Origin of the sequence: Bradyrhizobium sp. HKCCYLS3013, assembly GCF_051167615.1 — a bacterium.
Classification (GTDB): domain Bacteria; phylum Pseudomonadota; class Alphaproteobacteria; order Rhizobiales; family Xanthobacteraceae; genus Bradyrhizobium.
Genome location: NZ_JBNPTK010000014.1, coordinates 57,672 through 114,486 on the forward strand (window position 1 = coordinate 57,672; position 56,815 = coordinate 114,486).

At 66.8% G+C, this 56,815-nt stretch carries 48 protein-coding genes and 1 pseudogene (2 of these 49 only partly in view); 20 read left to right on the forward strand and 29 right to left on the reverse strand.

The genetic code is table 11. From position 1 onward, the window contains the following. The 4 genes from ptsP to ACQR1F_RS23465 all read left to right on the forward strand — a co-directional run. Nucleotides 1-1,941, forward strand: partial view of a phosphoenolpyruvate--protein phosphotransferase gene (gene ptsP, locus ACQR1F_RS23450; protein WP_315715187.1) — the 3' portion only. Its footprint begins 327 nt before the window's first position; the window shows 1,941 of its 2,268 coding nt (coding positions 328-2,268); the start codon falls outside the window, past its left edge; its stop codon occupies nt 1,939-1,941. 60 nt (nt 1,942-2,001) lie between these two features. Beyond that, a complete protein-coding gene (prfA, locus tag ACQR1F_RS23455) occupies nt 2,002-3,087 on the forward strand; it encodes a peptide chain release factor 1 (protein ID WP_316179225.1) in 1,086 nt (361 codons plus the stop codon). A gap of 193 nt (nt 3,088-3,280) precedes the next feature. Further along, entirely contained in the window at nt 3,281-4,168 is an 888-nt protein-coding gene (prmC, locus tag ACQR1F_RS23460; RefSeq protein ID WP_434881362.1) for a peptide chain release factor N(5)-glutamine methyltransferase, read from the forward strand. A gap of 550 nt (nt 4,169-4,718) precedes the next feature. Beyond that, on the forward strand, nt 4,719-5,546 hold the full coding sequence (locus ACQR1F_RS23465; RefSeq protein WP_315801739.1) for a DUF4167 domain-containing protein: 828 nt from the start codon (nt 4,719-4,721) through the stop codon (nt 5,544-5,546). An 86-nt stretch (nt 5,547-5,632) separates the two neighbouring features. Here ACQR1F_RS23465 and ACQR1F_RS23470 read toward each other — a convergent pair whose 3' ends face one another. Then, nucleotides 5,633-6,409, reverse strand: coding sequence for a class I SAM-dependent methyltransferase (locus tag ACQR1F_RS23470; RefSeq protein ID WP_315801740.1), 777 nt, complete (start codon nt 6,407-6,409; stop codon nt 5,633-5,635). 192 nt (nt 6,410-6,601) lie between these two features. On the opposite strand from ACQR1F_RS23470, the gene gloB reads away from it, so the two are divergent. After that, nucleotides 6,602-7,369: a hydroxyacylglutathione hydrolase gene (gloB, locus tag ACQR1F_RS23475; RefSeq protein WP_315801741.1), complete on the forward strand. Its 768-nt coding sequence runs from the start codon at nt 6,602-6,604 to the stop codon at nt 7,367-7,369. A gap of 11 nt (nt 7,370-7,380) precedes the next feature. Beyond that, nucleotides 7,381-7,815 carry a cupin domain-containing protein gene (locus tag ACQR1F_RS23480; RefSeq protein WP_316215284.1) on the forward strand — a complete coding sequence of 145 codons (435 nt, stop codon included), beginning with the start codon at nt 7,381-7,383 and terminating at the stop codon, nt 7,813-7,815. A gap of 1 nt (nt 7,816) precedes the next feature. On the opposite strand, the gene ACQR1F_RS23485 is transcribed toward ACQR1F_RS23480, so the two are convergent. From ACQR1F_RS23485 to ACQR1F_RS23500, 4 genes are all read right to left on the reverse strand, one after another. After that, nucleotides 7,817-9,826, reverse strand: coding sequence for a putative bifunctional diguanylate cyclase/phosphodiesterase (locus tag ACQR1F_RS23485; RefSeq protein ID WP_315801743.1), 2,010 nt, complete (start codon nt 9,824-9,826; stop codon nt 7,817-7,819). Between the two features lie 224 nt (nt 9,827-10,050). Further along, complete coding sequence (gene yddG / locus ACQR1F_RS23490; RefSeq protein WP_316179217.1) at nt 10,051-10,923, reverse strand: aromatic amino acid exporter YddG; 873 nt, start codon at nt 10,921-10,923, stop codon at nt 10,051-10,053. A 153-nt stretch (nt 10,924-11,076) separates the two neighbouring features. Next, a complete protein-coding gene (locus ACQR1F_RS23495; RefSeq protein ID WP_316179215.1) occupies nt 11,077-11,802 on the reverse strand; it encodes a beta-ketoacyl-ACP reductase in 726 nt (241 codons plus the stop codon). Between the two features lie 271 nt (nt 11,803-12,073). Continuing rightward, complete coding sequence (locus ACQR1F_RS23500) at nt 12,074-13,252, reverse strand: acetyl-CoA C-acetyltransferase (protein ID WP_315801746.1); 1,179 nt, start codon at nt 13,250-13,252, stop codon at nt 12,074-12,076. A gap of 383 nt (nt 13,253-13,635) precedes the next feature. Between ACQR1F_RS23500 and phaR the strand changes: the two genes are divergently transcribed. Beyond that, on the forward strand, nt 13,636-14,235 hold the full coding sequence (phaR, locus tag ACQR1F_RS23505) for a polyhydroxyalkanoate synthesis repressor PhaR (protein WP_257167926.1): 600 nt from the start codon (nt 13,636-13,638) through the stop codon (nt 14,233-14,235). Nucleotides 14,236-14,274: 39 nt separating this feature from the next. Here phaR and ACQR1F_RS23510 read toward each other — a convergent pair whose 3' ends face one another. Beyond that, nucleotides 14,275-15,942 carry a bifunctional diguanylate cyclase/phosphodiesterase gene (locus ACQR1F_RS23510; protein ID WP_316179424.1) on the reverse strand — a complete coding sequence of 556 codons (1,668 nt, stop codon included), beginning with the start codon at nt 15,940-15,942 and terminating at the stop codon, nt 14,275-14,277. Between the two features lie 367 nt (nt 15,943-16,309). Here ACQR1F_RS23510 and ACQR1F_RS23515 point away from each other — a divergent pair, with 367 nt between their 5' ends. Further along, nucleotides 16,310-16,531: a hypothetical protein gene (locus ACQR1F_RS23515; protein WP_315801747.1), complete on the forward strand. Its 222-nt coding sequence runs from the start codon at nt 16,310-16,312 to the stop codon at nt 16,529-16,531. A 17-nt stretch (nt 16,532-16,548) separates the two neighbouring features. Here ACQR1F_RS23515 and ACQR1F_RS23520 read toward each other — a convergent pair whose 3' ends face one another. The 3 genes from ACQR1F_RS23520 to mtgA form a co-directional block, all read right to left on the reverse strand. Further along, nucleotides 16,549-17,274: a hypothetical protein gene (locus ACQR1F_RS23520; protein WP_434913954.1), complete on the reverse strand. Its 726-nt coding sequence runs from the start codon at nt 17,272-17,274 to the stop codon at nt 16,549-16,551. Between the two features lie 188 nt (nt 17,275-17,462). Further along, the gene (rpmF, locus tag ACQR1F_RS23525; protein ID WP_006610266.1) at nt 17,463-17,645 is read right to left on the reverse strand and encodes a 50S ribosomal protein L32; all 183 of its coding nucleotides are present in this window, start codon (nt 17,643-17,645) and stop codon (nt 17,463-17,465) included. 168 nt (nt 17,646-17,813) lie between these two features. Next, on the reverse strand, nt 17,814-18,485 hold the full coding sequence (gene mtgA / locus ACQR1F_RS23530) for a monofunctional biosynthetic peptidoglycan transglycosylase (protein ID WP_434913955.1): 672 nt from the start codon (nt 18,483-18,485) through the stop codon (nt 17,814-17,816). A gap of 185 nt (nt 18,486-18,670) precedes the next feature. On the opposite strand from mtgA, the gene ACQR1F_RS23535 reads away from it, so the two are divergent. Beyond that, nucleotides 18,671-19,591 carry a polyprenyl synthetase family protein gene (locus ACQR1F_RS23535; RefSeq protein WP_434913956.1) on the forward strand — a complete coding sequence of 307 codons (921 nt, stop codon included), beginning with the start codon at nt 18,671-18,673 and terminating at the stop codon, nt 19,589-19,591. A 9-nt stretch (nt 19,592-19,600) separates the two neighbouring features. Then, nucleotides 19,601-20,293, forward strand: a complete 693-nt coding sequence (locus ACQR1F_RS23540) for a DUF1345 domain-containing protein (protein ID WP_316238024.1) — start codon at nt 19,601-19,603, stop codon at nt 20,291-20,293. Here ACQR1F_RS23540 and ACQR1F_RS23545 read toward each other — a convergent pair whose 3' ends face one another. After that, nucleotides 20,294-22,195 carry a caspase family protein gene (locus ACQR1F_RS23545; RefSeq protein ID WP_434913957.1) on the reverse strand — a complete coding sequence of 634 codons (1,902 nt, stop codon included), beginning with the start codon at nt 22,193-22,195 and terminating at the stop codon, nt 20,294-20,296. Nucleotides 22,196-22,415: 220 nt separating this feature from the next. Between ACQR1F_RS23545 and ACQR1F_RS23550 the strand changes: the two genes are divergently transcribed. Beyond that, the gene (locus tag ACQR1F_RS23550; protein ID WP_434847375.1) at nt 22,416-22,790 is read left to right on the forward strand and encodes a nuclear transport factor 2 family protein; all 375 of its coding nucleotides are present in this window, start codon (nt 22,416-22,418) and stop codon (nt 22,788-22,790) included. Between the two features lie 30 nt (nt 22,791-22,820). Next, complete coding sequence (locus ACQR1F_RS23555) at nt 22,821-24,428, forward strand: Na+/H+ antiporter (protein WP_315801753.1); 1,608 nt, start codon at nt 22,821-22,823, stop codon at nt 24,426-24,428. 945 nt (nt 24,429-25,373) lie between these two features. Here the strand turns inward: ACQR1F_RS23555 and ACQR1F_RS23560 are convergent. The 5 genes from ACQR1F_RS23560 to ACQR1F_RS23580 all read right to left on the reverse strand — a co-directional run bounded on the left by ACQR1F_RS23560 (nt 25,374) and on the right by ACQR1F_RS23580 (nt 29,336). Further along, nucleotides 25,374-25,886 (reverse strand): GNAT family N-acetyltransferase, encoded by a 513-nt coding sequence (locus tag ACQR1F_RS23560; RefSeq protein ID WP_315803806.1) that lies wholly within the window; start codon nt 25,884-25,886, stop codon nt 25,374-25,376. A 173-nt stretch (nt 25,887-26,059) separates the two neighbouring features. Continuing rightward, nucleotides 26,060-26,317, reverse strand: coding sequence for a hypothetical protein (locus ACQR1F_RS23565; RefSeq protein ID WP_434913958.1), 258 nt, complete (start codon nt 26,315-26,317; stop codon nt 26,060-26,062). A 43-nt stretch (nt 26,318-26,360) separates the two neighbouring features. Beyond that, nucleotides 26,361-27,650, reverse strand: coding sequence for a flavodoxin-dependent (E)-4-hydroxy-3-methylbut-2-enyl-diphosphate synthase (ispG, locus tag ACQR1F_RS23570; protein ID WP_315803808.1), 1,290 nt, complete (start codon nt 27,648-27,650; stop codon nt 26,361-26,363). A gap of 13 nt (nt 27,651-27,663) precedes the next feature. Further along, nucleotides 27,664-28,617, reverse strand: a complete 954-nt coding sequence (locus tag ACQR1F_RS23575; RefSeq protein ID WP_434913995.1) for a DMT family transporter — start codon at nt 28,615-28,617, stop codon at nt 27,664-27,666. 227 nt (nt 28,618-28,844) lie between these two features. Then, the gene (locus ACQR1F_RS23580) at nt 28,845-29,336 is read right to left on the reverse strand and encodes a Fur family transcriptional regulator (protein WP_315751916.1); all 492 of its coding nucleotides are present in this window, start codon (nt 29,334-29,336) and stop codon (nt 28,845-28,847) included. Between the two features lie 173 nt (nt 29,337-29,509). On the opposite strand from ACQR1F_RS23580, the gene ACQR1F_RS23585 reads away from it, so the two are divergent. From ACQR1F_RS23585 to ACQR1F_RS23595, 3 genes are read left to right on the forward strand one after another with little or no spacing between them, the layout of a single operon-like run. Continuing rightward, complete coding sequence (locus ACQR1F_RS23585) at nt 29,510-29,989, forward strand: MarR family winged helix-turn-helix transcriptional regulator (protein ID WP_434874596.1); 480 nt, start codon at nt 29,510-29,512, stop codon at nt 29,987-29,989. Then, a complete protein-coding gene (locus ACQR1F_RS23590) occupies nt 29,982-31,139 on the forward strand; it encodes an HlyD family secretion protein (RefSeq protein WP_434913959.1) in 1,158 nt (385 codons plus the stop codon). The genes ACQR1F_RS23585 and ACQR1F_RS23590 overlap by 8 nt, the downstream gene beginning before the upstream one ends. 4 nt (nt 31,140-31,143) lie before the next feature. Then, on the forward strand, nt 31,144-32,700 hold the full coding sequence (locus ACQR1F_RS23595; protein WP_434913960.1) for a DHA2 family efflux MFS transporter permease subunit: 1,557 nt from the start codon (nt 31,144-31,146) through the stop codon (nt 32,698-32,700). 263 nt (nt 32,701-32,963) lie between these two features. Here the strand turns inward: ACQR1F_RS23595 and ACQR1F_RS23600 are convergent, their stop codons facing one another. The 6 genes from ACQR1F_RS23600 to pcaF form a co-directional block, all read right to left on the reverse strand. Continuing rightward, nucleotides 32,964-34,658: a flotillin family protein gene (locus tag ACQR1F_RS23600; RefSeq protein ID WP_434913961.1), complete on the reverse strand. Its 1,695-nt coding sequence runs from the start codon at nt 34,656-34,658 to the stop codon at nt 32,964-32,966. 35 nt (nt 34,659-34,693) lie between these two features. Further along, on the reverse strand, nt 34,694-35,344 hold the full coding sequence (locus ACQR1F_RS23605; protein ID WP_434913962.1) for an OB-fold-containig protein: 651 nt from the start codon (nt 35,342-35,344) through the stop codon (nt 34,694-34,696). 22 nt (nt 35,345-35,366) lie between these two features. Then, on the reverse strand, nt 35,367-36,533 hold the full coding sequence (locus ACQR1F_RS23610) for a PspA/IM30 family protein (RefSeq protein WP_434889676.1): 1,167 nt from the start codon (nt 36,531-36,533) through the stop codon (nt 35,367-35,369). Between the two features lie 250 nt (nt 36,534-36,783). Next, the gene (locus ACQR1F_RS23615) at nt 36,784-37,848 is read right to left on the reverse strand and encodes a phosphotransferase (RefSeq protein WP_434839907.1); all 1,065 of its coding nucleotides are present in this window, start codon (nt 37,846-37,848) and stop codon (nt 36,784-36,786) included. Between the two features lie 60 nt (nt 37,849-37,908). Beyond that, nucleotides 37,909-38,802, reverse strand: coding sequence for a dioxygenase (locus ACQR1F_RS23620; protein WP_434913963.1), 894 nt, complete (start codon nt 38,800-38,802; stop codon nt 37,909-37,911). Nucleotides 38,803-38,934: 132 nt separating this feature from the next. Further along, nucleotides 38,935-40,143, reverse strand: coding sequence for a 3-oxoadipyl-CoA thiolase (gene pcaF, locus ACQR1F_RS23625; protein ID WP_315803817.1), 1,209 nt, complete (start codon nt 40,141-40,143; stop codon nt 38,935-38,937). Between the two features lie 363 nt (nt 40,144-40,506). On the opposite strand from pcaF, the gene mutS reads away from it, so the two are divergent. Beyond that, on the forward strand, nt 40,507-43,251 hold the full coding sequence (gene mutS, locus ACQR1F_RS23630; RefSeq protein WP_434913964.1) for a DNA mismatch repair protein MutS: 2,745 nt from the start codon (nt 40,507-40,509) through the stop codon (nt 43,249-43,251). A gap of 321 nt (nt 43,252-43,572) precedes the next feature. Here mutS and ACQR1F_RS23635 read toward each other — a convergent pair whose 3' ends face one another. The 3 genes and pseudogenes from ACQR1F_RS23635 to ACQR1F_RS23645 all read right to left on the reverse strand — a co-directional run. Then, nucleotides 43,573-44,376, reverse strand: a complete 804-nt coding sequence (locus ACQR1F_RS23635; protein WP_315803819.1) for a hypothetical protein — start codon at nt 44,374-44,376, stop codon at nt 43,573-43,575. Between the two features lie 214 nt (nt 44,377-44,590). Further along, nucleotides 44,591-45,106, reverse strand: a complete 516-nt coding sequence (locus ACQR1F_RS23640; RefSeq protein ID WP_315803820.1) for an OsmC family protein — start codon at nt 45,104-45,106, stop codon at nt 44,591-44,593. A 57-nt stretch (nt 45,107-45,163) separates the two neighbouring features. Further along, nucleotides 45,164-45,497 (reverse strand): annotated as a pseudogene (locus ACQR1F_RS23645) (ABC transporter ATP-binding protein); the annotation flags it as partial. 265 nt (nt 45,498-45,762) lie between these two features. Here ACQR1F_RS23645 and ACQR1F_RS23650 point away from each other — a divergent pair. From ACQR1F_RS23650 to ACQR1F_RS23660, 3 genes are all read left to right on the forward strand, one after another. After that, entirely contained in the window at nt 45,763-48,558 is a 2,796-nt protein-coding gene (locus ACQR1F_RS23650) for a [protein-PII] uridylyltransferase (protein ID WP_315803821.1), read from the forward strand. A gap of 93 nt (nt 48,559-48,651) precedes the next feature. Further along, on the forward strand, nt 48,652-49,017 hold the full coding sequence (locus tag ACQR1F_RS23655) for a DUF1304 domain-containing protein (RefSeq protein WP_434913965.1): 366 nt from the start codon (nt 48,652-48,654) through the stop codon (nt 49,015-49,017). Nucleotides 49,018-49,325: 308 nt separating this feature from the next. Continuing rightward, complete coding sequence (locus ACQR1F_RS23660; protein WP_315803823.1) at nt 49,326-50,552, forward strand: ABC transporter substrate-binding protein; 1,227 nt, start codon at nt 49,326-49,328, stop codon at nt 50,550-50,552. Nucleotides 50,553-50,825: 273 nt separating this feature from the next. Here ACQR1F_RS23660 and ACQR1F_RS23665 read toward each other — a convergent pair whose 3' ends face one another. The 4 genes from ACQR1F_RS23665 to ACQR1F_RS23680 all read right to left on the reverse strand — a co-directional run bounded on the left by ACQR1F_RS23665 (nt 50,826) and on the right by ACQR1F_RS23680 (nt 52,849). Further along, complete coding sequence (locus ACQR1F_RS23665) at nt 50,826-51,431, reverse strand: ATP-dependent Clp protease proteolytic subunit (protein WP_434891580.1); 606 nt, start codon at nt 51,429-51,431, stop codon at nt 50,826-50,828. Nucleotides 51,432-51,472: 41 nt separating this feature from the next. Next, the gene (locus tag ACQR1F_RS23670; protein ID WP_434913966.1) at nt 51,473-51,832 is read right to left on the reverse strand and encodes an SRPBCC family protein; all 360 of its coding nucleotides are present in this window, start codon (nt 51,830-51,832) and stop codon (nt 51,473-51,475) included. After that, the gene (locus tag ACQR1F_RS23675) at nt 51,829-52,143 is read right to left on the reverse strand and encodes an ArsR/SmtB family transcription factor (protein ID WP_434913967.1); all 315 of its coding nucleotides are present in this window, start codon (nt 52,141-52,143) and stop codon (nt 51,829-51,831) included. The genes ACQR1F_RS23670 and ACQR1F_RS23675 overlap by 4 nt, the downstream gene beginning before the upstream one ends. A 280-nt stretch (nt 52,144-52,423) precedes the next feature. Next, nucleotides 52,424-52,849 (reverse strand): DUF1330 domain-containing protein, encoded by a 426-nt coding sequence (locus tag ACQR1F_RS23680; RefSeq protein ID WP_315803828.1) that lies wholly within the window; start codon nt 52,847-52,849, stop codon nt 52,424-52,426. 154 nt (nt 52,850-53,003) lie between these two features. On the opposite strand from ACQR1F_RS23680, the gene ACQR1F_RS23685 reads away from it, so the two are divergent. Beyond that, the gene (locus ACQR1F_RS23685) at nt 53,004-55,208 is read left to right on the forward strand and encodes a transglycosylase domain-containing protein (RefSeq protein WP_434913968.1); all 2,205 of its coding nucleotides are present in this window, start codon (nt 53,004-53,006) and stop codon (nt 55,206-55,208) included. A gap of 132 nt (nt 55,209-55,340) precedes the next feature. Here ACQR1F_RS23685 and ACQR1F_RS23690 read toward each other — a convergent pair whose 3' ends face one another. Continuing rightward, nucleotides 55,341-56,815, reverse strand: the 3' portion of a protein-coding gene (locus ACQR1F_RS23690) for an EAL domain-containing protein (RefSeq protein WP_434913969.1). Its footprint extends 1,189 nt past the window's final position; only the last 1,475 of its 2,664 coding nucleotides appear in the window; its start codon lies beyond the right edge, outside the window; it ends in the stop codon at nt 55,341-55,343.

Genomic DNA, 56,815 nt, shown 5'->3' on the forward strand with positions numbered 1-56,815 from the left:
GAGGAGATCTACCACTCCTTCCTCGGCGTGCCGATCCTGCGCGCCGGCAACACGCTCGGCGTGCTGGTGGTGCAGAACCGCGCCAAGCGCACCTATGTCGAGGAAGAGGTCGAGGCGCTGCAGACCACCGCGATGGTGCTCGCCGAGATGATCGCCTCCGGCGAGCTCGCAGCGCTCGCCCAGCCCGGCGCCGAGCCGGCGGCGCGGCACTCGATCCACAAGACCGGTACGGTGCTCTCCGATGGCATCGCGCTCGGCCATGTCGTGCTGCACGAGCCGCGCGTCGTCATCAACAACTACATCGCCGAGGATCTGCCCAAGGAGATCAAGCGGCTCGACGCCGCGCTGCTCAAGCTGCGCGCCGACCTCGACCGCATGCTGGAGCGCGGTGACGTCGCCGATGGCGGCGAGCACCGCGAGGTGCTCGAAGCCTATCGCATGTTCGCCAACGATCAGGGCTGGTCGCACAAGCTGCACGAGGCGGTGGCGACCGGCCTCACGGCCGAAGCCGCCGTCGAGCGCGTGCAGTCCGACACCCGCGCCCGCATGCTGCGCTCGACCGATCCGTATCTGCGCGAGCGCCTGCACGATCTCGAGGATCTCGGCTACCGGCTGCTGCGCCAGCTCGTCGGCCAGGATCACGCGCCGCGGCGCGAGCACCTGCCCGACAACGCCATCCTGATCGCGCGCGCGATGGGTCCGGCGGCGCTGCTCGACTACGACCGCAAACGGCTGCGCGGCCTCGTGCTCGAGGAAGGCACCGCCAACTCGCATGTCGCGATCGTGGCGCGTGCGCTCGGCATTCCCGCCGTCGGCGAGGTGCCGAACGCGCCGGGCATCGCCGATCCCGGCGACGCCATCATCGTCGATGGCACGTCGGGCTCGATCTACGTTCGGCCGTCCTCCGAGATCGAATCCGCCTATGCCGAACGGGTGCGCTTCCGCGCCCGCCGCCAGGCGCAATATGGCGAGCTGCGCAACAAGCCCTGCGTGACCAAGGACGGCCAGCCGGTCGAGCTGATGATCAATGCCGGCCTGGTCATCGACCTGCCGCATATCGAGGACACCGGCAGCGCCGGCATCGGCCTGTTCCGCACCGAGTTGCAGTTCATGGTGTCCGCCAGCCTGCCGCGCTCCAGCGACCAGCTGGCGCTGTATCGCACGGTGCTCGACGCCGCCGGCCACAAGCCGGTCACGTTCCGCACGTTGGACATCGGCGGCGACAAGGCGCTGCCCTACATGGAGACCGTGATCGAGGAGAACCCGGCGCTCGGCTGGCGCGCGATCCGCCTCGGCCTCGACCGTCCGGGCCTGCTGCGCGGCCAGATCCGGGCGCTGCTGCGCGCCGGCGGCGGCCGCTCGCTGCGCATCATGTTCCCGATGATCTCGGAAGTCGCCGAGTTCGACACGGCCAAGGCGATCGTCGAGCGCGAGCTGACCTATCTGCGCCAGCACGGCCACACGCTGCCGGAGCGCGTCGACGTCGGCACCATGCTCGAGGTCCCGGCGCTGCTGTATCAGCTCGACGAGCTGCTTTCGAAGGTCGATTTCATCTCGGTCGGCTCGAACGACCTGTTCCAGTTCCTGTTCGCGGTCGATCGCGGCAACGCCAAGGTCTCCGAGCGCTTCGACACGCTGTCGACGCCGATCCTGCGGGCGTTGCAGCAGATCGTGCACAAGGCCAAGGCGGCGAAACGGTCGGTGTCACTGTGCGGCGAGATGGCCTCCAAGCCGATCGGCGCATTGGCGCTGATCGCGCTCGGCTACCGCTCGCTGTCGTTGTCGGCCACCGCGCACGGCCCTGTGAAGGCGATGATCCTCGAACTGGACGCCGGCAAGGCGGCGACGAAGATGGCCGAATGGCTGGCCGCGCCGGCCGGCAGCTTCTCGATGCGGCAGAAGCTGACCGAGTTCGCCGAGAGCGAAGGCCTCGCGCTGTAGCCGGCCTGTCGCGCCGGCCGCCTTCCGTCCGTATCGTTTGCTCCTAGATCAGATTGCAACATGTCGTCGCTTCCCGAAGCCAAACTCGATGTCCTGCTCGCGCATCACGCCTCGCTCGAGGCGGAGCTGCTCGGCCAGGTCAATTCCGACCGCTACGTGCAGATCACCCGCGAGCTCGCCGAGCTCAATCCGCTGATCGACGCGGTGAAGGCTTATCGTGCAGGAGTCAAAGAACTCGCCGACACCGAGGCGCTGATCGCCGATCCCGCCACCGATGCCGAGATGCGGGCGATGGCCGAGGCCGAGCGCGACGAGCTGATCGCGCGCCGCGGCGAGCTCGAGCAGAAGATCCGTGTCGCGCTGCTGCCCAAGGACGCGATGGACGACCGCAACGTCGTGCTCGAAATCCGCGCCGGCACCGGCGGCGACGAGGCCTCGTTGTTCGCCGGCGATCTGTTCCGCATGTACGAACGGTTCGCCGCCCTGCAGGGCTGGAAGGTCGAGGTGATCTCGGCGTCCGAAGGCACCGTCGGCGGCTACAAGGAGATCATCGCCGAGGTGCAGGGCCGCGGCGCCTTCGCCAAGCTGAAGTTCGAATCCGGCGTGCACCGGGTGCAGCGCGTGCCGGATACCGAGACGCAGGGCCGCATCCACACCTCGGCGGCGACGGTCGCCGTGCTGCCCGAGGTCGAGGATGTCGACGTCGACATCAAGCAGGACGATTTGCGCATCGAGACCATGCGCGCGCAGGGCGCCGGCGGCCAGCACGTCAACAAGACCGAATCGGCGATCCGCATCACCCACCTTCCGACCGGCATCGTGGTGATGATGCAGGACAGCCGCTCGCAGCATAAGAACCGCGCCTCGGCGATGAACATCCTGCGCTCGCGCATCTACGACGCCGAGCGGCAGAAGGTCGACGCCGCGCGCTCCGCCGACCGCAAGGAGAAGGTCGGCTCCGGCGACCGCTCGGAGCGCATCCGCACCTACAATTTCCCGCAGGGGCGCGTCACCGACCACCGCATCAACCTGACGCTCTACAAGCTGCCGCAGGTGATCGCGGGCGAAGCGCTGGGCGAACTGATCGACGCGCTGACGACGGAGCATCAGGCGGCACAGCTTGCCGCGCAGGGCGCTGCGGCGTGAGCGGCGCCTGCGCGCTGCCAACCGAAGCGCGACCGTGTTGCGGCACATCAGCTGTCGTCCCGGCGAACGCCGGGACCCATCACCACAGGCATCCGTGGCTGGCAAAGGCTGCAACTCCGACCTTCCGCCTCGCAACGGCACGGCGTATGGATCCCCGCGTTCGCGGGGATGACCCGTGGAGAGAGCGCTGGCGATGACCGAGATCATCGCCGGCGCAAACATCGACTCGGCGCGGCGCGCGGTTGCGGCCCGCTTTGCGGCCGCCGGTCTCGATTCGCCGGAGCTCGATGCGCGGCTGCTTCTGGGCCATGCGCTTCAGCTCGACCTCACCGGTCTCGTAATGCATGGCCAACGGCAGCTATCCCACGCGGATGCGCAGCGTCTGGAAGCGCTGGTGCAACGCCGGCTGGTCGGCGAGCCGGTGGCGCGCCTCCTCGGAGCCAAGGAGTTCTGGGGCCTGCCGCTGCAGCTCTCGGCGGATACGCTGGTGCCGCGGCCGGACACCGAGACCGTGGTCGAACTGGCACTCGAGCATCTCGCCGCCGGCGGCGCCCTGACACGCCCCTTGCGCATCGCCGATCTCGGTACCGGCTCCGGCGCGATCCTGCTGGCATTGCTGTCCGAGCTGCCACGGGCCCATGGCGTCGGCACCGACATCAGCGTCGGCGCGCTGGCCACCGCGCGGGACAATGCGCGCGCGCTCGGATTGGCCGACCGCGCCGGCTTCGTCGCCTGCTCCTATGCAGCAGCGCTGTCCGCTGGCTTCGACCTGATCGTGTCGAACCCGCCCTACATTCCGTCGTCCGAGATCAGCGAGCTCGACGTCGAGGTGCGCAGTCATGATCCGCTGCGCGCACTGGACGGAGGCAAGGACGGGCTCGACGCCTACCGCGCGCTGATCCCGCAGGCAGCGGCCCTGCTTCGGCCAGGCGGCGCTGTCATCGTGGAGGTCGGGCTTGGCCAGAGTGACGGCGTCGCTGCATTGATGGTGAGGGCTGGCCTGGCGGCCGATTCCTCGACGATCCGGGCCGATCTGGCCGGTATTCCCCGAACCGTCATGGGCCTAAAAAAGCTCCGGTAAAGGTCCGGGGATACGGAAAAAGCTCTTGGAATATCCCCCGGGAGCGACTACGTTCCATTCACAGCACCGGTGCAGGCCACGACGAGCGGTATTCACGGAACACCGCCGCGGTCAGATGCCAGAGAGCCACGCCGGGCGATAGGTTCCAGAACGCAGATCTGCTGAGCGCGAGAGCCGGATGGCTGCGCAGCCCGCGACTGCAAAGCGAACGAAAGCCTGACTTTGCACTTGAGGTCTTACGCTAAGCAAACTGGGTCGGTCGTGGCGCATCTCGCCGTGGCTGGCTGAATGACGTGGTTCGCCGGTCCTGTGGGCTGGCGGGTGGGGAACGCGTTTTGAACGCGCTTTTTTCGAGAGAATCGGCTGTCGATCACATCGGCATGGGTCGAACCGGCATGTCGGAACCGGCATGGGTCGGACGGGACCATTTGGACCGCGCGCGAGGCGTCCGAGCCCGACGAAGGTAATTCAATACGCTCTCGGTAATCCGATAACAATCAGTGCTCAGACAATCGGTGCTCCTAACGCAGGGTTGGAATAAAGGCAGGACATGAGAAACGGTCAGAACAACAAGCGGATGCGCAACCGGAACAGCGGTAACAACAATAATAACCGGCGCGGCCAGAATCCGCTGACCAGGGTGTTCGAGTCCAACGGGCCGGACATCAAGATCCGCGGCACAGCCTCTCATGTCGCCGAGAAATATGTCCAGCTTGCCCGCGACGCCCGCTCCTCGGGTGACCCCGTTGCCGCCGAAAATTACTACCAGCACGCCGAGCACTATTTCCGCCTGATTGCCGCCGCGCAGGAGCAGTTCCGCCAGAACCAGCCGCAGCAGCCGCGCAACACCGAGGACCTGACCGTCGACGACCTCGATGATGACGGCGAGAGCTTCTCGCATTTCGGCCAGGAGCCCGGCTTCGTTCCGGCCCAGCCGCAGCCTCAACCCCAGCCCTTCATGCGCGACCGCGAAGGCGGCCAGCGCGAGCGCGGCGACAACCAGCCCTATCAGCGCGAGCAGCAGCCGCGTGAGCATCGCGAAGCGCGTGAGCATCGCGAGCCGCGCGAACACCGCGAGCCGCGGGAGCACCGTGAACCGCGGGAGCATCGCGAGCGGGAGCCGCGCGAGCACCGCGAGCGTCCGCAGCCCGTCCAGTACCAGCCGCAGCCGCAACCCCAGCCCGTCATCGCCGACAGCGGCGTCGATCGGCTGCCGTCCTTCATCACCGGTCCGCAGCCGCAGATCGCCAATCCCCCGGCCGCCTTCGAGGGCGCTGCCGAGCGCTATCCGCGCCGCCGCCGGCGTCCGCATGGTCCGCGCACTGAAGCGGCCGCTGCTGCACCGGCGCCGAGCGAGGATCTCAATCCGGGCGAATAGCGATTACGCTCCATCATGACGAAACGGGTGGGCTCAGAGCCCACCCGTTTTTTTGTGCGGGAGGCGCGCAGGAGAACGGCCCGGGATCATCCCTCGCGCGACGGCGGACCGGCCTCGCGGCGACCGGAGCCACTGGATCCGGGGGCCGACGGCGACGGCGCCAGCACCGGTTCGAGCCGCGGGATCAGCCGGATGCGCTCGCGGCGCGCCGGGATCACCCGGTAGACCTGCTTGGTCGCCTCGACGATGTGGACACCGGCGAACGGCAGCGACAGCGCCGCGCCGACGCGCTCCCAGGCCATCGCCGATTTCAGGAACCAGCCGCCAACCGGGGGCATGAACAGCGCCTCGCCCCAGCCGGTCGGCGTGAACCAGGTCTGCCGCAGCAGCTGCGTGATCTGCGAGCGCGAATAAGGCCGGCCATGGCCGAACGGCGTGTTGTCGGTCCGCGTCCAGACGCCGCGCCGGTTCGGGATCACGATGATCATGCGTCCCGCCGGCGCCAGCACCCGCCACATCTCGCGCAGCAGCCCGGCCGGGTCGTCCGACATCTCCAGCGCATGCACGATCAGGATGCGGTCGACCGCCGCATCAGGCAGCGGCAGCGAGAATTCGTCCACCAGCGAGGCCAGCGTCGGCCGTGCCGTCGGCCATTTCAGCACCCCCTGGGCCGCCGGCATGAAGGCGATGCAGCGTTCGGAATCCTCGCGGAACAAGCCGAGATAGGGCGTGGGATAGCCGATGCCCAGCACCCGCTGCCCGGCCGCGCTCGGCCAGCGCGCGCGGATACCGCGGTTGATCAGGAGCCGCGCGACGATCCCGAGGCGACCCGAATAGAAATTTCGCAGATCGATCACGTCCATGACGTCAATGTATCATGCGGGCGCGCGCCGCCGCGCGCCCAATATTGCGTTGCGCCTCCAGCGTTAACGCCATATCTCTGCGCGGCACATCGGAGGCCGCCCGCAACGCCGCGCCCGGGCTCCGCCTCCACGACCTCTTGGCATCGCGAGCGCGACCATCGTGCCTCGCCCGGTCCCGCCGACGGAGACATCATGGCCGCCGACATCCGCGCCTTCACCTGCCTGTCCGACAATTTCGGCTATCTGATCCATGACCCTGCGACCGGTGCGACTGCCTCGATCGACGCCCCCGAGGCCGGACCGATCGTCCGGCAGTTGGACGCCGAAGGCTGGACGCTCACCGACATCCTGATCACGCATCATCATCACGACCACGTCGGCGGCGTCGCCGAGCTCAAGCAGAAATATGGCTGCCGGGTCGTCGCGCCGCACGACAAGACGACGGCGATCGCCAACGTCGATCTGCGAGTCGCCCATGGCGATGTCGTGAAGATCGGCGAATTGCTCGCGCGCGTGCTGGAAACGCCAGGCCATACGCTCGACCACGTCTCCTACGTGTTCGATGCCGACAAGGCGTTGTTTGCGGCCGACACGCTGTTCTCGGTCGGCTGCGGCCGCGTGTTCGAGGGCACCTATTCGATGATGTGGGACTCGCTGCTCAAGCTGCGCGCCCTGCCGGACGATTTCAGGCTGTATTGCGGCCACGAATACACCGCATCGAACGTCAAATTCGCCCTCACCGTCGACGGCGACAACGAGGCACTGAAAGCCCGCGCCGACGAGGTGGGACGGCTCCGTGCCGCCAACCGGCCGACCATCCCGTCGCTGCTCGGCGACGAAAAGAACACCAACGTGTTCCTGCGCGCCGACGATCCGGCCGTCGCGCTGCGGCTGCGCATGAAGGGCGCGAGCGCCGAGCAGGTGTTCGGCGAGTTGCGCGAGCGCAAGAACAAGTCGTAGGGCTGAGGACGATGGCTACGCTCTCGGCTGCCGACATCATCGCGCGTCTCGGTCTGCAGCCGCATCCGGAGGGCGGACATTTTCGCGAGACGTTTCGCGATCCGGCCGTCGACGCCTCCGGCCGCGCCGCATCGACGCTGATCTATTTCCTGCTTGCGCGCGGCGAGCGTTCGCATTGGCACCGGGTCGATGCAGTCGAGACCTGGCACTTCTATGCCGGGGCACCGCTGACCTTGCGGATCGCCGCCGAAGGCCAGGCGCTGCAAACGACGACGCTGGGCATCGACCTCGCAGCCGGCCAGCAACCGCAGGCGGTGGTGCCCGCCCATGCCTGGCAGGCCGCCGAGAGCAGCGGCGATTGGACGCTCGTCGGCTGCACGGTGGCGCCGGGCTTCATGTTCGAAGGATTCGAACTCGCGCCGCCCGGCTGGGAGCCGGAGGTCTGAGTCAGGCGCTCGCGCCGACGACCTTCGCGGCCGGCTCGGCGAAGCGCTCGCGCTCCTGGGCGAGGAAGCCGGAAACCGCATCGGCCGGCATCGGCTTGGCGAAGTAGTAGCCCTGGATGTAGTCCGCGCCCAGACGCCGCAGGCTGTCGAGCTGCTCCTTGGTCTCGACACCTTCGACTACGCACGAAATTTCCATGTCGGCGCAGAGGCCGGTCAGCGACTTGATGATCTTGTGGCTGATCGGATTGGCATTGACGTCGCTCACGAAACTGCGGTCGACCTTGAGCTTGTCGAGCGGCAGCCGGTGAACGTGGCTGAGCGACGAGTAGCCGGTGCCGAAATCGTCCAGCGAGATGCCGCAACCGATCGCCTTCAATGCCGCGATCGACTGCTCGGCGCGAGCGAAATCGAAGGTGACGGCGGTTTCGGTGATCTCGAACTCGATGCGGCGCGGCGGCACACCGCTGGCATGGATGACGGCCAGCAGCGGAAGAACGCCGTCCGGAGAACAGATGTCGTGTGCGGAGAGATTGAACGACACGCGAATGTCGTCCGGCCAGGTCCGCGCCGCGGCGAGCGCCTTGACCAGGAGACAACGCGTCAGGCTGCGGATGACGCCGATCCGCTCGGCGGCCGGGATGAAGCTCGCGGGCGACACCGTGCCCAGCTTGGGACTGTGCCAGCGCGCCAGGACCTCGAAGCCGGTGGTGCGTGCGTTCGTGGCGTCCATGATTGGCTGAAACGCCAGATCCATCTCGGCGTCGAAATCGGCCGTGCGCAACAGATGCTCGATCACGCTGCGGCTGCGGATCTCCGCCTCGAGCTCGGTCGAGAAGATGATGGCCTGGCCGCGGGCGCGACGCTTGGCGTGGTAGAGCGCATAATCGGCGCATTCGTACAGCGCATCCGCAACCATGGCCGAGCGCGGATACAGCGCAAAGCCGGTCGAGCACGACAGGCCCGTATGAGTCGTGTCGAACTGATAAGGCAGCTTGATGAGGTCGGTGATCTGCCGTCCGAGGTTGAGCAGATCGTCGTCCGTTGGATTGCCGGCGACCACCAGTCCGAACTCGTCGCCGCCGAGCCGGGCGAGATGGACCTGGCCGCCATGGCCGGCACAGGCGTCGCGGATGCGGCGCGCGGCCTCCATCAGCACGCGGTCGCCGACCGTATGCCCATAGGTGTCGTTGATCGGCTTGAAGCCGTCGAGATCGATGATGCCGACGGCAAGCCGCGTGCCGTCCCGCTCGGCCTCGGCGAAGGCTTGCGTGAGCTCCGAGAAGAAGCGACGGCGATTGGGCAGATCGGTCAGCGAATCCAGATTGGCGAGCCGGAAGTTTTCATCCGACAGCGCTTGCGTCGCGGCCTGCTCCGCGAGCAGCGATTTGCGGCTGGCAACCAGCGCAGCGAAATCGCGGTAGTAGATGAACAGCACCGTGACCATGGCGCCGGACACGAGCAGCTGATTGACAGCGATCGCCCGCAGCGCGTGAACGCCCGTGGACATGAAGAAGACGACATAGGGGACGATGACCACGAGGGTCACGATCAGCGCCGCGGAGCGCAGATGCATGAGGCAGAAGATGATGCCGATGACCGTGACCGCCATGTAGAACGCGACCTGCCCCTTGGCGAACGGATCGCCATAGGGAAACAACGCGAACGACCAGACGACGAACAGCGCTCCGATCGGACCGGCAATCCGGTTGGTGACACGGAGGTTGCGCAGCACCTCGGCGTCGCTGCTGGCGGACTCGCCCTGCCGCAGCCACCACAGCATGCGAACGCCGGTAATCGTCGACAGCAGCGCCGGCACTGAAATCGTCAGCCACGCCGGCGCCACCGGCAGGAACGTGTAGGCGAGCGCCAGACTATTGGTGATGAGAATGAAATAGAGCAGCGGCACCTGCTTGGAGAACGCCTGGAACTGCGCACGCGTCAGCTCGGGATTGTCGGCGGGAACGCGAAACAACTCCGCCGCGCGGGCCATGTAACGTCTCACGTCCGGCATTGCCGCCCCGTTGTCAGCACCATTTCGCAGGGACTATCGCTCAGGACGGGTAAAGGGCGGGTTAGGTGCAGAACGCGTCAAACTGTAATCGACGGTTGTGAGCTACCGGCCGGCGCGCTGGTTTTGCGCACGGTTAAGTGCGCATCAAGGATAACCGTCGGATTGGGCCGCCGAAGTTCGCATGCGAGGCCTGACTCCGCTCACCTCGCCCTTCACCCGAGCGCTCAGCGCTTGCGCAGAAGGAACATGTCCTTGGCCGCGACCAGACCGCCACCGGCGATCAGCAGCGCCGCCACGGCGATCGTCGCGCTCGGCCGCGCGTAGCCGGCAACGATCAGGAACGCCGTCGACAACAGCGGCGTCGCATAGGACGCCGCACCCAGCACCCGAATGTCGCCGCGCTTCATGCCGATGTCCCAGGCATAGAACGCAGCACCGACCGGACCGATGCCGAGACCGGCAACAGCGAGCCACTGCATCGGACCGTCAGGCCAGACCGTTCGCTCGACCGCAACATGGACCAGGGCCGCGAGAGCGGACGTCGCCAGGCAGAAGCCGGCGACGGCATCGGTCGGCACCGCCTTCAGACGGCGCGAGAGCACCGAATAGATCGCCCACACGAACGCCGCGACGAAGGCGGCCGCGAGCCCCGGCAACTGGCTCGCAGCGAAGCTCGCACCATTGCCGAGCAACAGCAGCGCGGTGCCGACGAGACCGATCCCGGCACCGATCACGTGATGAACCGCGAGCCGCTCGCCCGGCAGAAAGGCCGAGAACAGCACGATCAGCAGCGGCCAGAGATAGTTCAGCAGCCCGGCCTCGGCCGGTGGCGCGAAGCGCAGCGCCAGAAAATAAAGCGCGTGGTAGCCAAACAGCCCGCCCACGCCCACGACCCACGCCGCCACCGGCTGCCGCAGCACCTCCAGCCCGGCCGCTCGACGGATCAAACTGGCCAGGCCGACCGCACCGCCGATCGCGAAGGTCATTGCCGCCAGTTGGAAGGCGGGAATCGTGCCGGTCGCGACCGTCAACAAGGCGAGCAGCGACCACATCAGGATCGCGGTCAGACCGATCAGGGTCGCAGTGCGCTGGGACATCAGGCGGCAGGCTCCGTCACGGCCGGCTCATGCCGGCCACCCACGCCTGCGTCCGTGCGGGGAGCGTCCAAGACGTGAATGCCCGCGGCGAGCGCGGGCATCACGTTTTCCTTAGCCGCAGACGGCGGCCGGAGGCAACGCCGCCGGCGCAGATCACACCATGTACTGGCCGCCATTGACCGACAGCGTCGAGCCGGTGATGGCCCCTGCCTCGTCGGCCGCGAGGAACACCACAGCGCGCGCGATCTCCTCGGGCTCGCCGAGGCGCCCCACCGGAATCAGCGGCAGGATGGCTTTCTCGAGCACGTCCTTCGGCACCGCCTGCACCATCTCGGTGTTGATGTAGCCCGGGCAGATCACGTTGACGGTGATGCCGGCCTTGGCCGTCTCCAGCGCGAGCGCCTTGGTGAAGCCGATGTCGCCGGCCTTCGCCGCGGAGTAGTTGACCTGGCCGAACTGGCCCTTCTGGCCGTTGATCGAGGAGATGTTGATGATGCGGCCGAACTTGCGCGCGCGCATGCCCTCGATGACCGGGCGGGTCATGTTGAACAGCGAGCCGAGATTGGTGTTGATCACCGCGCTCCATTGCTCGAGCGTCATCTTGTGGAAGGCGGTGTCACGGGTGATGCCGGCATTGTTGATCAGGACATCGACGGGACCGAGATCGGCTTCGACCTTCTTGATGCCCTCACCGCAAGCCTCGAACGAGCTGACGTCCCATTTGTAGACGGGGATCTCGGTCTCGCTCTTGAACTTCTCCGCAGCGGCATCGTTGCCGCCGTAATTCGCCGCGACCTTATATCCCGCCGCCTTCAGCGCCTTGCTGATCGCCGCTCCGATACCGCGCGTTCCCCCCGTCACCAACGCCACACGTGCCATGTCGAATCCTTCCCTCGATGACTGATCGCACAGGACAACCTCTGGCTGCCACCGTGCCTACCGTTGTTATTGGATCATGAACCTCCGCGCGACCATCACCTTGCCGCACGACCATCCATGCTCGCTCAACTCCATTTTTTTAGTGGTCGATTATGCGACGTGTTTGACGGACATCAAGAACAAAACGCCCGGCGAGATCGCCGGGCGTTGATCTTTAGTTGAGCTGGACGCGATTGCGAAGGCTGAACGGTTCGCAGTCACTGCCGGCTTTTTAGTCGCGTGCGACGCACAGCGCGATGCCCATGCCGCCGCCGATGCACAGCGTCGCGAGGCCCTTCTTAGCGTCGCGCTTCTGCATCTCATGCAGCAGGGTCACGAGCACGCGCGCGCCGGATGCGCCGATCGGATGGCCGATCGCGATCGCGCCGCCGTTGACGTTGACCTTGGCCGGATCCCAGCCGAGGTCCTTGTTCACGGCACAAGCCTGCGCGGCGAACGCCTCGTTGGCTTCGATCAGGTCGAGGTCGGCGATGTTCCAACCGGCCTTCTTCAGCGCCGTGCGCGACGCCGGGATCGGGCCGGTGCCCATGACCTTCGGATCGACGCCGGCCTGGCCCCAGGACACGATCCGCGCGAGCGGGGTCTTGCCTTCCTTGGCCGCCTGCTTGGCGGTCATCAGCACCACGGCCGCTGCGCCGTCATTGATGCCCGACGCGTTGCCGGCTGTGACCGTGCCGTCCTTCTCGAAGGCCGCGCGCAACTTGGCCATGGCCTCGATCGTCGCGCCATGACGCGGATATTCGTCGGTGTCGACCACAGTGTCGCCCTTGCGGCTCTTCACCGTCACGGGCGCGATCTCGTCCTTGAACCTGCCGGCCTTCTGAGCCGCCTCGGCCTTGTTCTGCGATGCAACGGCGAACTCGTCCTGCTGCGCACGCGTGATCTGATATTGCTTCGCAACGTTCTCGGCGGTGTTGCCCATGTGATAGCCATTGAAGGCGTCCCACAGGCCGTCCTTGATCATCGTGTCGACCAGATCGAGCGAGCCCATCTTCACGCCGGCGCGCAGATATTGCGCATGCGCCGCCATGCTCATCGACTCCTGGCCGCCGGCGACCACGATGTCGGAGTCGCCATTGACGAGCGCCTGATAGCCGAGCGCAACGGAGCGCAGGCCGGAGCCGCACAGCTGGTTGATGCCCCAGGCCGGGCTCTCGACTGGAATGCCGGCGGCGATCGAGGCCTGGCGCGCCGGGTTCTGGCCCTGCGCCGCAGTCAGGATCTGGCCCATGATGACCTCCGAGACGCGGCCGGGCTCGACACCGGCGCGCTCCAGCGCGGCCTTGATGGCCACCGCACCCAGCTCATGGGCCGGGACACTGGCGAAGGCACCGTTGAAACTTCCAACCGCGGTGCGGGCGGCGCTGACGATGACGACATCGTCTGACATGAGCATCTCCTGGGGTTCTTGATCTTGGACGTGGAAACGAGGGCTTGAGAGATCGGGCGTATTTGAAATCAAACCGAATTTCTTCGTTCACGGTCGCGCCGGCCGTCCGCAAGCCTCGGATTGGCAGATGCGCAACCTTCGCACTTCATCCTGTTAACGTCGTTGCGACATGTCAATTGGCGGCATCAGCGATTCCTGTTGCAGCGCATTCAAATTGGCACGCTTGGCGGTTTCGTGAGCAGGAATTCTGCTGCGGGATTAACCGTTCCGCACAAAACCGTAGCCGAACTCGCCCGAAAGTGATTACGTTATTGCATTGCGTAGCTCTTCGCCCTGCGGCGACGCCGCCGGGTTCCCTGTTCTCGGTTTGCATGTGTGAGCTCATGGCGAAATCTGACCAACCCACCACGATCAAGAAATACGCGAACCGGCGGCTCTACAATACCGGGACGAGTACCTACGTGACCCTCGAAGATCTGGCCTCGATGGTTAAGAACGGGGAGGATTTCCTGGTCTACGACGCCAAGACCGGCGACGACATCACCCGGTCCGTGCTCGCCCAGATCATCTTCGAGCAGGAGAACAAGGCGGGACAGAACCTGCTGCCGACCACATTCCTGCGCCAGTTGATCCGCTTCTACGGCGACAGCATGCAGATGGTGGTACCCAAATACCTGGAGCAGTCGATCGACACGCTGACCAAGGAGCAGGAGAAGTTCCGCAAGCAGATCGCCGACACCTTCAGCGGGACGCCTTTCGCGCCGCTCGAGGAGCAGGTGCGCCGCAACATGGAGCTGTTCCAGCAGACCTTCTCGATGTTCAAGCCGTTCGCGCCTGGTGCGGTCCGCGCCGAGGAGAAGGCCGCCGAGCCCGCTGCTGCCGCCGCCGACGACAACATCGACGAACTGCGCCGCCAGATGAAGGAAATGCAGGACCGGCTCGACCGCATGTCGGAGCCAAAGAAAGACGAGCAGCAAGGCTGACGCTTGCCGCTTGATCCGCGATTGGAGGCCGGCGGCTGATCAGCTCGCCGCCGGCAATTCTGCCCTGCCGTGCTCGATCCACGGCCGATCGACCGAGGCGAGGCCGATCACGCGGCCCTGGATGTAATCGCAGCCCCAGTCGCGCAGCAGCGCGACCGACGCCTCGTCCTGCACCCATTCCGCGACCGTCTTGATCTGCAGCCGTCGCGCCAGCTCGACCAGCGTCTGGACGAAGGCGCGGTCGTCAGCCGAGCGCACGAGATTCTGCACGAAGGCGCCGTCGATCTTGACGATGTCGACGCCGAGCTTGCGCAGATTGCGGAACGAGGTGTGCCCGGCGCCGAAATCATCGATGGCGATTCGGCTGCCGAGATCCTTCAGCCGCGTCACGAAGCCGCGAAGATCGTCGACGTCCTGGATCTCGACCGTCTCGGTGATCTCGACGATCAGCCGTTCGGCGACCCCAGGATGGGCGCGCATCATGGACTCGATCGAGGCCCACCAGTCCGGATCCATGGTGGTCTCAGGCGAGATGTTGAGGCTCAGGGTGACGTCGGGCGTGCTCGCGAGCTCAGCCACCACCAGCTCCAGAATGCGGTGATCGACCAGACGGATCAATCCGAGCCGTTCGGCGACCGGGACGACGTCCGGCGCCAGCAAGGCCCGGCCGTCATCCTGGCGCATCCGCACCAGGCATTCATAGAAGGCGGGCGCAAGCGTGTTGGCATTCACCACCGGCTCGAACGCCGTGACGATGCGCCGCTCATTGAGCGCCGTCACGATCTCGTCGGTGACGCGGATGTTGACCTTGCGCTGCGCGTCGCGCTCCACGTTCGGCCGCCAGGTCGAGAACGATCCGATGCGGCGGCGCTTGGCGGCGTCGAGCGTCTCATGGGCGCGGTTGACCGCTTCCTCGACCGAGCGGGCGTGACGGGGAACGCTCACTGCGCCGATCGTCGCGGTGACGGCGACCGGACCTGACTTGGTCGGCACCACCTCGTCGCGCACGGTCGCGAGAAAGCGCTCGGCGGCGGTGGTCATGTCGTCCATCGTACAGTTCTTCAGGATCAACCCGAACTTGTTGCCCGAGAACCGCCCGAGCGTGTCGCCACCACGGAGCCGGCCCCGGATGCGCTGCGCGATCTCCAGCACGACGCCGTCGGCGACGTCGAAGCCGAAGGCGTCGTTGATGCGCGCGAGATGATCGATGCCGACCAGCATGAAGGCGCAGGAGAAGCGGAACCGCTGCGCCTCCTCGATCACCTCGGCAAGCGTCGCCAGCAGATGCGTCCGGTTCAGCTCGCCGGTCAGCGGATCGTGCCGTGACAGCTTGAGCAGTTGCTCCTCGCGGGCGTGGCGCTCGTTGTTGATCCGGACGATGCCCTGGGCGCGGGCCGGCCGCCCGTCGGAGCCTGCGAACCAGCAGCCGGTTTCCTCGACCCAGATCAGTGGCGCCCCGGCGTGGGTGCGCACGCCATATTCGATCCGGTACGGCGTGCCGCTGGCGCCGTATAGCGGTGCCGTCTGGAGCATGATCTCAGTGCGGATGCCGCGGTCCGGCTCGATCAGCTTGCTGAACTCGGCCCCATTGCAGAGCTGCGGCAACGGAACATCGGCAAACACCGCCCCGACGTGATCGCTCCAGACGATCACGTCGCTTGCCAGGTCCCAGACGAAGGCGGCTTGGCCCAGGGACGCCAGGATCATCGCGGTCTGTGGCAATTCGGATGTCAAGGTCGCCTCGTTTCGGCACAGGCCGGCAGGACCGGCGCTGATTTGGGAACGGCCGACGCGTACCCGCGCGAGAGGCGGCGGCCGACTTCGCGAATCAGACTACGCATCTCTGGTTAACGGAGAGCATGCCGAGGCGACGAGCGCGTGTCCGAGACACGTCAACCATGTTTGGAACATGCAGCGCCCAGCGACGCTTGGGACGGCATTGCTTTTGCGAGATCGAGGGGCGAAAGGTACCGGCGTCCCAGAACGTGACAATCGCGCCGGCGATGGTTGGACAATGTTAACGATTGATCAGGACGGCGGTCGCCTGAACGGGTTGGAGGAGACCTCCCGCTCGGTGACGCTGCTGCCGAGCGATGCGAGCCATGACCGTCGCGCGCGGATCATTCGCGCAGCCCGCCCCGATGCCGGCTTCGTGACCCATCTGATCGCGACCGCCGAGCAGCTGCCGCAGACCCGCACGCTCAGGCGCGCGGCCGCTGCCGACGTCCACAGTGCCTATGCGGCGAGGCTTCAGCCGGTCACGCGTGCCGGCGGCCGGACCCGAGAAATGATCTAAGCGCGCGCTCCTGCGTCTCAGGGCTTCGGCGTGTCGGGTTTGGCCGGCTCTGGAGCGTCAGGTGCAGCGGTCTCGGTCTCCTTTGCCTCCGCGACCCAGCCAGTCGTCGGCGCGGGAGCCGGCCGGGGGACCGAGCGATCGAGCAGCACGGACTCGGCGACCGAAGCAGCCGCCGGCACGGCATCGCTCCGCTCTTCAACGGCGGGCGCGGCAGCATCCGCCTTCTGAACCTCCGCCTGCTCAACCTCCACCTTGGTCGGTTCCTTGACCGTTTCTCTGGCCGGCTCTTCGATCGGCTCAGGCTCCGGATCAGGCACGGTCGCTTCGACGGGAGCCGGCATGGGTGCGGGGGCTGCGACGACGGCGCGGGCGGCGCGCTTGGTGCGCAGCGAGACTCCGCCGAAGAAGTCGACCATCGCCAGCAGGGTCAGCAGCAGGAAGGTCGAGTTCCCGAACTTCTGCCACATCGCGAATTCGGCGGCGGCGCCGCCGAAGACCAGCAACGACAGCAGGTGGTCGGTGAGATATTTGCCGTTCGGCTTCGCCGCCTTGATGATCTCAAGCAGCAGCAGCAGCACGCCCAGGGCCAGCAGCATGTCGCCGAGCGAGATCGTCCAGAGCTCGCCGGACGGAAGCTGAAGGCGCAGCAGCGTCTCGCTGAAGGCGACCCCCGGCATCAGGAAGACGATCATGTTGTAGATCGCCAGCGGGATCAGCAGCAGCGGGAAACCGACCATGGACATCGGTTGAAGCCTTGGATGGCGCGGGCGGCGGCCCGGCGCAAAATCAATCGGTGCGAAGATGATGACAGCGAGACGGGATCACGCGGCACAGATACGCAACGGTCCCGGCGAATCACGTCGCACGGGACCGCTTTCAACCCCATCGATGGCCGAATTCGGGCAGCTTGGAAAGCGGCCCGCCCGGACAATCAGGCGTCTTTCTTCTTCAGGACCTGGCGGCCCTTGTACATGCCGGTCTTCAGGTCCAAGTGGTGCGGACGACGCAGCTCGCCGGAATCCTTGTCCTCGACATAGGTCGGCTTCTTGATCGCGTCAGCTGAGCGGCGCATGCCGCGGCGCGACGGCGAAGTTTTTCTTCTGGGGACGGCCATATCGGTATCCTCTAGGGTATTTTTGCAAGGCATCGTCCGCAAAGGACGGCTGCAGCCATGAAGCTGGCGAGCCCGGATGCCGATCAAGGCCGCGCTTATAGAGGAAGGGGTGCGGCATGGCTAGGGCTCTCCGAGGCATTTTTGGCCAAAATTGCGCCCGCTCGGACCTTACCGCCGCTCCCCCCAGCAGGTCTGCAGGCCGGAGGACTGCGCCCGCATCATATAGGTTGCGGACAGCCGTCTCACGCCGGGGCCGGGCGTGCGGGCACTGCGCCGGACCGGGTTCGGCAGGATCGAGGCCATCAGCGCCGCCTCGCGCGGGCCGAGCCCCGCGGCCGAGCGGTTGAAGGCGTAATTCGCGCCGGCTTCGGCGCCGAACTGGCCGGACGGGCCGAGCTCGGCGATGTTGAGGTAGATTTCGAGGATGCGCCGCTTGCCGAGGACGAGGTCGATCCACAGCGCCAGCGGCAGTTCCAGCGCCTTGCGGACGTAGCTGCGGCCCTGCCAGAGGAACAGGTTCTTGGCGACCTGCTGGGTGATGGTCGAGCCGCCGCGGCTGACCTCGCCGTCCTCGGCGTCGTCCATGACCTCGCGCAGCGCGCCCCAGTCGATGCCGTGGTGGCTGCAGAATTTGGCATCCTCCGCGGCGACCACCGAGCGCGGCAGATACGGCGACATCGCCGAGAGGTCGATCCAGTGCCGCGTCACGGGCTGCCCCGTCACCGTCCGCCACAGCATCAGGGTCGAGACCGGGTGGCCCACGGCATAGAACGGCGTCAGCGCGTAGGGCACGAGCAGCACCAGCACGACGACCACGAGGAGGGTTCTGACGGTACGCAAGGGCAGGCGTCGCTCGGTTGGGACCGCCGCGGATGCGGCCAGTTGGCCGGGATTATCCGACATCTCCATGAGGTTTCCTGCTTTTTTCCGCCGTTGCGGCCGAAAGCCGCCGCCGCCCCGGCAATTGACGAAGTCGCCGCCATCAACGATTGTCCGGCGAATTTCGCCCCTGGAGCTCTTGTTAAATGACTGCGACGGCCACCGACTTCACCCAACGCCTGGACAAGACCGCGGAAGAGACCGAGGCCCTGCTCGGCGAGCTCCTCGGCGATGCGCCGCTGGCGGACGAGATCATCAGGCCGAAGCGGCTGATCGAGTCGATGCGCTATTCGAGCCTCAACGGCGGCAAGCGGCTGCGCCCGTTCCTGGTGGTCGAGAGCGCGGCTGTATTCGGCGTCCCGCGCAAGGGCGCGCTGCTGGCCGGCGCTGCGCTCGAATGCATCCACTGCTACTCGCTCATTCACGACGACCTGCCGGCGATGGACAATTCCGACCTGCGGCGCGGGCGTCCGACCCTGCACAAGGTCTATGACGACGCCACCGCGATCCTGGCCGGCGACGCGCTGCTGACCATCGCCTTCGACATCATCACCCGCGACGAGATCCATCCCGATGCCGGCGTCCGCCTCGCTTTGACCCGGGCGCTGGCCCGCTGCGCCGGTGTCGGCGGCATGGCCGGCGGCCAGATCCTCGACCTCGCCGGCGAGGGCCGGTTCGGCGACAGCGGCCCGGTCGACGTCGCCCGCGTTCAGCAGATGAAGACCGGCGCCCTGCTCCGCTTCGGCTGCATCGCCGGCGCCCTGCTCGGCCAGGCCTCGGCGGCCGAGTACCAGGCGCTCGACGATTACGGCCGCGCGCTTGGCGAAGCCTTCCAGATCGCCGACGACCTGCTCGACGTCGAGGGCGATGCCGCGACGCTCGGCAAGCCGGCCGGCGCCGACGCCGAGCTCGGCAAGACCACCTTCGTCACCCAGCTCGGCATCGAGGGCGCCAGGCAGCGCGTCCGCGACCTGCTCGCCCGCGGCGACGCCGCGCTGTCGATCTTCGGCGCCAAGGGCGATGTGCTGCGCGCCGCCGCCCACTTCGTCGCCGAGCGCAAGAGCTGAGGCGGGGCGTTGGCCGGGGTCCATCCTGACGATCCGGACCTCGCCCGCTTTGCAAGGCTGCCGGCTGCGCTGCGCGTCATCTATGCGCGGCCGCGCACCTTCATCGCGCTGGGCATCGCGATCGTCGCGTTCTTCCTGCTGCCGCCGGCACTCCGCCTGATCACGCGGCTGCTGATCGGCTGGGACATCTTCACCACGATCTACCTCGTGCTGGTCGCGGTGATGATGCTGCGCAGCGAGCATCAGCACATCCGCCGCAAGGCGATCATGCAGGACGACGGCCGCTTCGTGATCCTGCTGGTCACGGCGCTCGGCGCCTTCGCCAGCATCGCCGCGATCGTGCTCGAACTCGGCGCCTCAAAGCGCGATGCTCCGGCGCTGACGCTGGCGCTGCTCACCGTCTCGCTGTCCTGGGCCGCGGTGCATGCGACCTTCGCCCTGCACTACGCCCATGATTATTACCGCGGCGCCAAGCCTGGGGGCCTGCAATTCCCCAGCGGCGACAAAGACGAGCACGCCGACTACTGGGACTTCGTCTACTTCTCCTTCATCATCGGCATGACCGCCCAGGTCTCCGACGTCGGCATCACCGACAAGATCATCCGCCGCACCGCGACCGTCCACGGCATCATCTCGTTCGTCTACAACACCGCGCTGGTCGCCCTGATGGTCAACATCGCCGCCAGCGCGATCTCCTCCTGATCAGTTGCATACCTCGACGCTGGCATTGTTGGCCGGCCCGCCGCCGCCGCGATATTCGAGCCGGCAGCCGGGCCGGACGGTGCGGCACAGATAGGCGTCGCAATAGATCTGCCCGCCCGACTTCGCGGGCCGGGCCGCCTGCGTCTGCGGCTTGGTGTAGCCCGGGGCCGCCCCGATGCCGAGACCGCCTGCACCTCCGATCCCCACCCCGACGCCCGTACCGGGAGCCGGCATCGGCAGGCCGGCGTCCGGTGCCGCACGGCCGCGGCGGCGCGACGGCACATCCTCGTCGCCGCTGCTGTCGCGCTTGGCGACCGGCTTCCGGTCGCGCCGCTTCTCGCATTCATTGTCGTCGTTGACGAACGAGCCTTCGGCACAGACGATGCGGGTGCAGTGGTCGCCGTCAGGCTTGGTGCCATGCTGGCAGACCAGTGGGCACACCCGCGCCTGCTTGAGCTTGATCGCCTGGAGCGCATCGGCCGAGGCCGCCTGGGTGTCGAGCTTGGTGCCGGCATAGCGGTTGAACTGCGACAGCGAGCGGCGCGAGGCCGAGCCCCAGTCGCCATCGGCATCCTCGGTGAGGCAGCCGACCCGGCGCAGCTCGAGCTGCACCGACTTGGCGAGATCGGCGGGCTGCGCGGCCGGGGTGAGCGAGGCGACCTGGCCCTGCTGCGGTGCTGTGGCCGCGGGCGGGCCGGGCGAGGTCGCTGCGCGCGGATTGTCGACCGCGGCGAGCTGCTGCTCACCGCGCTTCTTCTCGGCTTCGGCCGCCTGCTGCTGCGCGACCTGAGTGGCCTTTTCTGCAGCCAGACGTGCCTGCTCGGCCGCCTTGGCCTCGGCCTCCGCCTTGGCGAGCGTCTCCTTGCGGGCTCCCTCGGCAACGAGCCGCGCCCGCTCGGCCTCGGTCGCGCGGGCTTTCTCGGCGGCGACCACGCGGTTCTCCTCGGCGGTAAGCTTTTCGAGCTGCAGCTTGGCGAGGCTCGCATAGAAGCCGTCGGGGTACTGCGCCAGGAAAGCGTTCAGCGCGCCCTTATTGCCCACCTGCATCGCGAGCTCGTAGTCACGCCGGATGTCGGCCTGAGGGTTCGGCGGCGGCGTCACCGGCATCTGCGTCACGACGCGCGGCACGCCGGGGACCAGCGGCACGTCCTCGCCGCCGAGCGAGCCGTACACGAACGGTTCCTGGCGGTTTGCGGTCGCTTTCAAAACCTCGTCGCGGACGAAGCCGAACGCCTTGCGGACGTCGAGGCCGGGCGTCGCGATGTGCCGCGACAGCGCCAGCGTGAATGGCGAGTTCTTGCCGTCGCCGTCCTGCGCCGTCGAACCAGCCTTGGCGGAATAGGCGATCAGCGTGTTCGGGCTGGTCGGCTCGACCTTGGCGAGGCCGCGGCCGAGGCTGCGGGTCGCCACCGTCCGCTGCATGTTGCGGGTGAACGGGTTGTCACGGCAGGCATCGAGAATGACGAGGCGCAGCTTCTTCGCCGGCTCGACGGCAACCAGAATGCGGTCGAGCGACAGCGTCTCGTCGTAGACATCGGTGTCGCGCTCGAGCCGGGCGTCGATCGGGATCAGATAGTTCGACCCTTCGACCTCCATGCCGTGGCCGGCGTAGTAGACCACCGCGATATCGGCATCGCGGGCGGCATCGGCGAAATCGCGCAGTGCCCGGCGCGTCTCCCGCGCGGTGAGATCGCGCCGGTAATCGACGACATCGAAGCCCGCGCTCTTGAAGGTCGCCGTCATGACCGCGCCGTCATTGACCGGGTTCGTCAGTTGCGGCACGTTCTGATAGGCGGAGTTGCCGATGACGAGCGCCACCCGCTTCTCCGCCATTGCCGGGTGGCCGGCCAGCAGCAGCGCTGCCGCCACGAGAAAACCGCCCAATCGAACTGACCACGACATCGTATCTACCCCATAGCCCTGGGAAACATGCTCGGTCTGCTAGCAGATTGCGGCCGTTCGGCTTGTGACCGGGATCACGCAAGGTTCGGTCCGGGGACATCCCGCCTGGGCCACGATATTTCTGTCGACGGAGCATCATCCGCAGTTCATGGCTTGCCAAGCCCCGTTTTGCATCGAAAATGCGATCCTTGTTTGTCCGCGGTTCCCCAGGGAGTTGGCCATGAGCGCAGACCGTTCCACCGTCGAGGCCGTCGTGCAGGGCTATTTCGACGCGCTCTACGAGGGCGATGCCGACAAGCTTGGCGCCGTGTTCCACCCCACCGCGGACCTGCGCTGGGTCGAGAACGGCGAGCTCAAGATCCTCACCGTGCCGGACTGGCTGGCCTGGGTGCGCAAGCGCCCCTCCGCCAAGGGCGAAGGCAAGCCGCGCGAGGACTTCATCGTCACCATCGACCATTCCGACGACAAGACCGCCTTCATCAAGGTGCGCTGCCAGCTGCCGCCGCGCTATTTCACCGATTACCTGGTGGCGATGAAGCTGAAGGACGGCTGGCAGATCGTGTCGAAGTCCTACCGCTACGACCTCCGGGATTGAGGCCGGCGCAAGGACGCCAGGCCCCCCGCCATGGAAGCTCACTTTCAGATATTCCTGATCCTGCTGGCCGTGCTGGCGGGAACCGCCCTTCTTGCACGGCGGGCCAACCTGGCGCCGGCGATCCTGCTGATGCTCGCCGGCATCGCGCTGGCCTTCGTGCCGGGCATGCCCGCCTTCGCGCTGCCGCCGGAGCTGGTGCTGCTGGTGGTGCTGCCGCCGCTGATCTATTCGTCGAGCGTCGCGATGAGCTGGCGCGAGTTCAAGCGCAACCTGCGGCCGATCGTGCTGCTCGCCGTCGGCTGCGTGATCTTCACCGCCTCCATGGTTGCGATCGCGACCCACTATCTTCTCGGTCTGCCCTGGAGCCTCGGCTTCCTGCTCGGCGCCATCGTGGCGCCGCCCGACGTCGTGGCGCCGCTCGCCATCGCCCGCCGGCTGCACCTGCCGCGCCGGGTGATGGTCATCCTCGAAGGCGAGGGCCTCGCCAATGATGCGACGGCGCTGATTCTCTATCGCTTCGCCGTGGCCGCCATCACCACCGGCGCGTTCTCGCTTCCGGTCGCGGCCGGCGAGTTCGCCGCGATCGTGGTCGGCGAGATCGCGTTCGGCATCGGCGTCGGCTGGCTGATGCTGCGCGCCCGCCACTACGCCAGGGATCCGCAGGTCGAGATCACGCTGTCGCTGCTGACACCCTATCTCGCCTACTGGATCCCCGAGCATGTCGGCGGCTCCGGCGTGATCGCGACGGTCGCCTGCGGGCTCTATATGAGCTGGAACGGGCCGCTCTGGATCTCCTCCGCGACCCGCCTGCAGGGCGTGTTCTTCTGGGACCTCGTCGTCTACCTGATCGAGGGCATGCTGTTCCTCTTGACCGGCTTCCAGATGCGGCTGATCTACGAGAAGTCGAAGGCGTTCCCGCTCGACGAAATCATGATCGCCACCGCGCTCGTGGTCGCGATCGTCGTGATCGCGCGCTTCGCCTGGACCTTTCCGGCGACCATCCTGCCACGCGTGCTGAGCCCCTCGCTGCGCGCCAGGGATCCGCTGCCGCCGTGGCAGCAGACCTTCATCATCGGCTTCACCGGGGTCCGCGGCACGGTCTCGCTCGCCACCGCGCTGGCGCTGCCGCTCACGCTCTCGACCGGTGAAGCCTTTCCCTATCGCGACGAGATCCTGTTCATCGCCTTCGGCGTGATCTTCTTCACCTTGATCGGCCTCGGCCTGACCCTGCCGATCGTCGTGCGCCTGCTCGGCGTCTCCAACACCGGACGCGCCGAGCATGTGCGAGAGCACGAGCAGGAGATTGCGGCACGGCGCGAGGGGCTCGACCGGGCGCTGAAGTCGCTGGAGATGATGACCAGCGACCGCGAGGTGTCCGACGAGGTCATGCGGCTGCTGCGCGCTCGACACGAGGTCCGCGTCAACCAGCTGCCGGCCGCCTTCGACGCCGACGAATACGACGCCTCCGCGCTCGGCATCGAGCTGACCCGCGAGCTGATCGGCGTGGAACGCAAGACCATTCACGTCATGCTCCGCGACGGCCAGATCACCGACGAAACCCGCCGCCGCATCGAGCGCGATTTGGATCTGGAAGAGGCGAGCCTCGCCAACCGGGAATATGGGCACGTTCCGTTGTAGGGCGTGAGTTGTCGCGCATAGCTCTCTCCGTTCGTCATTGCGAGCGCAGCGAAGCAATCCAGGGTGGCGGGCGGGACTCTGGATTGCTTCGCTGCGCTCGCAATGACGTGGACGGAGCGGGGGTACAAATACGGCGACTGAGCTTGTAGACACAGCATCTCATCCTCGCGCCCGCTCTCGCGTCCGAGTGTTGATCCTCATGCCGCCCTCTCCAATCAGAGGGCGCAGGGAAGGCCGGGCCCCGACTGAGGCCCGTGGCCCGCCTGCGAAAAAAATGCAGGCGGCAGGAACCACAGGTTCAGCCGGACAAGACCCGGCCCTCCCTGCGCAATGGTTTTAACGGCTGCTTCGCACTCTCCCCGGGGACCGGGCTTTCTTGCCCCCGTCACCAGCGGATCATCACCGCCAGCTTGGCATCAGCATCGGGATGTCAGGACCATGCGACTTGACCGTCCGCGCCATGACGTTCGTCCGCAAGCACCGAGCTCACTGCGCCACGTCGCGTCCACCGCATCCCGCCTCCACGTTCGTGACGACCGCGAAGCGCCCCTCGTGAGCGAGGCGGGACGGGCGGAAACATCGATCTGATTTGCCCGACGGCACAAGGCCTGACAGCTGCGACATGGTAACGCGACGGGCAAAATTTTAGATTCGTAAGTGCTGGCGGCTTGCCGCGCGAAGAACGGCCGATATGACCGATAGCCGACCACATCCTCCGCTGTCGTCCCGGCCTTGAGCCGGGACCCATAATCACAGGGCAGGGTGATAGCGAAGAAAGCAGCGGCAGCCTGCTCGACAACTGAGGTCGGTGGTATAGGTCTCGGCTCAAGGCTGGGACGACACTGTTGGCGCGGTAAGATCTCGCCAACAAGCTTGCTCTTGTCTCACGTGGTCCGATCCGCCGCCCATCGCCGGTTCTCACCGCGCTCAACGTGGCAGCCTCTCTCACCGCTCGATCATCCAGCGCGTTACCGCCTGGTGGTAGTTCATCGGGCCAGGCACGGTCTTGTAGGTCTTCAAGTAGCGGAAACCCGCCTTCTGCAGCGCGCGGTTGGGGGCGGTGTTGTAGGCGTGCGGCTCGCAGAACAGCTGCTTGAGCTGCAGCTTCTCGAAATACAGGTCGACGCTGCGGCTGACGCATGCGGCGCCGAGGCCGCGGCCGCGCAGCTCCGGCTCGGTGACGTGCAGATGCATGTGGGCCCGATTGCCGTAGACGATGCGGTCGCAGCTGGAGAAGCCGATCGGCCGGCCGTCGAGCCGCCAGATCACCAGCAGCGCCGCGCGCTCGGCGAGCGGCGTCGCGTAGAGCGTCTTGAACAGGCTGCTCCAGACCGCCCTGGTCGGCATCCGGGTCGGATCGATGCCCATCAGGTCGAGCTGCTCGATGCTCGACGCATAGAAGTAGTCGATGACCAGCGAGGTCTCGGCGAGCTCCATTTCACGGATATCGAGAGTCATCGAGACGTCCCTTTTTCAGCAGGCCTCAAGGTGCTGATCATGCGGGCAGCAGTGGGGCGTGGCCGGCGGATCGTGCCGGTCACGGCAGCGGCGCGTAGCGGCTGATCCACGGATGAAAATTCCAGACTGAGGCGCGCGGCACAAGCAGCTGACGGTTGCAGGGCTGGCCGCTCTCAAGGTTGCACTTTGAAGAGGAGGTCGCTTTGCCGGCTCTTCCTCGTGCTTTCGGCGCCCTGCGCCACGGCGAACGCGTATGCCGCGACCTGAATGATGCGCACGCTTGCTTCCCCATCGTCATGGCCGGGCTTGTCCCGGCCATCCACGTCGTTCGGCATCCTGGGAAAGACGTGGATGCCCGGGACAAGCCCGGGCATGACGGAGAAACTAATAAGCAGATGCTCGGGCCGCGATATGAAGCACAGCGCAATCATCCCAGAGACGCAGGAGGCGCCGCCGATTCAGATCCGGGCGCCCCTACTCCGCCGCGGTCACGCTTTCCGCAGCCTTGGCGCCGCTGCCGTAGCGCTGGTCGATGTAGTCGATCACCAGCGCCTTGAAGTCGGCTGCGATGGTCGGGCCGCGCAGGGTGCGGAACTTCTTGCCGTCGACGAAGACGGGCGCGGCCGGGGCCTCGCCGGTACCGGGCAGGGAGATGCCGATATTGGCGTGCTTGGATTCGCCGGGGCCGTTGACGATGCAGCCCATGACGGCGACGTTGAGCGCTTCCACGCCCGGATATTGCGTCTTCCAGGCCGGCATCTCCTCGCGGATGAAGTCCTGGATCGAGCGCGCCAGCTCCTGGAACGTGGTCGAGGTGGTGCGGCCGCAGCCCGGGCAGGCCGCGACCAGCGGCACGAAGGTGCGGAAGCCCATGGTCTGCAGCAGCTCCTGCGCGACCTGGACCTCGAGCGTGCGGTCGCCGCCGGGCTCCGGCGTCAGCGAGATGCGGATGGTGTCGCCGATGCCCTGCTGCAGCAGGATGCCGAGCGCGGCCGAGGAGGCGACGATGCCCTTCGAGCCCATGCCGGCTTCGGTGAGGCCGAGGTGGATGGCGTAGTCGGAGCGCGCGGCGAGGTCCTGATACACCGCGATCAGGTCCTGCACGGCCGAGACCTTGGCCGAGAGGATGATGCGGTCCTTCGGCATGCCGAGCTCCTGCGCGCGCTCCGCCGAGTGCAGCGCCGACTGCACCATCGCCTCGCGCATCACCGCGCGCGCATCGCGCGGGTTCGCGGAGGCCGCGTTCTCGTCCATCAGCTTGGACAAGAGCTCCTGGTCCAGCGAACCCCAATTCGCGCCGATACGCACCGGCTTGCCGTATTTGTTGGCGAGCTCGATGATGGTCGAGAACTGGGTGTCGCGCTTGTCCTTGAAGCCGACATTGCCGGGATTGATGCGGTATTTCGCCAGCGCCTCGGCACAGGCGGGATAGTCGGTCAGCAGCTTGTGGCCGATGTAGTGGAAGTCGCCGATCAGGGGCGTGGTGATGCCGCGCTTGTCGAGCTGCTCGCGGATGTGCGGGACCGCCGCGGCGGCCTCGTCGCGATCCACGGTGATGCGGACCATCTCCGACCCGGCGCGCGCCAGCGCTGCGACCTGGGCCACCGTCTGCTCGACATCGGCGGTGTCGGTGTTGGTCATGGACTGGACCACGATCGGCGCCCCGCCGCCCACGGCGACGTTGCCGACCATGACTTTGGTGGTCTGATGCCGGGGAGCGGGTCCGGCGACATCGGTCTGGGTCAGTGTCTCGGGCTTGTTCATGGGCGCTCGGATATCAGGTTTTGGTGACATTCAGCAATGGATCAGTCGCGGCCAGGACCACGCGGTTCGGGCGGTTTACGAGAAAAAGCCCAATGATCACAAGCACGGCGGCGAGGCCGAAGGCCAGCGTCAGGGCGTCATGCAGGATGAAATAGCTCGCCACGACCCCGAATAAAGGGGTGATGAAGGTAAATGCCGACAATTTGCTGGCCGAATAGGCCTTCACCAGCGCGAACCACAGGGTAAAGGTGGTCCCGACCACCCAGATCGACTGGTAGGCCATCAGGCCGATCACGAACGGGCTGGGAACCTGATGGAGCCGTTCCCCGGCCAGCAGGGCTGCCGCCCCCAGGATCGGAATCGACATGGCAACCTGGTAGGACAGGGCCTTCTCCGGGGGGGCGAAGCGGAGCCGGGTGCCTTTTGCGACGACCGTGGTCGCGCCCCACAGCAACCCGCCCCCGACCACCATGAGGTCGCCGAGCAGCACGGTTCGATCGACATTGGCCTGGGGAACGCCGATCGCCAGCGCCACGCCCGCGAAACTGAGCGCCAAGCCCGACCATTGCATGGCGCCGAGCCGCTCGCCCAGGAAGCGGTAGGAGCCAAGCGCGACGAAGAACGGCGCGGTGTACAGGAACACGACCGCGCGCGAGGCGGACGTCAGCAGCAATCCGCCATAGATCAGCACGAACTCGACGCCGAACATCGTGCCGGCGATCAGGCCGGGGACGAGCGTGCCGTCGCGCTCGAACATCCTCACGCCGCGCACCCGGGCGATGAGCAGGAGGACGGGCAGCGCCCCGGCCGAGCGCAAGGTCGCCTGCAGCATCGGCGGAATCTCCGGTAGCGCCAGCTTGACCGCGATCTGGTTGAAGGCCCAGGAGATGCAGAGGACGAGAATGATTGCGATGGCGCCGGGGCCAAGGGGCCGGCTCGCGGCTGACGAGGTGGACGTTGCGGACACGAGGACGTGGACTCCCGAAAGCGTTTCCTTGTTGGACCGCAATTGAACCTGCGGTCAGCGTAGCCGCCAACCACCCGAGACGAGGCTGACGTGGCTGCTGCAACGGCACTGGTCACCTCGCCCCGCTGGCGGGGAAAAGGGGACGCACCACCCTCGCGGCAAGGTCATCGCATACGACGGTCGGTCACATGTGTACAGCTGTGCGACTTGAGCTCCAGTGACCGACCTCACGCCGCCTTCTGGCAATGGGCGCACAGCCCGGTGATCTCGACGACCGACAGTTTCGGCGTGAAGCCCGATGCCGCGGCAGCCAGCTTCAGGCTTTCCGCGATCGGCGCGGCCGGAACCTCGCCCACGGCGCCGCAGCTCTCGCAGATCAGGAATGCCACCAGCGCGGTCTGTTCGTGGTCGTGAGCGCAGGCGAGGAAGGCGTTACGGCTTTCGATGCGGTGCACCAGACCGTTGGCCATCAGGAACTCGAGTGCGCGGTACACCGTGATCGGCGCCGGCCGCGCGGCCACCTTGGCGAGTTCCTCGATGATCTCGTAGGCGCCGAGCGGCCGGTGGCTCGACAGCAGCGCCTCCAGCACCTGGCGGCGCTGCGGCGTGAACTTCTGGCCGCGCTGGGCGCAGATGCGCTCGGCATGGTCCAGGGCATCGGCCGCGCAGCGGCCATGGTCGTGGTCCGGCGCCGGAAAGGTGGGCTTTGCGAGGGTCATTGGCGACAATCTAGCATCCCGGGGCGGTCTCGCCAAAGGCCGTGGCCGAGCCATGCATCTGCGGCGGAGCGGGTGCGCTGGGCGGGGCCATCAAATTTTCATAAGCTTGCTTATCATATCCAAGGCTCATTACAGCCAAAGCTTATTTCCCTCTCTTGGAATCGAGATCAGCCATGACCCGCACGTCGGCCGACGTGAACTTTCTGTTTACGCTCGGCGAGCTGCAGCGCCTGATGCGCGCGTATGCCGACAAGGAGGCCGCGCGCTTCGGCATGACCCGCGCGCAATGGGCCGTGCTGGCCAAGGTCGAGCGCAACGAGGGGATGAAGCAGTCGGAGCTGGCCGAGCAGCTGGAGATGCAGCCGATCACGCTGACACGGCTGATCGACAAGCTCGCCGAAGCCGGGCTGATCGAGCGCCGCGGCGACGACACCGACCGCCGCGTCAACAGGCTCTATCTGAAGAAGGCCGCCCGCCCGCTGCTCGCCAAGCTCGGCGTGCTCAAGGCCGAGCTGACCGACACCGCCCTTCAGGGCATCAGCGCCGGTGATGCCGAGCGGCTGATGACCCATCTCGAAGCCATCAAGGAAAACGTGAGAAACGCCCTGCAGTCGCTGTGCGACGAGCAGCGAAAGGAACAGCGCTATGGCTGAGCCCGCCCTGAAACTCGCCCCTGAACAGAAGGCCAGCCCCGATGCGGCGGCGCCCGCGGCCGCGGCCGCGAAGCCGGCGCACCCCGGGTTGCTGCGCCGCTACCGCCGCACCTTGCTGCTGGTCGTGCTGCCGCTCGTCGCCGCCATCGGCGGCCTCGTGCTGTATCTCAATGGCGGCCGCTACGTGACGACCGACGACGCCTATGTCGGCGCCCAGAAGGTGCTCATCACGCCCGATATCTCCGGCAAGATCGTCAAGGTCGTCGTCAAGGAAGGCCAGCAGGTGCAGAAGGGCGACGAGCTGTTCGAGATCGACCCCGTGCCCTATCGCCTGGCGGTCGACCAGGCCAAGGCGGCGCTGGAGCAGGCGCGGACCAACTACGACAACCTCACCGCCAACATCAAGATCTACGGTCAGATGCTCGACCTCGCCCAGCAGGGCATCGAGCTCAAGCAGAAGGACGTCGAGCGCAAGCAGACGCTCGCCAAGAACAATTTCGGCTCGCAGCTCGACCTCGACAACGCCGCGAACGCGCTGGTGACGGCGAGCGCGCAGGCGCAGTTCATCAAGCAGCAGCTGTCGAATGCCAGGACGCAACTGCTCGGCAATCCCGAGCTGCCGCTGGAGCAGTTCCCGCCCTATGTCCAGGCCAAGGCCAAGCTCGACGATGCCCAGCGCGACCTCGACCACACCACCTTGCGCGCGCCGATGCCGGGCATCGCCACCCAGGTCGACCAGATCCAGCTCGGCCGCTTCGTCACCGCGGGCACGCCGGTCTTCTCGGTGATCGACATCGCCAATCCCTGGGTCGACGCCAATCCGAAGGAGAGCGACTTCACCTATGTCGCGGTCGGCCAGCCGGTCGAGCTCGACGTCGACGCCTTCCCGAACCACCGCTTCAAGGGCACGGTCGGCTCGCTGTCGCCGGGCACCGGCGCGCAGTTCGCAATCCTGCCGCCGCAGAATGCGACCGGCAATTTCGTCAAGGTCGTGCAGCGCGTGCCCGTCAGAATCCATTTCGACAAGTCCGACAAGTTCGTCGCGAAGCTGAAGGCCGGCATGAGCGTCAACGTCTCGATCGACACCGGGCACGAGCGTTCGCTGGCCGGGCTGTTCGGATCGGCGCACGCGGCGGACAAGGACGAGTAGCGTCATGACCGCGCCAGCAGCCTCATCGGCGGTTCCGGGCCTGCGCCGGAACATGGTGACGATCTGCGCCATGACGGCGACGATCATGCAGGCGCTCGACACCACCATCGCCAACGTCGCGCTGCCCTACATGCAGGGCACCCTGTCGGCGTCGCAGGACCAGATCAACTGGGTGCTGACGTCCTACATCGTCGCCGCCGCGATCATGACCGCGCCGGTGGGATGGATCGCCAACCGCTTCGGCCGCAAGCGCACCTTCATCGTCTGCTCGGCCGGCTTCACCATCGCGTCCGTGATGTGCGGGCTGGCCCAGGACATCACGCAGATGGTGCTGTTCCGCCTGCTGCAGGGCGTGTTCGGTGCCTCGCTGGTGCCGCTGTCGCAGGCGGTGATGCTCGACTCCTACGCGCTGCATGAGCGCGCCAAGGCGATGGCCATCTGGGGCATGGGCGTGATGCTCGGCCCGATCATGGGGCCGTCGCTCGGCGCCTGGCTGACCGAGACCTATTCCTGGCACTGGGTGTTCTTCGTCAACCTGCCGTTCGGCGCCGTGACCGTGCTCGGCCTGATGGCGTTCATGGAGGAAACCAAGCCGAACGCGGAGCTGACCTTCGACTGGTTCGGCTTCGCCGCGCTCGCCATCGGCATCGGCTCGCTGCAGATCGCGCTCGACCGCGGCGAGGATCAGGGCTGGCTGGAGAGCAACGAGATCATCATCGAGTTCATCGTCGCCGGCGTCGGCTTCTATTATTTCCTGGCGCATTCGCTGACGACGAAGCGGCCGTTCATCCAGTTCGCGCTGTTCAAGGACCGCAACTTCGTCGGCGGCTGCGTGTTCATGACGGTGATGGGCTTGGTGCTGTTCTCGACCATGGCGCTGTCCTCGCCCTATCTGCAGAACGTCATCGGCTATCCCATCATCACCGCCGGCGTCCTGCTCGCGACCCGCGGCTGCGGCACCTTCGTCGCGATGATGCTGGTCGGCCGCCTGCTGCGCTACATCGAGGCGCGGACCTTGATCGTGGTCGGGCTGGCGCTGACGGCGCTGTCATTGTTCCAGATGACGGCGTGGACCGACCAGACCGGCGTGCCCGAGATCATCACCATCAGCATCATGCAGGGCTTCGGCTTCGGCCTCGTCTTCGTGCCGCTGTCCACCGTCGCGTTCCTCACCCTGCCGGGCGCGTTGCGCACGGATGGAACCTCGATGCTGACCCTGGTGCGAAATGTCGCAAGCTCGATCGGCATCTCCATCGCGATCGCGCAGCTCACCGAGGGAACGCGGCGCAACCACGCGATCCTGGTCGAGCACATCAATCCGTTCAATCACGCCCTGCAGATGCCCAATGTCGCCGGCCTGTTGAACCTGTCCACCGATGCCGGGCGCGCAATGGCCGACGCGATGGTCATGGTGCAGGCGCAGATCCTGGCCTTCTCGCACGACTACCAGCTGGTCATGACGTTCATCCTGGTGTCGATCCCGCTCGCGGTCATGATCGGCTCGACGCGCAGCGCGCTGCGCGCCCAGTCTGCCCCGGCCGACCACGCCGTGATGGAGTGACGCTCCCCCGTGACGGAAAATTCGCGTGCTGTTGAGACGCAGCGGGACCGGGATAGCAAAAAGGTGACCACGACGTGATGGATTTGTAACTTCAATCCGGCGCGTTTCCGGCTATCTTCTGTTCACCCCACTCGGTTCTCTGCGTATGAGTTGCGCGCAGAGACTGCACCTCATGAGCGCCCCACTCGTGATGTGCCGGGCGGGGGCGGTGGCTCCTCCAGCGCCGCCCCCAGCCCCGGGGCTTCCCTTTTCATGTGTCTTGCTTACGGCTTCTGCAGTGGCTCGATCTTCGGCCCGGCAGCGGTATTCGTCTCCGTGGCCGGCACGATCACACCCGCCAGCGCCTGCACCGGATCGTCGCCGGGCTTGAATCCGGACTGCACCAGGATCTCGTCGATCAAGGGCTTCAGCGCGTGCACGCGCAGCAGCTCGCCGGCGAGGCCTTCGCCGAAGCCGACATTGCCGCCAGCGCCGACATTGCCGTTGCCGCCGAAGGCGCCACCGGTGTGCAGGATGCGGACGTCCTTCAGGTTGGCGATCGGCTTGACCATCTCGCCGAGCGCGGCGGGCATGGTCGCGATGCGCTGCTTGGCGAGCTCGAAATCGATCACGTTGCTGCCGAGCTTGTTCTGCGCCTCGTTCTTCATCAGGATCACCGCGGCTTCCGCCTCGCCGATCTGGCGCACGCCGACGGCCTTGATCTTGTTGGCCTCGGCCTCCGCTTCGGCCAGGGTCTTCGCCGCCGCGCCGCGATCGACCGCGGCGCGCTTCTCGGCCTCGGCTGCAACGGTGATGCCGGTCGAGCGCTGCTCGGCCTCTTTCCGCGCCGCCATGACCGCGGTCTGACGCTCGCGATCGGCGATCTCGATGGCGCGCGCCGTCGTCACCTTTTCCTCCGCGGAGACCGCGAGCGCCTCGGCCGCCTTGGCGACCGCGCGCGCCTCCGAGGTTTCCTTGCTCTTGGTCGCGATCTGGATGTCGTTGTCCTGGGTCGCGATCTGGATCTCGCGGTCGGCGTCGGTCTTGCGGCGGTTGATCGCAAGGTTGCTTTCGATCGCCGCGGTCTCGCGCACCTTCAAGGCCTCGGCTTCGCGCTGGGCGATCTTCTGCTGCGCCTCGATGCGGGCATTCTCCTCGGTCTGCCACGCGGTCTGGGTGGCGCTCGCCACCTCGGCGCGGGTGCTCGCGGTCTTGTTGGCGATGTCGCGCTCCTGGCTGAGTTCGGCCTCCTTCTTGGTGCGCTCGATCTGGAGCGTGAGCTGGCGCGCCTCGAGATCCTTCTGCGCGATCGCGACCTCATTGTCGCGCACGATCGCGTTGCGGTCGCGGCGCCGCGTCTCGGTGACGGTCTTCAAGAGAGTGAGCCCTTCGGCGTCGAAGAAGTTCTCGGCGTTGAAGAACGAGATGTCGGTCTGGTCGAGCTTGGTCAGCGACACCGATTCCAGCTCCAGGCCGTTCGACTGCACGTCGGCCTCGACCGCGGCCTGGACGTGCTTGACGAAGTCCGAGCGCTTCTCCTGCAGGTCCAACAGCTCCATCGTCGCCGCGACCGAGCGCAGGCCGTCGACGAACTTGGCCTCGACCTGGTCGCGCAGCAATTCGGCATTGTTGGTGACGGCGCCGAGCGTCTGCGCGGCGAGCGCGATCGAATCGACGTCGGGTTTCACGCGCACGTAGAATTCGGCGTCGATGTCGACGCGCATGCGGTCCTTGGTGATCAGCGAATCCTTCTTCGAGCGCTCGACGCGCAGCCGCAGCGTCTTCAGATTCACGCGCGCGATGGAGTGGAAGATCGGCAGCACCACGGCGCCGCCGTCAAGCACCACCTTCTTGCCGCCGAGGCCGGTGCGCACGAACGCCTCGTCGCGGGTGGAACGATGGTAGAGAACGGCAAAGACAGTGCCGAGAACGACCAGCAGCACAACGCCGATCGACGCAGGCAGAACCAGATCAAACATGGGATTTACTTTCGGGTTGAGGAAAGTGTCTTGGGCTAAAGTGTCTTGGAGCTCGTGAGCTCGTCGGCTGCGGCGATCGCGATGAAGCGGCCGTCCTTGCGGTCGACGAGGAGAACCGACGCGCCCACCGGCAAGGCCGGTGAGTCCGGCGCGGCCGAGGCCGTCACCATGTGCCAATTGCCGTGGACGTCCTTGACGCGGACGCGGCCGGGCAGCCCGCCGTCGAGCGGGCCGACCGCGACCTCACCGGTGCGGCCGACGAGATCGGACAGGCCGACCGCATAGCTCTCATCCTGCGGGACCAGCCGCGCCGCATAGCGCGTCGAGCTGCGCAGCAGCGGCACGGTGACGACGGCGGCGAGCATGCCCGCGGCCGTTGGCGGCAGCGCCACCGCCAGCAGCCGCGCGGCATCCTGGATGAGAAAACCCGTGATCGAGAAGATGCCGAGCGCGAGCAGGATGCAGATCATCAGCGGCACACCGCCGACATTGATCCAGGACAGCACGTGACCGACGCTGGTGCTGTCGCCGTCGTGACCGAGATCGACGGTCTGGCCGAGCAGCTCGCTGATCGACAGGCCGATCAGCATCGAGCCGATCTCGACGCCGCCGACCAGCACGATCATCACGGCGGCGATCGCGAACGGCCGCACCTCGGGTTGCATGAAATGGTCGACGATGGTCATGGGACGACGCGCCCCTGCCCGTTCAATTCTGCGATTTCAGCCGCGCCAGCCGCTCGGCAATGTCCTTGTCGCGCTTCAGCTTCGACAATTCGTCGATGTCGGGCGACGGCGCGATGCCTTCCGGCACGCCGGTCGCGCGGGCGATGACGCGGGAGGCGCGCGCGGCCCTGGCGAGGCCGGTATCGCCAGACTTGCGCGATGTGGCCTTCGGCTGCTCGGCGAGCGCCTCGCTGCGCTCGAGCTCGACGAGACGCGCCTGCGCGTCCTGCAGGCTCGACAGGATCGCCCGCAGCGTCGTGAGCACCGCATCGACGCGCTCGGCATTCTCGTCGATCGCCTTCGACAGCACCTCGAACTGGGCTTCGAGATCCATCTGCCGGGCGATGCCGGCGCGGGCGAGATCGTCGCGGTGCTCGGCGATGGCGACGCGGATCTGCTCAGCCAGCACGGTCGTCTCGCGCTCGATCTCGGCGCGGCGGGCGTTGAGCCGATATTCCTCGGCGCGCGCATGCGACAGGCTCTCGCGCGATTCGCGCTCGGCCTGCTCGATCTCGCGGATCGCCTGGCTGACCAGCGCGACCCGGTTCTTGTCCTCGGCCTTTTCGATCGCTCCATAGGCGATGCCGGCGATGAGCCGCCCGGCGCGTGACAGGAGCGTGTCGGGAGCCGGCGCGTGTTCGGCGAGCATGACGTGGTCCTTTCCTGGGCTGATGGTCGGATGTGAGCTGGCGGTGACGCCGAAACGGACTTCGACGTCGCCATTATCGGTGCGGACGAGTTGCGCCGGCGTCGCGTGCGTCCAGCCCGCGGCATAGCCGGTGACCTCGAACGGGATGGTGAAGCGGCCGAGCGCGGTGCCGAGCGACAGCGTGCCGGCGTCCCGAACATTCACCAGGCGGTCGTCGAGCGGCAGTCGCGGGGTCGATGCGGCGCGATAGGCGGCGCGGTCGCGCAGGCCGAGCGTGACCAGGCGCGAGGGCAGCCGGGTGGCCTTGCGGACCGGCCCATAGGCATGGCCGTGCAGCGCGACCAGATTGGCGCCGATGCCTTTGGCGGCAGCGATCTCGTCGAGCATGTCCATCATCCGGGCATAATCGGCGAAGGTCGCCTCGATCGCCGCCCGCGCCTCGGAGTTGGGGACGAGACGGTAGCGAACAGCCTGATCGTAAATTCCGGCCATGAGGAACATCAAAGCACCATTTTCGTGCTTTCGCAAGCCACCCTCTACCCCTGGGGAGCCGCACCTTTGCGTGACCACGCCGAACGCCGTGCACATGCAGATATGTCGCGCCGCCCCCATCCGGCGGTTTAAGGCCGATGAACAATCTCTGGTGATCGTTAAGACGGCTGATAACGGCAGCGCCAAAAGCACGGCATTGACGTGCAACGTCGCGATGAACACGCCTGACGTGCAGCGACCTCAGTGGATGTCGGGACGATCAGTCCAGCAGATCGCGGCAGCCGAGGTCGTCGATGGCGAGGAAGATGCGCTCCAGATGAGCCCACCAGATCAGCGGCGGGATCTCGATCGCCCATTGCCAGACCGGCTTGGTGATGTGCCACAGCACGGCGTAACGATAGTCCCGATCGAGCGCCGCGCGGTCATAGCCGGTGACACCATGCGCAACCAACGTCTCGTGATAGCAGTCGAGCAATGGCCGCTCGACGACGGAGCGGCGCTCGGGAAAGAGATGCAGCGCGATCATGTAGGCGAGATCCTGCGCCGGCACGTTGATCCGCCAATGGTCGAAATCGAACACACGGACGTCATCGCTGCCTGCGGCCTTGGGCACGAGGAAATTCCAGACATGCGCATCGCCATGGGCGATGCTGAGATTTCGCCGCGAATGATAGCGCTCCAGAAGCTGTGGCGTGGCCGCGAGGAAACGCTCGTAGATGGCGCGACGCTCTGCGCTCAGCCGGTCACCCAGCTGATCGGCGAAGCGCGCGTAGTGGCCGGCAAACTCGCTGACATTCGCCGCCGTCTGCTCTGGTGTCGCGAAGCTACCGACGCTCACGCCGAGCCGCGGATCGTCCCACCACGCCGCATGCAGCCGCGCCAGCGCGCGCACGATTCGCTCGGCGTCCGGCACGGTCGGCGGCAGCGGCCATTGTGTCGCCATCCGATGGGTGTCGGTGAGATCCTCCAGCAGCAGGTGCCAGGTCATGGCGCCTTCGTCCCAGGCACCGCCGAAGCCGCCCGGCACGAGGCGCGGCGGCATGACCCGTGCCAGCTCCCGATAGAAGGTGACCTCGTGGCGGCCGCCCTGCCACAGCGTCTTGGCAAAGGCCGGCAGCGGGGTCTTCAGGATCAGCGTCTTCGGCGCATCCGGCGCGGCGCCATCATAGGTCAGCCCAAGACGGATGATGCGCGACACCAGCATCGGGCGGTCGCTGATCACGGTGACATCCGACACCGTGCCAGAATCGAGCACGCCCGCGTCGCGCATCGTGGCCGTCAACGCGGCAGGCTCGGCAGCGGAGGGCAAGTCGGTTGAGGCCATGCGGGCCCTATCCCTTCAGGGTTGCAGCCTGGCCCACACTAGCATGGAAGTCGTTGAGCGCTACTTGATCGGCGCCCGCGGCAGTACGGTGTCGCCGGCTTCCATCCGGTAGACGTGATCGAGCGAGTACCAGGGCGCGGTGATATCGACCTCCGTCGGGTGCGGCGTGTCGTGGCGGATGAAGTTGCCGAGCAGCGCCTTGGTGACGCCGAACTGCACGTCGCTGTCGATGTGCGGATCGTTGGGGTCGTAGACCTGCGAGATCAGCACCTTGAAGCCGGGCTTGACGATCAGCGCATGCAGATGCGCCGGGCGATAGGGATGGCGGCCCTGCGCCTTCAGGAGACGGCCGACGACGCCGTCGGTCGGGATGGGGTAGCCGACCATCATCACCGAGCGAAACCAGAAGCGGCCGTCGGCGTCGGTCACGAGCTTGCCGCGCAGGTTCATGTCGGCCTGCTCCGGATCCTGGTTCTCGTAATAGCCGACCGGCGAGGCGTGCCAGACGTCGACCTCGGCGCCGGCAATCGGCGCGCCGTTCGGATCGACCACGCGCCCGTGCACGAACAACGCCGGACCTGGCGTCGCCGAACGCACGATCGAGCCGCCGTTCTCGGTCACAGGCGAATTCAGCCGCCAGAACGGGCCAAGCAGCGACTGCGCCGTCTCTGTGTTGCCGCCATCGCCATTGTTGAGCAGGCAGACCAGCGGCGAGACGCCGAGCGAGCCGGCCATCAGCACGACTTCGTTATGCGTGTCGTTGGTGCGCTGTCCGAGCTCGGCAATGATGGCGGCTGCTTCGCGAAATTCCGCCTCGGTCAGCCTGACATCGCGGACGAAGCCGTGCAGGTGCTTGATCAGCGACACCATGATCTCGCGCAGCCGCGGATTCTCGGTGCGCTCCATCACCGCCAATACGGCCGGCGTGACGTCCTGTTCGCGGGAGATGGTCATGGCGGCGCTCTCCGCTGTTTCCCCTCATGGTGAGGAGGCGCGAAGCGCCGTCTCGAACCATGAGGCCAGTGCCGGGCCTCATCCTTCGAGACGCCCGCCAAGAGGCGGGCTCCTCAGGATGAGGGTTTGGGATCAGTTGATCATCTCGACCGCCAGCGCGACGCCCTGGCCGACGCCGACGCACATCGTGGCCAGCGCACGCTTGCCGCCGCGCACCTCAAGGCCGTGCACCGCGGTCATCGCGATGCGCGCGCCGCTCATGCCGAGCGGGTGTCCCAGCGCGATGGCGCCGCCATGCGGGTTGACGAAATCGGCGTCCTCGGCGACGCCGAGCTGGCGCAGGCAGGCGATGCCCTGGGAGGCGAACGCCTCGTTGAGCTCGATCAGGTCGAAATCGCTGATCTTCAGGCCGAGCCGCTCCATCAGCTTGCGCACCGCCGGCACCGGGCCGATGCCCATGATGCGCGGCGGCACGCCGGCGGAGGCGAGACCGAGCACGCGCGCGCGGGGCGTGAGGCCGTGCTTCTTCACCGCCGCTTCCGAGGCGAGAATCATGGCGGCGGCGCCGTCATTGACGCCGGACGCATTACCGGCGGTGACGGTGCCGGGATTGCGCACGATCGGCTTCAGCTTGGCGAGGCCTTCGAGCGTGGTCTCGGGGCGCGGATGCTCATCCTTGTCCACCGTCACAGGGCCGGCCTTGCCGCCGGGCACCATGACCGGCGTGATCTCGGCGGCGAAATAGCCCGACGCGATCGCCTTTCCGGCGCGCTGCTGGGAGCGGATCGCGAACGCGTCCTGGTCGGCGCGCGAGACCTGGAATTCCTCGGCGACGTTCTCGCCGGTCTCCGGCATGGAGTCGACGCCATACTGCTGCTTCATCAAGGGATTGATGAAGCGCCAGCCGATCGTGGTGTCGAAGATCTCGGCCGAGCGCGAGAACGCCTCGGTCGCCTTGCCCTGCACGAACGGCGCGCGCGTCATGGATTCGACGCCGCCGGCGATCGCCAGATCGACCTCGCCGGCGCGGATCGCACGTCCCGCCGCGCCGACCGCGTCGAGACCGGAGGCGCAGAGACGGTTCAAGGTCTGGCCGGGAATGGAATCCGGCAGGCCCGCGAGCAGCAGCGCCATGCGCGCGACGTTGCGGTTGTCCTCGCCGGCCTGGTTGGCGCAGCCGAAGAACACCTCGTCGACCGCGGCCCAGTCGAGATTCGGATGCTTGGCCTTGAGCGCCTTGAGCGGGGTGGCCGCGAGATCGTCGGTGCGCACCTTGGCCAGCGCGCCGCCGAAGCGGCCGATCGGAGTCCGCACCGCATCACAAATGAACACGTCTCGCATCGCTCTCTCCCGGGGATATCGGTGTTTCTGATCAAGAATTGACGGCGGTTTTAGGAGTGGGATGGAGGCAGGTCAAATGACGGGAGCGCGGGGTGGCATGCGCGGCGCTGTCGTATGCGACGCTCTCTCAACGCGAGCGGTGCGCCCCCTCCCCCGCTTGCGGGGGAGGGTTGGGGTGGGGGCCGCCCCAAGCGAGAATCCCCGTGAGGAGAGATTTCCCCCACCCGTATCGCATCTTCAATGCGATACGACCTCCCCCGCAAGCGGGGGAGGCGCGACAGCAGGCACCGCTCATCGTGGAAAACCGGGACATCGCCTGCAAAGCGGTAGGACCGTCCGGGCAAATTGGCTAGTTTCCGCGCCATGACGATCCAGCAACCCATCTCCGCCCCGGTTCCGCAAGAGTCGACACTCGGCGCCGCGCCCGCCGAGGCGCCGGCCAAGCTCACGCCGATGATGGAGCAGTATCTCGACATCAAGGCAGCGCATCCGGGGCTGATGCTGTTCTACCGGATGGGCGACTTCTACGAGCTGTTCTTCGAGGATGCGGAGGTCGCCTCGAAAGCGCTCGGCATCGTGCTGACCAAGCGCGGCAAGCACCTGGGCCAGGATATCCCGATGTGCGGCGTGCCGGTGGAGCGCTCCGAGGACTATCTGCATCGCTTGATCGCGCAAGGCATCCGCGTCGCCGTGTGCGAGCAGATGGAGGATCCGGCGGCGGCGCGGGCGCGCGGCAACAAGAGCGTGGTCAAGCGCGGCGTGGTGCGCGTGGTGACGCCGGGCACCTTGACGGAAGACAATCTGCTCGACGCGCGCGCCAACAACTATCTGCTGGCGATCGCGCGCAGCCGCGGCTCGTCCGGCGGCGACCGGCTCGGGCTCGCCTGGATCGACATCTCGACTTCGGACTTCATCGTCACCGAATGTGCCTTTGCCGAGCTCACGGCGACGCTGGCCCGCATCAACCCGAACGAGGTCATCGTCTCCGACGCGCTGTATTCGGACGCGGCGTTCGAGCCTGTGCTGCGCGAGCTCACCGCCGTGACGCCGCTGACCCGCGACGTGTTCGACGGCGCCACCGCAGAGCGGCGGCTGTGCGACTATTTCGCGGTCGCGACCATGGACGGGCTCGCGGTGCTGTCGCGGCTGGAGGCGACCGCCGCCGCTGCCTGCGTCACCTATGTCGAGCGCACGCAAGTGGGCCAGCGCCCGCCGCTGGCGCCGCCAGCGCGCGAGGCGACCGGCAGCACCATGGCGATCGATCCGGCGACCCGCGCCAATCTCGAATTGACGCGCACGCTCGCCGGCGAGCGACGCGGCTCGCTGCTCGACGCCATCGACTGCACGGTGACCTCGGCCGGCTCGCGTCTCCTCGCGCAACGCCTCGCTGCGCCGCTGACCGAGCCCGCGCAGATCGGGCGAAGGCTCGACGCGGTCAACGTCTTCGTTGCCGACAGCGCCGCACGCGAGGACATCCGCTCGATCCTGCGCGGCGCGCCCGACATGACCCGCGCGATGGCGCGGCTCTCGGTCGGCCGCGGCGGCCCGCGCGATCTCGCCGCTCTGCGCGATGGCATCCTTGCCGCCGACCAGGCGCTGGAGCGGCTGTCGGCGCTCGACCAGCCGCCGCAGGAGATCGCCTCGGTGATGGCCGCGCTGGCGCGGCCGGCGCGCGCGCTGGCCGACGAATTCGCCCGCGCGCTCGACGAGCAGTTGCCGCTGATCAAGCGCGACGGCGGCTTCGTTCGATCAGGCTATGATGCGACCTTGGACGAGACGCGCAATCTGCGCGACGCCTCGCGGCTCGTCGTCGCCTCGATGCAGGCGCGCTACGCCGACCAGACCGGCGTCAAGGCGCTCAAGATCCGGCACAACAACGTGCTCGGCTATTTCGTCGAGGTCACCGCGCAGCACGGCGACAAGCTGATGACGGCACCGTTGAACGCGACCTTCATCCATCGCCAGACGCTGGCCGGCCAGGTGCGTTTCACCACGTCGGAGCTCGGCGAGATCGAGGCCAAGATCGCCAATGCCGGCGAGCGCGCGCTCAATCTCGAGCTCGAGATCTTCGACCGGCTGTGTGCGGCCGCGCTCGCGATCGGCGACGATCTGCGCGCCGCCGCGCATGGCTTTGCGATGCTGGATGTCGCCACCGCCCTCGCCAAGCTCGCGGTCGACGACAACTACGTCAGGCCCGAGGTCGATGGCTCGCTCGGCTTTGCCATCGAAGGTGGCCGCCATCCGGTGGTCGAGCAGGCCCTGAAGCGCGAGGGTCAGCCGTTCATCGCCAATTCCTGCGACCTGTCGCCGACGCCGGGACACAAGAGCGGCCAGCTGTGGCTGCTCACCGGTCCGAACATGGCGGGTAAATCGACCTTCCTGCGTCAGAACGCGCTGATCGCCTTGCTGGCGCAGATCGGCAGCTTCGTGCCGGCGAGCCGCGCCCGCATCGGCATCGTCGACCGGCTGTTCTCGCGCGTCGGCGCCGCCGACGATCTCGCGCGCGGACGTTCGACCTTCATGGTCGAGATGGTCGAGACCGCCGCGATCCTCAACCAGGCCGGCGAGCGCGCGCTGGTGATCCTCGACGAGATCGGACGCGGCACCGCGACGTTCGACGGTCTCTCCATTGCCTGGGCGGCGATCGAGCATCTGCACGAGAGCAACCGCTGCCGCACGCTGTTCGCGACGCATTACCATGAGCTGACAGCCCTCGCCGCCAAGCTGCCGCGGCTGTTCAATGCCACGGTGCGGGTCAAGGAATGGCAGGGCGACGTGGTGTTCCTGCACGAGGTGCTGCCCGGCTCGGCCGACCGCTCTTACGGCATTCAGGTGGCGAAGCTCGCCGGTCTCCCCCCGGCGGTGATCAGCCGCGCCAAATCGGTGTTGGCGAAGCTGGAGGCTCAGGACCGCGGCCAGAGCGCGCGTGCGCTGGTCGACGACCTGCCGCTGTTCGCGGTGCCGTCGCGCGCGGCCGTGGAGCCTGCGATGTCGAAGGAGACGGAGGAGCTGATCGCCGCGGTCAAGGCGCTGCATCCCGACGAGATGACGCCGCGCGAGGCGATGGACGCGCTGTATCGGCTGAAGGCGAAGCTGCCGCGCAACTGATTTGTTTCTCCGTCATTCCGGGGCGCGCATCAGCGCGAACCCGGAATCCATCTCTCGTCAGCGCACGCGGCCCAATGGATTCCGGGCTCGCGCTTCGCGCGCCCCGGAATGACGGCGGTGGGCTGGGAGGCGGCTGCTCCAGACTGTCCGTCATTGCGAGGCGCCCCCGCGCCGAAGCAATCCAGAGTCCCACCTGAGCCCTGGATTGCTTCGCTTCGCTTGCAATGACGGCGGAGAGAGCCGTAGGGTGGGCAAAGCGCAGCGTGCCCACCACTCTGCGCCACGTGCTCGACATGGTGGGCACGCTGCGCTTTGCCCACCCTACGCGACCCGCCTCGCCGCCTTCCGCCGACCCAGCCACCACAGGCCGAGATTCCAGCCGACGCAGGTTGCGAGCGCGCCGCTCAATCCCACTGTAGCGCCCAAATGCAGGCTGCCGAGATGCAGCACGACAACGGCGAGCGAGAAGCCGATCAGGCCCCAGGCACCGTTGGCCAGCACGGCCGCGGTCGCGGGTCCGCCGATGCGCGGCTGCAGGATCAGCATCATCGAGGTGAAGACGATCGGAAACAGCGCCAGGATGCCGGAGACGCTCGGGCCGGCCCAGCCCGACACCGAGGTCACGGTCGCAACCAGCGTCGCGACCAGCGAGGCACGTAAGGGAACGTCGTACCAGCGCCGTGTGATCAGCGGCATCTTTGCATGACGGTAGCGCGCGAGCTGTGGCAGGCAGATCGCAAAGGTCACGACGTTGGCAGCGATGCCCATCGACAGTGTCCACTCGACGCTCTTGATTAGGGCGGCGAGACCAAGCCACACCGCGACGGCGGTGGCGCTCGCCACCCCCACGCTGTGGCGCTGCGCCAGCACGGCATAGGCGAGACTGAGGAAGATCGTCGCGGCATTGATCGGCAGGCTGGTCAGCGCGCCCTGCGCGATGAAGGCGGCGTCGTGGTCGAGCGCGAGGAACACGTAGGTCGGCCCCGCCGAGATCGGCAGGGTCGCGACTAGCGCGCCAATGACGGGTCCCGTGCGCTCGGCGATCATCGACGCCGAGACCACGAATGACGCGGCGATCGCCATGCGCAGGGCCAGCAGCAGCAGGAAGGAAGGATCGAGGGACATCAGCTCATGCCGCAGCGGCGGTGGGCTCCCTCTCCCGCTTGCGGGGGAGGGCCGGGGTGGGGGCGCGGCTCGGGTGGTGCACGTCGTGTGGAGAGAATTCCCCCACCCGCCTCGCATCTGCGATGCGACCTCCCCCGCGCGCGGGGGAGGCGCAGACCGAGCGCGCCTCGCCGGCTCGCGCTCACCAACGGCGGGACACAGAATGAACGAAGGGCTACGCCGCCACCCGCTTCAGGCTGACCGACACCTTCGGGCCGTTCTTGATGGTCTGATAGACCACGCAATAGCGCTCGGTGAGCTTGAGCAGCAGGTCGAGCTTGTCCTGCGGGGCGTCGGTGTCGACCTCAAAGCGCAGGCGGATCTCCTGGAAGCCGACCGGGGCCTCCTTGTCGACGCCGAGCGTGCCGCGGAAATCGAGATCGCCTTCGGCCAGCACATGGCCGCTCTTGAGCGGCACCTCGACCGCGGTCGCGACCGATTTCAAGGTGACGCCGGCGCAGGCGACCAGCGCCTCCAGCAGCATGTCGCCGGAGCACAGCTCGAGCCCGGAGCCGCCGGTTCCCGGATGCAGACCAGCCACGGCAAGCGCGCGCCCGGTCTCGAGCTTGCAGGTCAGCCCCTCCTGCCCGACCTCGCCCTTGGCCTTCAAGGTGATCACGGCGGCGGACGGGTCGGCCTTGTAGCGTTCCTTGATCGGCGCCTGCATCGCGCGCAGCTCGGCAGCATCCATTTGTCGTTCACTCCCGGATTTATTTCAGACGAGATGTACCGGGACCGGCTGCCGCTGTCACCACCACAGGCCGCCGCCGGGCTCACCCCTGCCCTGCGTGTCCGGCATCGTCCGGTCGAGCGAGCGGTCCAGCGCGGTCAGCACGTGGCGCTTGAAGTGGTCGAACAAGGGCGCGTTGCGGTCCCGCGGCCGCGACAGATTGATGGTGATCTCCTCGAACAGCCGGCCGGGATGCGGCCGCATCACCAGCACGCGGTCGGCCAGCACGAGTCCAGAGATCGAGAAGATGATCCTGCAGGTCCTTGCGGGTGAGGGCGTCGAGCGCCGAGAACGGCTCGTCGCGGCAGAGCGCACGCGCGCCGCAGACCTCATTCACCGGCTCGGCCGCGCGTCAAGCGTCGCCCCCCAGTAGAACCACGGCCGCAACCGCAGCAAATCCGCGGCCCCGACAATCACCCGTCGCAGCTCCCTTGGAGCCTCGGAAATCTCTCTTTTATTACAAGAGTTTATTCCGGAAGCGCGCGAGAATTGCTTTTCCTTTCGACGGCGCGGTTCAGAACGATCATCATCCCGTGACCACCGATGACAGCATGGATCGATTGTTGCATTGGAAGTTTCGTGACAGCACAGGCCTTGTTCGATATCCGGTTGCAGCCATGGACAGCGTCGCCCCCCATTCCCACCCTGATAGCATTTCCGATTTCGACAGCGCCGGCATCGCGGCTGCGGTCGACGCGCTGGCCGCGCAGCATTCGGGACGCGAGGACATGTTCCGCGCGGCCGTGGTGCAATTCCTCAAGGCCGAGCTGGTCAAGGCGCGCGCGGCGGCCCAGGCGCAACTGCTGAAGGACCGCCACGGCCGGCGCTGCGCCGAGCAGCTCTGCTTCGTGCAGGACGAGATCATTCGCATCCTCTACGCCGCGGCCACCCAGCACCTTTATCGCTCGCAGGTGCCGAGCGGCGCCGAGCGCATGGCGGTGGTCGCCACCGGCGGCTATGGCCGCGGCCTGATGGCGCCGGAATCCGACATCGATCTGCTGTTCATCCTGCCCTACAAGCAAACCGCCTGGGGCGAGCAGGTGGCCGAAGCCATCCTGTATTCGCTATGGGACATGGGGCTGAAGGTCGGCCACGCGACCCGGTCGGTCGACGAGTCGATCCGCCAGGCGCGCGGCGACATGACCATCCGCACCGCCATCCTGGAGACGCGTTATCTCGCGGGCGACAGGCCGCTCTATGACGAGCTGGTCGCGCGGTTCGACAGCGAGGTGGTGCAGGGCACCGCCGCCGAATTCGTCGCCGCCAAGCTCGCCGAGCGCGAGGAGCGGCATCGCCGCGGCGGCCAGTCGCGCTACCTGGTCGAGCCCAACGTCAAGGACGGCAAGGGCGGCCTGCGCGACCTGCACACGCTGTTCTGGATCGCCAAATACGTCTACCGCGTGCGCGAGACCGCCGAGCTGGTCGAGCGCGGCGTGTTCGACGCGCATGAATACCGCACCTTCCGGCGCTGCGCGGACTTCCTGTGGTCGGTGCGCTGCAACCTGCATTTCGTCAGCGGGCGTCCGGAAGAACGGCTGTCGTTCGACCTGCAGCGCGAGATCGCGGTGCGGCTGGGCTACACCAGCCATCCCGGCATGCAGGATGTCGAGCGCTTCATGAAGCACTACTTCCTGGTCGCCAAGGAGGTCGGCAATCTCACCGCGATCCTGTGCGCCAAGCTCGAGGACCAGCAGGCCAAGCCGGCGCCGGTGCTGAGCCGGATGATCTCGCGCCTGACCACCGGCTCGACCTGGCGGCGCGTGCCGGAGAGCGACGACTTCATCGTCGACAACAACCGCATCAACCTCGCCGCGCCCGACGTCTTCAAGCACGATCCGGTCAATCTGATCCGCATCTTCCGGCTGGCGCAGAAGAACAACCTCGCATTCCATCCCGACGCGATGCGTGCGGTCACGCGCTCGTTGAACCTGATCAACACCGAGCTGCGCGACGATCCCGAGGCCAACCGGCTGTTCATGGAGATCCTGACCTCCAACGATGCCGAGGTCGTGCTGCGGCGGATGAACGAGACCGGCGTGCTCGGCCACTTCATCCGCGCCTTCGGCCGCATCGTCTCGATGATGCAGTTCAACATGTATCATCACTACACGGTCGACGAGCACCTGATCCGCTGCATCGGCTTCCTGCAGGAGATCGAGCGCGGCGGCATCGACGAGTTCACCCTGGCCTCCGACCTGATGCGCAAGATCCGGCCCGAGCACCGCGCCGTCATCTACATCACCGTGCTGCTGCACGACGTCGCCAAGGGCCGCCCCGAGGACCATTCCATCGCCGGCGCCAAGATCGCGCGCCGGCTGTGCCCGCGGCTCGGCTTCAACAATGCCGACACCGAGCTGGTCGCCTGGCTGATCGAGGAGCACCTGACGATGTCGACGGTGGCGCAGTCGCGCGACCTGTCGGACCGCAAGACGATCGAGAATTTCGCCGCCGTGGTGCAGTCCGTCGAGCAGATGAAGCTGCTGACCATCCTGACCACCGCCGACATCCGCGGCGTCGGCCCCGGCGTCTGGAACGGCTGGAAGGCGCAGCTCCTGCGCACGCTGTATTACGAGACCGAACCGGTACTGACCGGCGGCTTCTCCGAGGTCAACCGCGCCAAGCGCATCACCGCCGCGCAGGCCGAATTCCGCAACGCCTTCACCGACTGGCCCGACGACGAGCTCAACACCTATATCGGCCGGCATTATCCGGCCTACTGGCTCAAGGTCGAGCTGCCGCGCAAGATCCGCCATGCCCGCTTCGTGCGATCGAGCGAGGATGCGGGACACAAGCTCGCGATCAATGTCGGCTTCGATCCGGCCCGCGCCGTCACCGAGCTGACGATTTTCGCGATGGACCACCCCTGGCTGCTATCGATCATCGCAGGCGCCTGCGCCTCGGCCGGCGCCAACATCGTCGACGCCCAGATCTACACCACGACCGACGGGCGCGCGCTCGATACCATCGCGATCTCCCGCGAGTATGAGCGCGACGAGGACGAGGGCCGGCGCGCGACCCGGATCGGCGAGACCATCGAGCAGGTGCTGGAAGGCAAGCTGCGGCTGCCCGACGCGGTGGCGCGGCGCACCACGCGCGGCAAGCAGCACAAGGCGTTCTCGGTCGAGCCGGAAGTGACCATCAACAATCAATGGTCGGAGCTCTACACTGTCATCGAGGTCTCCGGCCTCGATCGGCCCGGCCTGCTCTACGAGCTGACCACGGCGATCTCGAAGCTGAACCTCAACATCGCCTCCGCCCATGTCGCCACCTTCGGCGAGCGCGCCCGCGACGTGTTCTACGTCACCGACCTCCTGGGCGCGCAGATCAACGCGCCGACCCGGCAGGCCGCGATCAAGAGCGCGCTGCTGCATCTGCTGGCGAACGACGACGCGGCCGCTCAACCGGCGGCATGAGGGACCATCGCGCGGCCCTGAGCCGCTCGGAGCCGATTTGAAAAAGGGGACCGGCACCAGCGCCGGCTCACGCAGGCTTGGGGGAGCCGAACCATGGCATTGATTGCAAACATCGTCGTCGGGCTGATCGGCCTGCTGCACGTCTACATTCTCGTGCTGGAGATGTTTCTCTGGACCAAGCCGGCCGGCTTGAGGGCGTTCAACAACACGCCGGAGCGCGCGGAGCAGACCAAGGTGCTCGGCGCCAATCAGGGCCTCTACAACGGCTTCCTCGCCGCCGGCCTGTTCTGGGGCCTGGCCCACCCGACGCCGGCCTTCGCGTTCCAGATCAAGATCTTCTTCCTGCTCTGCGTGCTGGTCGCCGGGCTTTACGGCGCGGCCACCGCGAGCCGCAAGATCCTGTTCATCCAGAGCGTGCCGGCCGCGATCGGCCTCGTGCTGGTCTGGCTCGCGGGCTGACCATCGAGTTTGCGGCCGTCCTTCGAGACGCCGGCCTCCGGCGGGCTCCTCAGGACGAGGGCGGAATTCGCGGCGCAATCTCCACCCTCATGGTGAGGAGCGCCGCCTTTGCGGCGCGTCTCGAACCATGAGGCCAATGCTCTCGCCGAAAGGCGACGAAATCAGCACACGCCCCCGCCCCGCGGAACCGCCCCACCCGCGCTCCGCTCGCCTTGCGTCCGCCAAGCCGTTCCTCCACACTGCCTTCCAGCGATGGCGCCCATTGGGCAGACCAGCCGCACAACAAATCAGGAGGAACGATAGACCCCATGCGACAGGGATATTTCCGTCTTGCAGGGGCGGCCGCTCTGGCCGTCACCCTCTCCGTCACGTCAGCCTCGGCCCAGAAGAAGTACGATCCCGGCGCTTCGGATACCGAGATCAAGATCGGCCAGACCGTGCCGTTCTCGGGTCCCGCCTCGGCCTATGCCTCGATCGGCAAGACCCAGGCCGCCTATTTCAACATGATCAACGAGCAGGGCGGCATCAACGGCCGCAAGATCAAGCTGATCCAGTATGACGACGCCTACTCGCCGCCGAAGGCCGTGGAGCAGGTGCGCAAGCTGGTCGAGGACGACGAGGTGCTGCTGACGTTCCAGATCATCGGCACGCCGTCCAACGCCGCGGTCCAGAAATACCTGAACGCCAAGAAGGTGCCGCAGCTGTTCGCGGCCACCGGCGCCACCAAGTTCACCGATCCGAAGAACTTCCCCTGGACCATGGGATACAATCCCAACTACTTCACCGAGGGCCGCATCTACGGCCAGTACATTCTGAAGGAGCACCCCAATGCCAAGGTCGGCGTGCTCTATCAGAACGACGATCTCGGCAAGGACTACCTCAACGGCATCAAGGCCGGCCTCGGCGACAAGGCGGCGACGATGATCGTGTCGGAGGCCTCCTACGAGGTCTCCGACCCCACCATCGACTCCCAGCTCCTCAAGCTCAAGGCGGCCGGCGCCGACCTCTTGTTCTCGGCCGCGACGCCGAAGCAGGCGGCGCAGGCGATCAAGAAGCTGCACGAGCTCGACTGGCATCCGGTTCACATCGTCGACATCAATGCGACGTCGGTCGGTGCGGTGCTTCAGCCGGCCGGGCTGGAGGCGTCCAAGGGCGTGATCTCGGTCAATTACGGCAAGGACCCGCTCGATCCGCAGTGGAAAGACGATCCGGGCATGAAGCGCTATTTCGAGTTCATGGCCAAGTACTATCCTGAAGGCGACAAGAACTCGAACTTCAACACCTATGGCTACGGCAACGCCGAGCTGCTGGTGACCATCCTGCGCATGTGCGGCGACAATCTCACCCGCGAGAACGTCATGAAGCAGGCGACGTCGCTGAAGGATGTCGTCGGCGACCTGTCGCTGCCGGGCATGAAGATCAACACCTCGCCGACCGACTACCGCGTCAACAAGCAGTTGCAGATGATGAAGTTCAACGGTGAGCGCTGGGAGCTGTTCGGCCCGATCCTGGAGGACAAGGGCGCGGCAGGTTAGCGCCCCCCTCGTCATTCCGGGGCAGCCCGATAGGGCTGAACCCGGGATCCATCTCACAACCGAATATCACGCCAAATGGATTCCGGGCTCGCGCTGCGCGCGCCCGGAATGACGACATCACCGGTAAAGGGCTGCGCAACGGCGCAGCCCTTTTGCGTTGCGGCACGGATTGCGCCCCTTCGTCGCTCCTGCTGCCGCAGACACCACTGTCATGCCCCGCGCCGGCGGGGCATCCGGCACGTCGTGCACTCTCGGTCGAACGTGCCGTTCACGCTACTCGCCCATCGCCCTCTGCTTCGCGACCCGGTCGATCAAGCCCCATTGCTGCGCCTCATCCGCCGTCATGAAGTGGTCGCGATCGAGCGTACGTTCGACATCCTCGTAGCTGCGTCCGCAATGCTCGGCATAGAGCCGGATCATGCGGCGCTTGGTCTGCTCCATCTCCCTGGCGTGGATCAGGATGTCGGACGCCTGGCCCTGGAAGCCGCCGAGCGGCTGATGCACGTGAAGGCTCGCATTGGGCAGCGCCGTCCGCTCGCCGGGCTCCCCCGCCATCAGCAGGAACGACCCCATCGAGCGCGCCGTTCCCATGCACAGCGTGTGCACCGGCGCCTTGACGAATTGCATCGTGTCGTACATCGCCAGCCCGCTGGTGATCACGCCGCCGGGCGAATTGATGTAGAGATGGATCGGCCGCTTCGGGTTCTCCGCCTCGAGAAACAGCAGTTGCGCGCAGACCAGGGCGGAGACGGTGTCGTTGACCTCGCCGTTGAGGAAGACGATCCGCTCGCGCAGCAGCCGCGAATAGATGTCGAAGGATCGCTCTCCCCGGCTCGACTGCTCGATGACCATGGGGACGAGTTGCATCGTGTCGCGCATGCGCGAGCTCCCGTTCAGTGAGTTGCTGATGAGTTGATGCGTCAGGCCGCGCGCATCAGACTGCGCATGTTGCTGTTCGCCGCTGGCGGCGTCCGCCGCATCAGCGGCGCCGCGGCCAGTCCGTGGATGATCCTGAGCCGCGTGCCGCCATCGGCGTTGGGGATGACCTGGAACGTCACGATGCTCTCGAGGTAGGGCGGCTCGTCGTCGCGCATGCGGTAGCGCACTTCCTCGCCTGGCGTCGACGAGATCGGCGCAGCATCGGCGAGGTCGCCGGGCGGCAGCCAGGTGTCGCGCAGCGCCGGACTGCTGATGGCACGCCAGACTTTCTCCGGCGGCGCATCAAGCTGGTAGTCGAGCACCAGTTCATCGCCCTGCGCGTCAGCCTCGAGATCGGTCATTGGTCCATGTCCTTCAGCAGGGTTTTCAATGCATCGACCCGTGACGGCCAGTAGGCGCGGTACTTCGCCAGCCAGCGCGCGATGTGCGCCAGGCCATTCGGATCGACCTCGTAGTTGACGAAGCGGCCCTGCCGCTCTTCCCGCACCAGCCCTGCGTTCCGCAGCACCGCGAGGTGCTGCGACATCGCCGGCTGGCTGATCGTCAAACCTTCGCGAAGGGCGCTGGCATTCATGCCGCCGGCCGCGAGCTTCTCGAAGATCGCGAAGCGCGTCGGATCGGCCAGCGCCTTGAAGATGTCACTCTCGATCATGACGACACATAAGCATAAACTTATGCGTTGTGCAAGCCCGCAGCCCCAGCATTGGCGAGCCTATCGAGCGATCCCACGCTCGCGGACTGCATTCCACTGTAGAAAACACTCTCGCAAAGTCCCCCGCTGCGCTCCCTCCCCCCTTGTGGGGGAGGGTTGGGGAGGGGGGGCCTCCGGGCGACCGTCCTCGTAGCTACCCCCTCCCTAACCCTCCCCCACAAGGGGGAGGGAACCTACCGCCGATGGGGCGTCGACTTCGACCAACACTGCTGAGAAAAAACTACGCCGGCACCTCGCCAAAGTTCTTCCCCACCGGCAGTACCGCATGCCGGATGAGCCGCGAGTCTTCCACCGCCGCCTGCCTGTGCTTCACCGCTTCGCGGTAGACGGGATCCCGGATCATCTCGACGAACGCCTGCACGGACGGATATTCCGCGATGAAGCAGTGATCCCAGCGCTCCTCCTGCGGGCCGATCAGCATCAGCTCGAAGCGGCCCTGCCAGATGATGCGGCCGCCGAGGCGCTCGAACACCGGGCCGCTCTCGCGGCCATAGGCGGCATAGGCTTCCGCGCCGCTGACCTTGCGTCCGTCGGGATAGGCCGCCTCCTTGCGCAGTCGCACCAGGTTCAGCATGTGGATCGGACCCGGGCGGTCGTTCTCCCGGAACTGCGCGAACACCTCCTTGGTGGGATCGATATGGCCCATGAACTCCCTCGTCTGTTGTTGTTTACCTTAGCTTAACCATAACGCGGCGTTACGAGCGCGAAACTCCTAATCGCGCGTTAAGCTCTTCCTAACTGCCCCTTAAACTCCGGACATTACCGTGGTCGGACGGCGGGATCGCGGGCTCGGGTTGCGTATGGCGCGGGGACGGAAACAGGGCGGCGGACGCAAGGAGCCGCGATTCGGTCTTGCGGCCGCGATGGCCGATCTGCGCCTCGACCCCAAGGATCGGATTCCCTCCGACAACGCGCCCAAGAAGTCCGCTGCAAAGAAAAGGCCGGTCGAGCCGGACGACGAGGACGATGTGCCGGCGCGCGCGCCGAAAGCCACCCCACCGAAACCGAAGCCTGCCCGAGCCAAGTCACGCTGGGGGATGTCGGTCGGCCGCATGTTCTACTGGGCACTGGTTTGCGGCCTGTGGGGCGTGATCGCGCTGGTCGGCGTCGTGATCTGGGCCGGCGCGCATCTGCCGCCGATCCAGTCGCTGGAGATCCCGAAGCGGCCGCCGACGATCGAGATCGTGGGCTATGACGGCAGCATGCTGGCGCAGCGCGGCGAGATGGCGGGCGCCAATGTCGCGCTGAAGGATCTGCCGCCCTATCTGCCGAAGGCCTTCATCGCCATCGAGGACCGCCGCTTCTATCAGCATTTCGGCATCGATCCGATCGGCATCGCCCGCGCCGTGGTCGCCAACGTCCTGCATCGCGGCGTGTCGCAGGGCGGCTCGACCCTGACGCAGCAGCTCGCCAAGAACCTGTTCCTGACCCAGGAGCGTACGCTGGCGCGCAAGCTGCAGGAGGCCGAGCTGGCGCTGTGGCTGGAGCGCAAATATTCCAAGCGCGAGATCCTGGAGCTGTATCTCAACCGGGTCTATTTCGGCTCCGGCGCCTATGGCGTCGAGGCGGCGGCGCAGCGCTATTTCGGCAAGTCAGCGCGGCAGGTGACGATCGGCGAGGCCGCGATGCTCGCAGGTCTCGTCAAGTCTCCGTCGCGGCTGGCGCCGAACCGCAACCCGGAGGGCGCCGCCAAGCGCGCGCAGACCGTGCTCGCGGCGATGGCCGACGCCAAGTTCATCACCGACGCCCAGGCGCAGGCCCAGATCGCGCACCCTTCCGTCGCAGTGAAGCCGGCGGGCGCCGGCACCATCAACTACGTCGCCGACTGGATCGGCGAGGTGCTCGACGATCTCGTCGGCCAGGTCGAGGAATCGATCGTGGTGGAGACCACGATCGATCCGAAGCTGCAGAGCGTCGCCGAGGCGGCCATCATCGACGAGCTCGCGGCCAAGAGCGTCAAGTTCAACGTCAGCCAGGGGGCGCTGGTGGCGATGACGCCGGACGGCGCCGTGCGCGCCATGGTCGGCGGCCGCAACTATTCCGACAGCCAGTTCAACCGCGCCGTCACCGCCAAACGCCAGCCCGGCTCGGCGTTCAAGCCGTTCGTCTATCTCACCGCGATCGAGCAGGGCCTGACGCCGGACACGGTCCGCCAGGACGCGCCGCTCGATCTGAAGGGCTGGAAGCCGGAGAACTACACCCGCGAATATTTCGGCCCGGTGACCTTGACCCAGGCGCTGGCGATGTCGCTCAACACGGTGGCGGTGCGCGTCGGTCTCGAGGTCGGGCCGAAGAACGTCGTGCGCACCGCGCACCGGCTCGGCATCGCCTCCAAGCTCGATCCCAACCCATCGATCGCGCTCGGCACCTCCGAAGTGTCGATGATCGAGCTGGTCGGCGCCTACGCGCCGTTCTCGAATGGCGGCCTCGCCGTCTCGCCGCATGTGGTGACGCGGATCAGGACGCTCGACGGCAAGCTGCTCTACATGCGCCAGACGGAGCAGCCGGTGCAGGTGATCGAGCCGCGCAACGCCGCGATGATGAACCAGATGATGCAGGAGACACTAATCTCCGGCACCGCGAAGAAGGCGGAAATTCCAGGCTGGACCGCAGCCGGCAAGACCGGCACCAGCCAGGATTTCCGCGACGCCTGGTTCATCGGCTACACCGCGCATCTCGTCACCGGCGTTTGGCTCGGCAATGACGACAACTCGCCGACCAAGAAGGCGACCGGCGGCGGCCTGCCGGTCGAGGTCTGGACCCGTTTCATGCGCGCGGCGCATCAGGGCGTGCCGGTCGCGGCGCTCCCGAACGCGCAAGGCGCCGGCCTGGTCCCGACCCTGGCGCAGATCGCCTCGCAGATCACCGCGCCGACGTCCCCTGCCCCCAATGCCGCCTACTCTGCGCGCTCGGCGCCGCCAACGAGCCGCAACAATGTGCGGCCGGAGCCCGCCGCCGGCCTCGATGGCTGGCTGGTCGACCGGCTGTTCGGTGGTCGGCGCTGAGCGGTTCGATTGCGTCACATCCGCCGTCCTGCGGGAGCACGCAGGAGCGGCGATGACAGGGCAACGGCTCGGCGCGTTGTGACGCGGCCGAGCTGATCCTCGCGTTCGGGACGGATGCCGGTGGCTGGCCTGTCAGCTCGCGGCCGCCGCGACAGGACGCGGTGACGTCTCGGCGGCAGCGGAGCCGGCGCCTTGCGCCAAGGCGCGTCCGATCTGCCGCAGCATCAGGCTCGCGCGGTGGGCGCTGTAGTCCAGCAGCCAACGGCTGAAGGCGCTTGCGGCCATCGGCCGCGCGAACAGGAAGCCCTGCATCGCGTCGCAGCCGAGCTCGGCCAGCAGCTTGCGCTGCGGCTCGGTCTCGACCCCTTCTGCGACCACGGCCACGTCGAGGCTTTGGCCGACGCGCACGACCGCGGTGACGATCGCCCGCGTGCCGCTGTCGTTCTCGAAATCGCGCATGAAGCTGCGGTCGATCTTCAGCTCGTCGATCGGCAGCTGCGCCAGCCGGCTGAGGCTGGAATAGCCGGTGCCGAAATCGTCCAGCGACAGCCCGACGCCCATGTTGCGCAGCTCGTTCATGGTCGCGATCACGGTGGCGCGCTCGTTGAGGATGACCCCCTCGGTGATCTCCAGCATCAGCATCTTCGCCGGCAGGTCGTTGGCGGCCAGGATCTGCGCCACCATCGCCGCCAGGTTCACGTTCTGGAAGTTGATCGGCGACAGGTTCACCGAGATGCAGGGAATATCGAGTCCGGCGCGTCGCCACGACGCCATCTGCTGACAGGCCAGCTTGATCGACCACACGCCGATCTGCTCGATCAGGCCGCATTCTTCCGCAAGCGGAATGAATTTGGCGGGCGAGACCTCGCCGAGCACCGGATCGTGCCAGCGTGCCAGCGCTTCCACGCCGTGGATCGCGCCGTCGCGGGTGCGGATCTGCGGCTGATAGTGCAGGGTCAGGGCCTCGCTGGCGATCGCCTCGCGCAGCGCGGTCGAATGCATCAGCCGTTCTTCGGCGAGCTTGTCGATGTCGGCGCTGAAGAAACGGTAGGTCGCCCGGCCGCCGCGCTTGGCCTTGTACATCGCCGCGTCGGCCTGCTTGATCAGGGTCTCGATGTCCTTGGCGTTGTCGGGATAGAGGCTGAGCCCCATGCTCGCCGACATCGGCACCTGGCGCTTGCCGATCGTCAGCGGCATGGCGAGCGCCGCGGTGATCCGCGCCGCCGCCAGCGAGGCCTCGAGCGGATCGCGGTTCTGCAGCACGATCACGAACTCGTCGCCGCCGAGCCGGCCCAGCATGTCGCCGGCGCGGATCTGCGCCCGCAGGCGGTTGGCGAAGCCGACCAGGAACTCGTCGCCGGCGGCATGGCCCAGCGTGTCGTTGACGTCCTTGAAATTGTCGGCGTCGAGGAAGGCGACGGCGACGTGTCCGCCTTCCGGACAGGCCTTGATGGCCTCGGCGATCAGCGACGGGATGCGGGCACGGTTGGGCAGGCCCGTCAGCATGTCGTGATAGGCGACCTGCGAGATCGTCGAGCGGACCTCCTGGCGCTCGATGGCGAGCGCACCGAGCTGGACGCAGGCGGCGACGATCTGCTCGTGCCAGG

What these genes read in the sequence shown, in the direction of transcription:
- prfA (WP_316179225.1), top strand. Translation starts at nt 2,002, where the DNA reads ATGTCGTCGCTTCCCGAAGCCAAACTCGATGTCCTGCTCGCGCATCAC.
- prmC (WP_434881362.1), top strand. Translation starts at nt 3,281, where the DNA reads ATGACCGAGATCATCGCCGGCGCAAACATCGACTCGGCGCGGCGCGCG.
- ACQR1F_RS23465 (WP_315801739.1), top strand. Translation starts at nt 4,719, where the DNA reads ATGAGAAACGGTCAGAACAACAAGCGGATGCGCAACCGGAACAGCGGT.
- ACQR1F_RS23470 (WP_315801740.1), bottom strand. Translation starts at nt 6,409, where the DNA reads ATGGACGTGATCGATCTGCGAAATTTCTATTCGGGTCGCCTCGGGATC.
- gloB (WP_315801741.1), top strand. Translation starts at nt 6,602, where the DNA reads ATGGCCGCCGACATCCGCGCCTTCACCTGCCTGTCCGACAATTTCGGC.
- ACQR1F_RS23480 (WP_316215284.1), top strand. Translation starts at nt 7,381, where the DNA reads ATGGCTACGCTCTCGGCTGCCGACATCATCGCGCGTCTCGGTCTGCAG.
- ACQR1F_RS23485 (WP_315801743.1), bottom strand. Translation starts at nt 9,826, where the DNA reads ATGCCGGACGTGAGACGTTACATGGCCCGCGCGGCGGAGTTGTTTCGC.
- yddG (WP_316179217.1), bottom strand. Translation starts at nt 10,923, where the DNA reads ATGTCCCAGCGCACTGCGACCCTGATCGGTCTGACCGCGATCCTGATG.
- ACQR1F_RS23495 (WP_316179215.1), bottom strand. Translation starts at nt 11,802, where the DNA reads ATGGCACGTGTGGCGTTGGTGACGGGGGGAACGCGCGGTATCGGAGCG.
- ACQR1F_RS23500 (WP_315801746.1), bottom strand. Translation starts at nt 13,252, where the DNA reads ATGTCAGACGATGTCGTCATCGTCAGCGCCGCCCGCACCGCGGTTGGA.
- phaR (WP_257167926.1), top strand. Translation starts at nt 13,636, where the DNA reads ATGGCGAAATCTGACCAACCCACCACGATCAAGAAATACGCGAACCGG.
- ACQR1F_RS23510 (WP_316179424.1), bottom strand. Translation starts at nt 15,942, where the DNA reads ATGATCCTGGCGTCCCTGGGCCAAGCCGCCTTCGTCTGGGACCTGGCA.
- ACQR1F_RS23520 (WP_434913954.1), bottom strand. Translation starts at nt 17,274, where the DNA reads ATGTCCATGGTCGGTTTCCCGCTGCTGCTGATCCCGCTGGCGATCTAC.
- rpmF (WP_006610266.1), bottom strand. Translation starts at nt 17,645, where the DNA reads ATGGCCGTCCCCAGAAGAAAAACTTCGCCGTCGCGCCGCGGCATGCGC.
- ACQR1F_RS23535 (WP_434913956.1), top strand. Translation starts at nt 18,671, where the DNA reads ATGACTGCGACGGCCACCGACTTCACCCAACGCCTGGACAAGACCGCG.
- ACQR1F_RS23545 (WP_434913957.1), bottom strand. Translation starts at nt 22,195, where the DNA reads ATGTCGTGGTCAGTTCGATTGGGCGGTTTTCTCGTGGCGGCAGCGCTG.
- ACQR1F_RS23550 (WP_434847375.1), top strand. Translation starts at nt 22,416, where the DNA reads ATGAGCGCAGACCGTTCCACCGTCGAGGCCGTCGTGCAGGGCTATTTC.
- ACQR1F_RS23555 (WP_315801753.1), top strand. Translation starts at nt 22,821, where the DNA reads ATGGAAGCTCACTTTCAGATATTCCTGATCCTGCTGGCCGTGCTGGCG.
- ACQR1F_RS23560 (WP_315803806.1), bottom strand. Translation starts at nt 25,886, where the DNA reads ATGACTCTCGATATCCGTGAAATGGAGCTCGCCGAGACCTCGCTGGTC.
- ACQR1F_RS23565 (WP_434913958.1), bottom strand. Translation starts at nt 26,317, where the DNA reads ATGATTGCGCTGTGCTTCATATCGCGGCCCGAGCATCTGCTTATTAGT.
- ispG (WP_315803808.1), bottom strand. Translation starts at nt 27,650, where the DNA reads ATGAACAAGCCCGAGACACTGACCCAGACCGATGTCGCCGGACCCGCT.
- ACQR1F_RS23580 (WP_315751916.1), bottom strand. Translation starts at nt 29,336, where the DNA reads ATGACCCTCGCAAAGCCCACCTTTCCGGCGCCGGACCACGACCATGGC.
- ACQR1F_RS23585 (WP_434874596.1), top strand. Translation starts at nt 29,510, where the DNA reads ATGACCCGCACGTCGGCCGACGTGAACTTTCTGTTTACGCTCGGCGAG.
- ACQR1F_RS23590 (WP_434913959.1), top strand. Translation starts at nt 29,982, where the DNA reads ATGGCTGAGCCCGCCCTGAAACTCGCCCCTGAACAGAAGGCCAGCCCC.
- ACQR1F_RS23595 (WP_434913960.1), top strand. Translation starts at nt 31,144, where the DNA reads ATGACCGCGCCAGCAGCCTCATCGGCGGTTCCGGGCCTGCGCCGGAAC.
- ACQR1F_RS23600 (WP_434913961.1), bottom strand. Translation starts at nt 34,658, where the DNA reads ATGTTTGATCTGGTTCTGCCTGCGTCGATCGGCGTTGTGCTGCTGGTC.
- ACQR1F_RS23605 (WP_434913962.1), bottom strand. Translation starts at nt 35,344, where the DNA reads ATGACCATCGTCGACCATTTCATGCAACCCGAGGTGCGGCCGTTCGCG.
- ACQR1F_RS23610 (WP_434889676.1), bottom strand. Translation starts at nt 36,533, where the DNA reads ATGTTCCTCATGGCCGGAATTTACGATCAGGCTGTTCGCTACCGTCTC.
- ACQR1F_RS23615 (WP_434839907.1), bottom strand. Translation starts at nt 37,848, where the DNA reads ATGGCCTCAACCGACTTGCCCTCCGCTGCCGAGCCTGCCGCGTTGACG.
- ACQR1F_RS23620 (WP_434913963.1), bottom strand. Translation starts at nt 38,802, where the DNA reads ATGACCATCTCCCGCGAACAGGACGTCACGCCGGCCGTATTGGCGGTG.
- pcaF (WP_315803817.1), bottom strand. Translation starts at nt 40,143, where the DNA reads ATGCGAGACGTGTTCATTTGTGATGCGGTGCGGACTCCGATCGGCCGC.
- mutS (WP_434913964.1), top strand. Translation starts at nt 40,507, where the DNA reads ATGACGATCCAGCAACCCATCTCCGCCCCGGTTCCGCAAGAGTCGACA.
- ACQR1F_RS23635 (WP_315803819.1), bottom strand. Translation starts at nt 44,376, where the DNA reads ATGTCCCTCGATCCTTCCTTCCTGCTGCTGCTGGCCCTGCGCATGGCG.
- ACQR1F_RS23640 (WP_315803820.1), bottom strand. Translation starts at nt 45,106, where the DNA reads ATGGATGCTGCCGAGCTGCGCGCGATGCAGGCGCCGATCAAGGAACGC.
- ACQR1F_RS23650 (WP_315803821.1), top strand. Translation starts at nt 45,763, where the DNA reads ATGGACAGCGTCGCCCCCCATTCCCACCCTGATAGCATTTCCGATTTC.
- ACQR1F_RS23655 (WP_434913965.1), top strand. Translation starts at nt 48,652, where the DNA reads ATGGCATTGATTGCAAACATCGTCGTCGGGCTGATCGGCCTGCTGCAC.
- ACQR1F_RS23660 (WP_315803823.1), top strand. Translation starts at nt 49,326, where the DNA reads ATGCGACAGGGATATTTCCGTCTTGCAGGGGCGGCCGCTCTGGCCGTC.
- ACQR1F_RS23665 (WP_434891580.1), bottom strand. Translation starts at nt 51,431, where the DNA reads ATGCGCGACACGATGCAACTCGTCCCCATGGTCATCGAGCAGTCGAGC.
- ACQR1F_RS23670 (WP_434913966.1), bottom strand. Translation starts at nt 51,832, where the DNA reads ATGACCGATCTCGAGGCTGACGCGCAGGGCGATGAACTGGTGCTCGAC.
- ACQR1F_RS23675 (WP_434913967.1), bottom strand. Translation starts at nt 52,143, where the DNA reads ATGATCGAGAGTGACATCTTCAAGGCGCTGGCCGATCCGACGCGCTTC.
- ACQR1F_RS23680 (WP_315803828.1), bottom strand. Translation starts at nt 52,849, where the DNA reads ATGGGCCATATCGATCCCACCAAGGAGGTGTTCGCGCAGTTCCGGGAG.
- ACQR1F_RS23685 (WP_434913968.1), top strand. Translation starts at nt 53,004, where the DNA reads ATGGCGCGGGGACGGAAACAGGGCGGCGGACGCAAGGAGCCGCGATTC.